This window comes from Streptococcus vestibularis (assembly GCF_900636445.1).
Classification (GTDB): domain Bacteria; phylum Bacillota; class Bacilli; order Lactobacillales; family Streptococcaceae; genus Streptococcus; species Streptococcus vestibularis.
On sequence record NZ_LR134275.1, the window covers coordinates 1,900,859 to 1,950,305 of the forward strand.

General features: G+C 37.0%; 42 protein-coding genes, 3 tRNA genes, 4 pseudogenes and 1 other annotated feature (1 of these 50 only partly in view). Of the genes and pseudogenes, 22 read left to right on the forward strand and 27 right to left on the reverse strand.

Annotated features, from left to right (window positions below):
• The 6 genes from EL076_RS09655 to tnpA (EL076_RS09680) form a co-directional block, all read left to right on the forward strand.
• Window positions 1–712, forward strand: partial view of a cell division protein FtsK gene (locus EL076_RS09655; protein WP_126430113.1) — the 3' portion only. 377 nt of this gene lie to the left of the window's left edge; 712 of the gene's 1,089 nt are visible here — the last part of the coding sequence; its start codon lies off the left edge, out of view; the stop codon is at window positions 710–712.
• Window positions 713–814: 102 nt separating this feature from the next.
• The gene (locus EL076_RS09660) at window positions 815–1,315 is read left to right on the forward strand and encodes a hypothetical protein (protein WP_232009645.1); all 501 of its coding nucleotides are present in this window, start codon (window positions 815–817) and stop codon (window positions 1,313–1,315) included.
• A gap of 146 nt (window positions 1,316–1,461) precedes the next feature.
• The gene (locus EL076_RS09665) at window positions 1,462–2,076 is read left to right on the forward strand and encodes a replication protein (RefSeq protein ID WP_045772051.1); all 615 of its coding nucleotides are present in this window, start codon (window positions 1,462–1,464) and stop codon (window positions 2,074–2,076) included.
• Window positions 2,063–2,314, forward strand: a complete 252-nt coding sequence (locus EL076_RS09670; protein WP_126430115.1) for a MerR family transcriptional regulator — start codon at window positions 2,063–2,065, stop codon at window positions 2,312–2,314. The genes EL076_RS09665 and EL076_RS09670 overlap by 14 nt, the downstream gene beginning before the upstream one ends.
• Before the next feature lie 86 nt (window positions 2,315–2,400).
• A complete protein-coding gene (locus EL076_RS09675; RefSeq protein ID WP_126430116.1) occupies window positions 2,401–3,666 on the forward strand; it encodes a tyrosine-type recombinase/integrase in 1,266 nt (421 codons plus the stop codon).
• A gap of 307 nt (window positions 3,667–3,973) precedes the next feature.
• Window positions 3,974–4,438 carry an IS200/IS605 family transposase gene (tnpA, locus tag EL076_RS09680; protein WP_126430164.1) on the forward strand — a complete coding sequence of 155 codons (465 nt, stop codon included), beginning with the start codon at window positions 3,974–3,976 and terminating at the stop codon, window positions 4,436–4,438.
• Between the two features lie 454 nt (window positions 4,439–4,892).
• Here the strand turns inward: tnpA (EL076_RS09680) and EL076_RS09685 are convergent, their stop codons facing one another.
• Window positions 4,893–5,507 (reverse strand): NUDIX hydrolase, encoded by a 615-nt coding sequence (locus EL076_RS09685; RefSeq protein WP_126430117.1) that lies wholly within the window; start codon window positions 5,505–5,507, stop codon window positions 4,893–4,895.
• Between the two features lie 162 nt (window positions 5,508–5,669).
• Between EL076_RS09685 and EL076_RS09690 the strand changes: the two genes are divergently transcribed.
• The 3 genes from EL076_RS09690 to EL076_RS09700 are packed head-to-tail and all read left to right on the forward strand — an operon-like array spanning window position 5,670 to window position 7,409.
• Entirely contained in the window at window positions 5,670–5,996 is a 327-nt protein-coding gene (locus EL076_RS09690; protein ID WP_126430118.1) for a PadR family transcriptional regulator, read from the forward strand.
• Entirely contained in the window at window positions 5,983–6,567 is a 585-nt protein-coding gene (locus EL076_RS09695; protein WP_126430119.1) for a DUF1700 domain-containing protein, read from the forward strand. Before EL076_RS09690 ends, EL076_RS09695 begins: the two co-directional genes overlap by 14 nt.
• Window positions 6,564–7,409: a DUF4097 family beta strand repeat-containing protein gene (locus EL076_RS09700; protein WP_126430120.1), complete on the forward strand. Its 846-nt coding sequence runs from the start codon at window positions 6,564–6,566 to the stop codon at window positions 7,407–7,409. Before EL076_RS09695 ends, EL076_RS09700 begins: the two co-directional genes overlap by 4 nt.
• A gap of 38 nt (window positions 7,410–7,447) precedes the next feature.
• Here EL076_RS09700 and EL076_RS09705 read toward each other — a convergent pair whose 3' ends face one another.
• The gene (locus EL076_RS09705; RefSeq protein ID WP_126430121.1) at window positions 7,448–9,817 is read right to left on the reverse strand and encodes a YhgE/Pip domain-containing protein; all 2,370 of its coding nucleotides are present in this window, start codon (window positions 9,815–9,817) and stop codon (window positions 7,448–7,450) included.
• A gap of 127 nt (window positions 9,818–9,944) precedes the next feature.
• Between EL076_RS09705 and EL076_RS09710 the strand changes: the two genes are divergently transcribed.
• Complete coding sequence (locus tag EL076_RS09710) at window positions 9,945–10,484, forward strand: TetR/AcrR family transcriptional regulator (protein ID WP_126430122.1); 540 nt, start codon at window positions 9,945–9,947, stop codon at window positions 10,482–10,484.
• Window positions 10,485–10,558: 74 nt separating this feature from the next.
• On the opposite strand, the gene EL076_RS09715 is transcribed toward EL076_RS09710, so the two are convergent.
• Window positions 10,559–10,921, reverse strand: coding sequence for a DUF1304 domain-containing protein (locus EL076_RS09715; protein ID WP_003095271.1), 363 nt, complete (start codon window positions 10,919–10,921; stop codon window positions 10,559–10,561).
• A 115-nt stretch (window positions 10,922–11,036) separates the two neighbouring features.
• Here EL076_RS09715 and EL076_RS09720 point away from each other — a divergent pair, with 115 nt between their 5' ends.
• A complete protein-coding gene (locus EL076_RS09720; RefSeq protein ID WP_003095232.1) occupies window positions 11,037–11,225 on the forward strand; it encodes a hypothetical protein in 189 nt (62 codons plus the stop codon).
• Between the two features lie 186 nt (window positions 11,226–11,411).
• On the opposite strand, the gene rpsD is transcribed toward EL076_RS09720, so the two are convergent.
• From rpsD to EL076_RS10525, 8 genes and pseudogenes are all read right to left on the reverse strand, one after another.
• On the reverse strand, window positions 11,412–12,023 hold the full coding sequence (rpsD, locus tag EL076_RS09725) for a 30S ribosomal protein S4 (protein WP_002885833.1): 612 nt from the start codon (window positions 12,021–12,023) through the stop codon (window positions 11,412–11,414).
• 197 nt (window positions 12,024–12,220) lie between these two features.
• Window positions 12,221–12,523, reverse strand: coding sequence for a Veg family protein (locus EL076_RS09730; RefSeq protein ID WP_002885699.1), 303 nt, complete (start codon window positions 12,521–12,523; stop codon window positions 12,221–12,223).
• A gap of 23 nt (window positions 12,524–12,546) precedes the next feature.
• Complete coding sequence (dnaB, locus tag EL076_RS09735) at window positions 12,547–13,908, reverse strand: replicative DNA helicase (RefSeq protein WP_003095302.1); 1,362 nt, start codon at window positions 13,906–13,908, stop codon at window positions 12,547–12,549.
• Window positions 13,909–13,951: 43 nt separating this feature from the next.
• Window positions 13,952–14,410, reverse strand: coding sequence for a 50S ribosomal protein L9 (rplI, locus tag EL076_RS09740; protein ID WP_003095765.1), 459 nt, complete (start codon window positions 14,408–14,410; stop codon window positions 13,952–13,954).
• A gap of 1 nt (window position 14,411) precedes the next feature.
• Window positions 14,412–16,376 (reverse strand): DHH family phosphoesterase, encoded by a 1,965-nt coding sequence (locus tag EL076_RS09745; RefSeq protein WP_126430123.1) that lies wholly within the window; start codon window positions 16,374–16,376, stop codon window positions 14,412–14,414.
• 73 nt (window positions 16,377–16,449) lie between these two features.
• Complete coding sequence (gene mnmG, locus EL076_RS09750) at window positions 16,450–18,351, reverse strand: tRNA uridine-5-carboxymethylaminomethyl(34) synthesis enzyme MnmG (protein WP_126430124.1); 1,902 nt, start codon at window positions 18,349–18,351, stop codon at window positions 16,450–16,452.
• A gap of 300 nt (window positions 18,352–18,651) precedes the next feature.
• Window positions 18,652–19,773 (reverse strand): tRNA 2-thiouridine(34) synthase MnmA, encoded by a 1,122-nt coding sequence (gene mnmA / locus EL076_RS09755; protein ID WP_003095241.1) that lies wholly within the window; start codon window positions 19,771–19,773, stop codon window positions 18,652–18,654.
• Between the two features lie 144 nt (window positions 19,774–19,917).
• Window positions 19,918–21,562 (reverse strand): annotated as a pseudogene (locus EL076_RS10525) (hypothetical protein).
• Window positions 21,563–21,824: 262 nt separating this feature from the next.
• Here EL076_RS10525 and EL076_RS09765 point away from each other — a divergent pair.
• Window positions 21,825–23,075: pseudogene (locus tag EL076_RS09765) on the forward strand (ISL3 family transposase).
• A 278-nt stretch (window positions 23,076–23,353) separates the two neighbouring features.
• The gene (locus tag EL076_RS09775) at window positions 23,354–24,556 is read left to right on the forward strand and encodes an IS110 family RNA-guided transposase (RefSeq protein WP_126429321.1); all 1,203 of its coding nucleotides are present in this window, start codon (window positions 23,354–23,356) and stop codon (window positions 24,554–24,556) included.
• 225 nt (window positions 24,557–24,781) lie between these two features.
• Here the strand turns inward: EL076_RS09775 and EL076_RS09780 are convergent, their stop codons facing one another.
• The 9 genes and pseudogenes from EL076_RS09780 to yfmF all read right to left on the reverse strand — a co-directional run bounded on the left by EL076_RS09780 (window position 24,782) and on the right by yfmF (window position 32,981).
• The gene (locus EL076_RS09780) at window positions 24,782–25,480 is read right to left on the reverse strand and encodes a lysozyme family protein (protein WP_126430125.1); all 699 of its coding nucleotides are present in this window, start codon (window positions 25,478–25,480) and stop codon (window positions 24,782–24,784) included.
• A 183-nt stretch (window positions 25,481–25,663) separates the two neighbouring features.
• Entirely contained in the window at window positions 25,664–26,236 is a 573-nt protein-coding gene (gene apf, locus EL076_RS09785; protein WP_126430126.1) for an aggregation-promoting factor, read from the reverse strand.
• Between the two features lie 296 nt (window positions 26,237–26,532).
• Complete coding sequence (locus EL076_RS09790) at window positions 26,533–27,327, reverse strand: energy-coupling factor transporter transmembrane component T family protein (protein WP_126430127.1); 795 nt, start codon at window positions 27,325–27,327, stop codon at window positions 26,533–26,535.
• Entirely contained in the window at window positions 27,320–28,162 is an 843-nt protein-coding gene (locus EL076_RS09795) for an energy-coupling factor transporter ATPase (protein WP_003095315.1), read from the reverse strand. The genes EL076_RS09790 and EL076_RS09795 overlap by 8 nt, the downstream gene beginning before the upstream one ends.
• Window positions 28,138–28,968 carry an energy-coupling factor ABC transporter ATP-binding protein gene (locus tag EL076_RS09800; RefSeq protein WP_048788071.1) on the reverse strand — a complete coding sequence of 277 codons (831 nt, stop codon included), beginning with the start codon at window positions 28,966–28,968 and terminating at the stop codon, window positions 28,138–28,140. Before EL076_RS09800 ends, EL076_RS09795 begins: the two co-directional genes overlap by 25 nt.
• Window positions 28,969–28,980: 12 nt before the next feature.
• Complete coding sequence (pgsA, locus tag EL076_RS09805; protein WP_003095242.1) at window positions 28,981–29,523, reverse strand: CDP-diacylglycerol--glycerol-3-phosphate 3-phosphatidyltransferase; 543 nt, start codon at window positions 29,521–29,523, stop codon at window positions 28,981–28,983.
• Between the two features lie 12 nt (window positions 29,524–29,535).
• Window positions 29,536–30,393, reverse strand: a pseudogene (locus tag EL076_RS09810) (helix-turn-helix domain-containing protein).
• Window positions 30,394–30,451: 58 nt separating this feature from the next.
• A complete protein-coding gene (gene yfmH / locus EL076_RS09815) occupies window positions 30,452–31,729 on the reverse strand; it encodes an EF-P 5-aminopentanol modification-associated protein YfmH (RefSeq protein ID WP_126430128.1) in 1,278 nt (425 codons plus the stop codon).
• A 1-nt stretch (window position 31,730) separates the two neighbouring features.
• Window positions 31,731–32,981, reverse strand: a complete 1,251-nt coding sequence (gene yfmF, locus EL076_RS09820; RefSeq protein WP_003095235.1) for an EF-P 5-aminopentanol modification-associated protein YfmF — start codon at window positions 32,979–32,981, stop codon at window positions 31,731–31,733.
• A 77-nt stretch (window positions 32,982–33,058) separates the two neighbouring features.
• Between yfmF and yaaA the strand changes: the two genes are divergently transcribed.
• Together yaaA and recF are read left to right on the forward strand one after the other, a co-directional pair.
• On the forward strand, window positions 33,059–33,436 hold the full coding sequence (gene yaaA / locus EL076_RS09825) for a S4 domain-containing protein YaaA (protein ID WP_048788073.1): 378 nt from the start codon (window positions 33,059–33,061) through the stop codon (window positions 33,434–33,436).
• Between the two features lie 2 nt (window positions 33,437–33,438).
• On the forward strand, window positions 33,439–34,539 hold the full coding sequence (gene recF, locus EL076_RS09830) for a DNA replication/repair protein RecF (protein ID WP_003095277.1): 1,101 nt from the start codon (window positions 33,439–33,441) through the stop codon (window positions 34,537–34,539).
• 182 nt (window positions 34,540–34,721) lie between these two features.
• Here the strand turns inward: recF and guaB are convergent, their stop codons facing one another.
• From guaB to trpS, 3 genes are all read right to left on the reverse strand, one after another.
• Entirely contained in the window at window positions 34,722–36,203 is a 1,482-nt protein-coding gene (gene guaB / locus EL076_RS09835) for an IMP dehydrogenase (protein ID WP_003095297.1), read from the reverse strand.
• 274 nt (window positions 36,204–36,477) lie between these two features.
• Window positions 36,478–36,942 carry an IS200/IS605 family transposase gene (gene tnpA / locus EL076_RS09840; protein WP_126430165.1) on the reverse strand — a complete coding sequence of 155 codons (465 nt, stop codon included), beginning with the start codon at window positions 36,940–36,942 and terminating at the stop codon, window positions 36,478–36,480.
• A 203-nt stretch (window positions 36,943–37,145) separates the two neighbouring features.
• Window positions 37,146–38,168, reverse strand: coding sequence for a tryptophan--tRNA ligase (gene trpS, locus EL076_RS09845; RefSeq protein WP_126430129.1), 1,023 nt, complete (start codon window positions 38,166–38,168; stop codon window positions 37,146–37,148).
• Between the two features lie 43 nt (window positions 38,169–38,211).
• Window positions 38,212–38,453 (reverse strand) — a binding site (T-box leader).
• A gap of 143 nt (window positions 38,454–38,596) precedes the next feature.
• Here trpS and EL076_RS09850 point away from each other — a divergent pair.
• The 4 genes and pseudogenes from EL076_RS09850 to EL076_RS09865 all read left to right on the forward strand — a co-directional run bounded on the left by EL076_RS09850 (window position 38,597) and on the right by EL076_RS09865 (window position 45,241).
• A complete protein-coding gene (locus tag EL076_RS09850) occupies window positions 38,597–39,469 on the forward strand; it encodes a YitT family protein (protein WP_126430130.1) in 873 nt (290 codons plus the stop codon).
• Window positions 39,470–39,535: 66 nt separating this feature from the next.
• On the forward strand, window positions 39,536–41,158 hold the full coding sequence (locus EL076_RS09855) for an ABC-F family ATP-binding cassette domain-containing protein (RefSeq protein WP_003095259.1): 1,623 nt from the start codon (window positions 39,536–39,538) through the stop codon (window positions 41,156–41,158).
• Between the two features lie 49 nt (window positions 41,159–41,207).
• Window positions 41,208–43,802: a YfhO family protein gene (locus EL076_RS09860; RefSeq protein WP_126430131.1), complete on the forward strand. Its 2,595-nt coding sequence runs from the start codon at window positions 41,208–41,210 to the stop codon at window positions 43,800–43,802.
• A gap of 224 nt (window positions 43,803–44,026) precedes the next feature.
• Window positions 44,027–45,241: pseudogene (locus EL076_RS09865) on the forward strand (ISL3 family transposase).
• 78 nt (window positions 45,242–45,319) lie between these two features.
• Here the strand turns inward: EL076_RS09865 and EL076_RS09870 are convergent.
• Together EL076_RS09870 and EL076_RS09875 are read right to left on the reverse strand one after the other, a co-directional pair.
• A tRNA-Asn gene (locus tag EL076_RS09870) sits at window positions 45,320–45,393 on the reverse strand.
• Between the two features lie 21 nt (window positions 45,394–45,414).
• A tRNA-Glu gene (locus EL076_RS09875) sits at window positions 45,415–45,486 on the reverse strand.
• A 183-nt stretch (window positions 45,487–45,669) separates the two neighbouring features.
• On the opposite strand from EL076_RS09875, the gene EL076_RS09880 reads away from it, so the two are divergent.
• Window positions 45,670–45,743: transfer RNA gene (locus EL076_RS09880), tRNA-Arg, on the forward strand.
• Window positions 45,744–45,768: 25 nt separating this feature from the next.
• Here EL076_RS09880 and EL076_RS09885 read toward each other — a convergent pair.
• The gene (locus tag EL076_RS09885; RefSeq protein WP_048787910.1) at window positions 45,769–46,452 is read right to left on the reverse strand and encodes a YoaK family protein; all 684 of its coding nucleotides are present in this window, start codon (window positions 46,450–46,452) and stop codon (window positions 45,769–45,771) included.
• A gap of 15 nt (window positions 46,453–46,467) precedes the next feature.
• Window positions 46,468–46,947 carry a 23S rRNA (pseudouridine(1915)-N(3))-methyltransferase RlmH gene (rlmH, locus tag EL076_RS09890; RefSeq protein ID WP_064519445.1) on the reverse strand — a complete coding sequence of 160 codons (480 nt, stop codon included), beginning with the start codon at window positions 46,945–46,947 and terminating at the stop codon, window positions 46,468–46,470.
• Between the two features lie 193 nt (window positions 46,948–47,140).
• Here rlmH and EL076_RS09895 point away from each other — a divergent pair, with 193 nt between their 5' ends.
• Window positions 47,141–48,376 (forward strand): S1C family serine protease, encoded by a 1,236-nt coding sequence (locus EL076_RS09895; protein WP_064519421.1) that lies wholly within the window; start codon window positions 47,141–47,143, stop codon window positions 48,374–48,376.
• A gap of 65 nt (window positions 48,377–48,441) precedes the next feature.
• Window positions 48,442–49,209 (forward strand): ParB/RepB/Spo0J family partition protein, encoded by a 768-nt coding sequence (locus EL076_RS09900; protein ID WP_064519422.1) that lies wholly within the window; start codon window positions 48,442–48,444, stop codon window positions 49,207–49,209.
• Window positions 49,210–49,447 lie beyond the last annotated feature (238 nt).

Sequence of the window (49,447 nt, forward strand, 5' to 3'; positions counted from 1 at the left end):
AGGGAATGATATTCCTATCATGAAAAATTTGGTGATTAACTATGATAAAGTAACTTCTATCGCCATTGCTGGTAATTCAGGAAGTGGAAAAAGCTATGCTCTGACGTATATGCTAAGTGTCCTTAAAAACATTTCTGACTTAATTATCGTTGACCCTAAGTTCGATACTCCCTCACGCTGGGCAAGGCAACATCAAATTGCTGTCATTCACCCTCAAGAGAACCGCTCCAAGTCTGATTTTGTATCAGAAATTAACGAAAGTTTGAGTCAATGTCTGTCTGTTATTCATAAGCGTCAAGGGATTCTCTTTGAAAATCCACGTCATGAGTTTAAACATCTAACTATTGTCATTGACGAGGTACTTGCTTTGTCTGAGGGAGTTAATAAAAATATCAAGGATTCCTTCTTTTCCTTACTCTCTCAAATTGCATTGTTAGGACGAGCAACCAAAGTGCATTTACTCCTTATTAGTCAGCGTTTTGACCACAATACAATTCCTGTATCAGTCCGTGAACAGCTCAATGTACTTATTCAGATTGGAAATATCAACCAGAAAACTACACAGTTTTTGTTTCCAGACCTTGACCCAGAAGGTATTGTGATTCCGATTGGAAAAGGAACTGGGCTTATCCAGATTATAGATAATGAACACCCTTATCAGGTTTTGCCCCTACTTTGTCCAACCTACTACACAAAGAAAGGTATTCTCTAGCCAATGAAAAGAAATTATTATCAACAAATATTCAACATCTGTACCTTGTTATTAATTCTAATTTTTCTTTGTTCTGTCGGTTCTATTATATTTAGTATCAGCATGAACACTTTACAAAGTATTACTTATCTAGCCTTCCTTTATCAGTTTGTAAGTTTACTTTATATTACTAACTTGCTTATTGCTTTTGTCTCGCTCTTCCTTTTCTTAGCCCTTATTTATTGTGAAGTTTTCTTACGATTGAAGGAAGACAGTCTAACAAACTTATGGAAATCTGTTTATCAGACATTTTCTATGCGTATATTTTTAAGGCAAAGTGAATACTCTGAAACCGTAACAGCCATAGAACAAACAAAAGTGACACACTACAACCCCATTAATAAATACTTTAATCAAGCAGTGCGAAAAACAATTGTAGACATTCGAGAGAATAAAGTTACCCTATTGATTCGCATCCCTAAAACTCAACAAGCAACAAAAATTCTAAAAGATATGGAAATGCTTATTAGTGAAGAAATCTACAACTGTAACTCTGACTATTACTTTTCAAGACCTGAACGAAACGGCAAATGGTTGTACTTTGTCGGTACTAAACGAAAATAGCTAAAAGGAACGGTGCTGTGGCTCACGAAGTGAAAGCCAGACAGCACCGTTCTATACTCTAGGATTTTATGGGGTTACTACGACCCCCATAAAATCAATAATCAGTAATCACACAATTCAAATAAATTCAAAAGAGGTACTTGCTTATGGCAAAAGAACAACGTTCCAATAAGTGGGCTTTCCTATTCTATAAAGAAAGTGCACCAGATAACTATTTAGATATACTTGAAGAAATTCATGTCCCTTTTGTACTTTCACCGTGGCATGATAAAGATATAAATAAGAAAACTGGAGAGTTTAAAAAAGCTCATAAACATGGTGCATTCTATTTCGATTCTCTTAAAAGTTATTCTCAAGTCTCGGAACTTATCAAGGATAAATTAAACGGTCCTGCTCATGTCGAACCTGTAATATCTCCAAAGGGAATGTATGACTATTTTATCCATGCAGAAAATCCTGATAAAAGTCCTTACAATATTGAGGATATTGAAAGCGGTTGTGGTTTTGAACTAGATAAATTTCTAGTGCAACAAAATTCTGATGACTTTACAACTGAGGTCATTGATACGATTGAACAAAATGACTTCACAGAATTTGAAGAACTAGTCTGGTACGCACGAGATAATAACACCGCTTTACTAGGACTAATCATTGAACGCACTTACTTTTTCGCTCGTTATCTGGATTCACGTCGGCACAATCCGAAACGGTTAGAAAAAGTTATGGAAGAACACGGAGGAACAACCGATGGACACGATTAAACTAAACCAAATTGAAGAGTTGCTAAATACACTTATTACAGTTATTCAGAAAGGACTACAAAATACTGGTTCTTATGGAATTGTAACGCAAAAAGAACTTCTAAAAATTTTACAGATTTCTCCTAACACCTTGAAAACATGGGAAAATAAAGGTTTGAAACGCCTTGAACCTCCAATTGAAGGAACACGTACTGTCTATTATAAAATGGAAGACGTCATTGATTTTTTAACTATTTAACTTCCAAATATGCTAGAATATGATTATCAAACAAAGAATGTGAGGGTTCTATTCTAGCCTTTTGATTGTCCGAAGAAAGAGGCTTTATGAGTAAAGAAATCATTCAACACAATAACAAAAAGATAACAAAAATCACCAAACAAAATGGTGATATCAGCTATTCAATCAAAGGGGTTTACATTGGAACTGATGTAAAAACTGGAAAACGAATCACAAAAACCATTACTGCTAAAACATTAAAATCTTTGGATAGAAAAATTGTTGAAGCTAAAATTGAGTTTGAAAAAGCTGGCTCTACTATTAAAGAAACTACCCAAATTGATAACTTTGAAAGTCTAGCTGAGGTATGGTTTAGCAACTTCAAAACTTGGGTATCTTCACAAAATACCATTAATCGAGTTAGAGGGTATCTTGATACCTATATTATTCCTTACTTTGGGGACTATAAACCTGACCAGATTGAGCCTGCTGATATTCAACTTTGGGTCAACAAGTTAGCTGAAAAAGCTAAAAAATCCGTTGATTCTGGCGTAAAGCGTGCCCCAAAAGGTAGTGCAAAGGATTTTGGAGCTATGGCTCACAAGGTCAGTGATATTTTTGATTTTGGTATTACAAACTGTGGGCTGACTACTAACCCAGCTAAATCAATCAAAATCCCTCCAAAACCTAAGGCGAGCAAAGAACGTATCATGGTACTACATGATGACGACTTGAGGCACTGGTTATCCTACCTTGAAAACTTGCCCAACACAAGAGCAAATAGACGCTTTAAGGTCATTTGCTACACACTATTAGCATCTGCATTGCGAATAAATGAGTTATTGGCATTAGAAATATCTGACCTAGATTTTGAAACTAATGAAATTCTTGTTAGCAAAACACTGATGTGGAAAAGTGCAAACAAGAAACTAGGTCTCAAAGGAGAGATGGTTTGTAAGCAAGCTCCTAAAACTGACTCTGGAAATCGCAGAGTTGCCGTTCCACTTTCAGTCATGGAAAATCTCAAAGAGTTTCATGAAGAAATGACTGTCTATTTTGAAGAACATGGTTTACCAACATCTCCACTCATTTTTCCAACCATATACGGTAACTATATGTGTGATAGGAACGAACGAGCAACCCTTAAAAAGCGATTATCAGCTCTTGGTTTACCTGACTATGGCTTCCACCTCTTCCGCCATACACACGCTTCTATGATGTTAAATGCTGGTATGAATTGGAAAGAGTTACAACATAGAATGGGGCACAAATCCATATCAACAACTATGGATATCTATGCTGAATTAGCTCCTAAAAAGAAGTTTGAAGCAGTGGATATTTTCCTAAATAAAATGGAAGAACTGGCAAGTTGATTTCATCACGACCTTTATCACTACCTTTTTACTTCAAAAGCCTATAACCCTTGATATTAAAAGGTTTATAGCATAGTTATTTAACCCTTACTGAGGTTAAATAATTGAATAAAGAAGCCATGAAAATAAGATTTTCATGGCTTTTTTATTATGTGACTTTAAGTCCGTTTCGCTCCGAAGGTGCGAAACAGATAAACCACCCGCTATGCGGGTGCGCATCGAAGGTTATACCGTCATAACAAAAAAACTCCAAACGAGTTACAATATAGGTGTTCAAGCCAATTGTAAAGCGGAAGGAGTTAAGACTATGGCGCAAAAAGCTCACAGTTTATCACATACAAAATGGATGTGTAAGTACCACATTGTATTTACACCTAAGTATAGACGAAAAATAATCTATAATCAATATAGGAGTAGTCTGGGAGAGATTTTTCATAGACTATGCCAATATAAAGGCGTTGAAATAATAGAAGGCCACTTAATGCCAGATCATGTCCATATGTTAGTAAGTATTCCACCACGAATGAGTGTAGCTAGTTTTATGGGATATTTGAAAGGTAAAAGTGCATTAATGATGTTTGATAAACACGCCAATTTAAAATATAAATTTGGGAACAGACATTTTTGGGCAGAAGGTTATTATGTAAGTATGGTAGGACTTAATGAAGCCACAATTAAGAAATATATTCAGGAACAAGAGAAGCATGATATCGCTTTAGATAAATTAAGCGTGAAAGAATATGAAAATCCCTTTAGGGATAACGGTAAGTAATGCGAATGCCTCTTTGAGAGGCTTGTGACGAGTCAAAAGCAATAAGGCTTGAACAAAGTGAAAGCCAGCGTCTTTAGGCGCTGGCTGGTATTATGGGCTTATAGCCCTTGGTCAAACCACCCGTTAGACGGGTGGTTATGATTAACAAATATAACAGTTATTAGTTCTAGTCAAAAGAGCACAAAAGCATAATAGGCTCTATTAATATCTTACTCCTCCCTTCCTATCGCAGAGAGTATACAATAAAGCGAAAAAGTCATTGTTCAATATAAAGTTTCACAACCTAGATAAAAAACTCAATATTTATTTTGAAAACAATGTTAGTAATACTCTAACTACCCATACATTAAGCTTTAAAGACCTACCCGATACCCTATTTCAGAAATGGATTTTACTTTTTTACACCTAGTAAACAAACTAATAGTAAAAAGATCAATATATTACCGTTGATCTTTTATTTTGACTCTAAACCTTTTAAAATATCTGTAAATCTATGTGTAAACATAGCTGTCATTCCCCATATATTCTCTGTCAAGTTCCTGTAAAAAGGAATATGACGTTCACTGTACCCAAAATTGTATCTTTCTCTGTTTTTTACCAAGAAAAATGGGAAACCTTTCGCATCACTCAAGGTAGAAGTGACTTTGTAATAAATCGGACCTTCTGTCAACAATGTGTCAACACAAACTATAAACAACCGTTTCACCTCTTCATTTGGATGAATATGCTCCCAATTTTCTATATTTATCTTTCCAACAAAGCAATGGATGGTTCTCCCCTGATGAATCAGATAATCAATCTCTCCCCAAATATCTATTTGGTCAGGAATTAAGTTTAGTTCCTCACATGTTTCTCGTATAGCAGCTTCTTGAAAAGTCTCACCATCTTCGACACGGCCACCAGGAAAAGAGACCTCACCTGGTTGAGAAATATGCTCACTTCGTACTTGGTAAAGAATTTGATACTTATCAGTTTTTACATCATATATTAGGGGTAAAAGCACCGCATAGCGTCTTTTCTCCCCTAGCGGCTTCGGCTCGTAATGAGCTAGTTTATCTTTAATAGTCATAAGAACTCCTTGACTTCATATTATCATAAAAAAGAAAATAGCCCTATTATATAAAATTTTTATATATAAAATATTGACATATCTTTCTAAAAGAGATACACTCAATGTGTAAAATAATTATATATAATTTTTATACATATCCTAAAAGCAAAGGAGCACACTATGTATTTTCCAACATCGTCAATCCTGATAGAGTTACTAATACTAGCTATTATCGATAGAGAAGACTCTTATGGCTATGAGATTAGTCAAACCATAAAGCTTGCGACTAATATCAAGGAGTCAACACTTTATCCTATTCTCAAAAAGCTTGAGAAAGCAGGCTATATGACCACCTATAGCCAAGCGTATCAAGGGCGTAAACGTAAATATTACAGTATTACCCAAGAGGGAAAAAATCAACTTCAATTTCTTAATGAAGAATGGTTAACCTACAAAGAAACTCTGGATGGTATTGTTGAAGGGAGATTAAGACATGACAAGGACTGAATATATAGCCAAATTAACAAAATATCTACGAAAATTACCACAAAAGGACTACGAAGAGGCTCTCGAGTATTTCATGGAATATTTTGAAGAGACCGGGCCTGAAAATGAAGCTCAGGTTATTGCAGAATTAGGTACACCTAAGGAAGCCGCATATGAAGTCATTAGTCGTCTTCTAGACGAAAAGATTGTTGAGGACAAGAGCAGCTTACGTAATAAAACAACTATCCTTTGGATTGCGATCCTAGCTGTTTTAGCCAGTCCAGTCGCCTTACCAATTCTACTATTCTTCCTAGCTATGCTATTGACACTTCTTTTGATTATTTTTGCAGTTATAGTGACTGCCTTAGCTCTTACTTTTGCCTTACTCATTAGTGGTGTTTACACTTTCTTTACAAGCTTCTCTCTCTTAAATGTTTCACTAGCTTCAACACTGTTTGGAGTAGGTCTAGGTCTATTAATGTTTGGAGGAGCACTCTTACTACTTTTGATTTCATTTGAAATCTGTAAACTTATTGTAAAGCTAATTACCCTATTGATTAAATGGCTCATCAAGAAAGGAAGAAAATCATGAAAACTTGGAAAAAGATTGTCCTCGGAGTGTCTCTTACCTCTCTATTTTTAGGAGGAGGATTAGTAGCTTGGGGTTATAGCCAAGGTGGCTTAACAGATTTACAAAATCAAACTAAAAATGAGCAAGATCATGTCAAGAAAGAAGTTAAGGACTTCAATAAAATTGATATTAAAAGTAGTAGCTACAATGTGCTTATAAAAAATGGTGACGTTGACAAAGCAACGCTTTCTTACTACCAAAAAACAAAAAATCCAATTGGCACATCTGTAAAGGATGGTCAATTGACTATCAATGATAACAACTCTGAATTAGATTCAACTTCTAACAAACATATTAACTTTTTCGGATTAAAAGATTTAGTAAGGCTTTCTACTCTCAACGAGGAAGTCAGAAATAAAACCATTGTCATTACACTCCCTAAAAAACAAACGATTGATTTTTTAAAGGTTGATTTAGCAACTGGAAATCTAGATTTAAGTAATAGCACCATCAAACAAGCAGACATTAATCTAAATGTAGGGGACCTAACTTTTACTAAAATGATTGTCAGCCAACTAAAAGCTAACCTTGATGTTGGTAGTGTTGATAGTGATCATACACTTTTTACTAACTTAGATTTATCTATTGCAATGGGAGATTACTCTGGAGATAACCTGATTTTCAATGGTCACAATAAACTTGATGTTACAACCGGTGATATTGAAATAGCTCTTAAAGATTACACGCTCAATGTTCAAGCCGATAGTCACTCAGGAGAGGTTGACATTACAAATAACCTTAAGATTTCAAAGGATAATACACTTACCATTACCTCAGACCTCGGTGATATAACTGTTGAATAACATAAAAAAGCCAGCTCACATTAGAGCTGGCTTTTAGTTTATTCATTTTCATACTTCGGTCTATAAATAATAATACCTATAACTACAAAAATAAGTAAGAAAATGAATAACATACGTACTTGATCTGAGATCTGTCCTGTCATTGAAATAGTTTGACGAAGACCTGATACGGAGTAGGACATTGGTAAGAATGGTTGGATGATCTTAAAGAACTTAGGACTAAGTTCAATTGGATAAGTCCCTGCACTAGCCCCTAGTTGCAAAAGCAGCAGAATCATGGAAGCAAATGCGCCATATCTATGATCCCAACCTACAAGGGCTGTAACCAGCGCCATTAAAGTCCATGCTACAAGGAGAATCATACCAAATGTAGCTAATGGATGATTTGGTTCAACTCCCACAAATCGAATGGCAATATAAAGCGCAATAGCAGCCATAGTTGTAATAATACCATTGATAAGTAACTTATTTTTAGCCCAATCAAAACGGCTCGTAAATTTTCTTCCTGTCAAGCTCTTAGCAAAGATAACATTAGTTGAAAGAGCGACAACCATAAGAGAAACAGAAATCATATATGGAGCCATTCCCACACCATTAGTGTCAACCTTATCCTTATCAATTTTCTTCTCTTTGAGCGGAGCACTCACCATTTTTGCATTGTCTGAGTTTACAGAAACAAGAGAGATTTGCTGATTAGCCTTGTTTAATGAATTAGATAATGTAGAAAGGTTAGTTGACAGACTTGTCAAGCCATTTGTTAAAGTGTTCCCTCCAGTTGCTAATTGTTGGGCACCTGTATTGAGAGCACTTGTACCACTTTGAAGAGTAGAAAAACCGGTCATTAAACTACTACTGTTAGCATCTAGAGTTTGAGCGCCACTGGCAATTGTTGAAACAGCACCAGTATAAGTTGACAAACCAGTTGAAAGTGCGCTTGCACCTGTTGCTAGAGTACTTTGAGCGGTTGACACACCTGAAGCCACTTGAATTGCTCCTGGTGATAATTGATTGACAAGTACCGAATTGACATTAGCAATATTAGCTTGCATTGATGATACCGTTGATGAAGCTACAGGAAGAAGAGCATTCGCCGAACTTGCAATACCTGAAATAGATGTTTGTAGAGAAGCTAAACTACTTGAATCTCCGCTACTAGTTGTTGTCGTACCTGTCAAGCTAGATAAGGCCGTTGACATACTTGACACATCTGATGCAATAGTTGAAGCATAGCTACTAGCTGTAGATCCTGCATTACTAATTGCCGATGTAATCTCTGCTTGTTGATCTGCCGTCAAGCTTTGATAAGCAGCTGTTCCTTGTACCGCAGCCAAATCAGTTGCTTTATCAGTTGCACTAGCTGTAGCTATAGAGCTAGCTGCAGAAGAAATATTTGAAAGATAAGTCGCTATTGAACTTGTATCTACTGATGTTGTTGATGTTCCACTTGGTAATGATGTGTTACTTACCGCTGTATTAAGATTTTGAATTGCTGTATTTAAATCAGTTAAATTAGTTGACAGGGTTGACAACTGTGCTTGCTGTTCTTCGGATAAACTTGTTGCTGTAGCCATTTGACTGAGCGCTGTTGACAACGAATCTGCACCTGTAACTAAGGTATTCATGGCCTCTGCTCCTGATACAAATTGACCTGCAGCAGAATTAACGGCCTCAGAGTTCGCGTTTAACTGTGACAAAGCGACTGACAAAGTTGACACACCTGAAGTATAGGCAGACGCGCCTGAACTCAAGGTATCAACACCTGTAGCCAATGTTTGAGTAGAGCCAGCAAGAGTCCCTAGACCATTTGACAAGGTCTGACTTCCAGATTGAAGTGCTCCTGCACCTGCATATAATTGACTGGCCCCATTCGCTGCAGTTCCCATACCACCTTGAAGTTGAGACATACTCTTAAACACTGCTCCAACATAAGTTGACGTAATATTTTTAGAAACGGTATCCTTTAACTTAGACATGGCAGAATCGCTCATTTTTGAAGAAACGAAGCTATGACCTGCTGTTGTCTGATAAGAGATTTCAAGTTTCTTGGGATCATTTGTCAGAAGACTTGCTGCGTTACTTGAGAGATTTTCTGGAAAAGTGATTACCATATAGTAATCACCGTCTTCTATTCCTTTTTGTGCTTCATTTTCAGTTACAAAATGATAGTCTAAATTTTTATTTTTAGACATATTGTCAACCATATCGTGACCAATATTAAGAGTCTTATCTTGAAAACTAGCGCTCTTATCTTTGTTCACCACTGCCACTGGCAGATTTTTCACATTACCGTAAGGATCCCACATAGAAGATAAAAAGATTAGATTATACAAAGCGGGTATCAATGAAACACCAATAATGGTTATCCATAGCTTTGGACTTTTTAGAAGAGCCTTTAATTCTGCTAACATAATTCTCCTTCTTAGACATCGTGTTTATTTTTATGATATAATCAATTATAAACTCATTAATTTTAAAATCAATATTTAAAAACTTCTTTTGGACATATTGTCTAAAAGTGTGTAAAAGGAGAAATACATGACAAAAGATCAAAGACGTTCACAGACTAAAAAAGCTCTTTTAGATGCTTTGGTAATATGCCTTAAAGACCAAGATTTCAATGATATTACTACCATTCGTCTGGTTCAAACAGCTGGTATTAGCCGTTCGAGTTTTTATACCCACTACAAAGATAAGTATGAAATGATTGATAGTTATCAGAAAGAGCTTTTCCATAAACTAGAGTATATATTTGATAAATATGAAGGAAAGAAAGAAGGGGCCTTTCTCGAAATCTTTGAATTTCTCACTCGTGAAAAGCTCCTATCAGCTCTATTGTCTACAAATGGTTCAAAAGAAATTCAAGATTTTCTGATACATAAACTTCAGCGTATGATAGCTGAAGACTTTATTGACCCTACTGCTGAAAAAAGAGCTCTCAAAGGATTCGAGAAGGATTATGCCAGTATTTATTTTGCGCATGCTATTTTTGGTGCTTGTCAAGCCTGGATAAATAAAGAAAAAAAAGAATCACCTCAAGAAATGACAGACTTTCTTCTACGCTTTATTCCACAATAAATAACTTCAAAATCATAAAAAGCTGTTAACCATTTCAATAGTTAAAGCAGCTTTTTTCTTTTACAATAAAATCCTTAAAATAAGGGAATAATAAGTGAAAGCAAGGTTAAAATTGCGGGTCCGCCTTGCGTTAAAATAATTTTCTTATTGGCAGTTATAGCACCATAAATAGCAGCAAAGAAAACATTGAGTACAAAAACAGTTACAAGTAGCTGACTACTTGTGAAAATCCCATACAAGAGGAATACAGCAATCAAACCATTGTAAATCCCTTGATTTTTAAATAAGTTTGTAACAGAATCACGTTGAAGTTCTTCTTTACTCATATTGAAAACACGACTAGTCGTGTCTGAATGTGTCGCAAAAGTTTCCAAATACATGATATAGAGATGCTCCAAAGCAACAATCCCAGCTAAAATTAGTGTAATAATAGACATAGTAGCCTCCTTCTTAAATAACTTCGACAGTATATCAAAAGTGAACCTTAAAAACAACATGTATGCTTCATACAATTTGAAATGTGGTAAAATAAAGAATGAAAGAGAGGTTCTTATGACAAAGACAGAAGTAATCCAACGTCTCCAAAAAGATTTGGGAATTCCTAGATTTCAGGCTTATATAGAGGATAAAGATTACTCCGAAGAGGAGTACGACCAACTAAAAAAAGATTTTGAAAGCTACTTCACTAACTACGTTTCAAACGTTTCAGCAGATTTTGAAGGCGGATTGGATAATAAATAATTTATACCTCAAAATCATCTATCATCATATTACGAATCCCCAGTCACTTGTACTAGACTAGGGACTTTTTTATATTAGAAGACAAACTTGTAACTAAACAAATAACTGAACAAACCTAAAAATCAATGATTTAAGATAAACAAAAAAACCCATAACAACGGGCTTTTTGCAAAATGAATTTTAAAATTAAAGCATTTTGTTATAGAATTCAACGACAAGTGCTTCGTTGATTTCTGGGTTGATTTCATCACGTTCTGGAAGACGTGTCAATGAACCTTCAAGTTTTTCAGCATCGAATGATACAAATGCTGGACGTCCGATAGTAGCTTCTACTGCTTCAAGGATAGCAGGAACTTTAGCTGATTTTTCACGAACTGAGATTACTTGACCAACTTCAACGCGGTATGATGGGATATCAACACGTTTACCGTCAACAAGGATATGACCGTGGTTTACGAATTGACGTGCTTGACGACGAGTAGTTGCAAGGCCGAGACGGTAAACAACGTTGTCAAGACGACGTTCCAAAAGAACCATAAAGTTGAAACCAAGTGTTCCACCTTTAACTTTAGTAGCTTGTACGAACAAGTTACGGAATTGTTTTTCACCCAAACCGTATGAGAAACGAAGTTTTTGTTTCTCAGCCAATTGCAAACCGTACTCTGAAAGTTTTGAACGGTTGTTTGGACCGTGTTGACCTGGTACGTAGTTACGACGTGCCAATTCTTTACCTGTGCCTGTAAGTGAGAAACCAAGGCGACGTGATTGTTTCCATGATGGACCTGTATAACGTGACATTAATAATGTCCTCCTATAAAAAATATTTTTAGGAAATAACGTTTTAGATAAACCTGATTCGTTCAGAAAGACTTCGCCCAAACAGCAAAGGTTACTTTTCTAGCCGACTTCCTGTTGACGAGCTTCATTTTATCCTGCTATTATTTCTCATACTTTAACATTTTACCACGAAAAAAAGCCCAAGTAAAGGCTTTTTCTTATTTATTTTCGATTTCAGCTTGTTCCTCAGGACTCAAATAACGAATGAGAGTCTTCTCAGTCAAAATATCTGAATAAGTGTAAGATTCAACATAACTATTATTAATAGCTCCTGCTTGAGAACTGAAGTCTTGATATTCAACAATAAACAATGATGGATAAACCTCTGTCAATCGACCAATTTTATTCTTTTCACGTTTACGTCCATTCTCTAAGGTCAATTCTACTAGCTGACCTTCATGTGACTTAATAGCTTCCTTGATGTTTTTCATCTTAGCAACATCTGCAAATGCATCACTCATATATATCTCCTTAAATCTGAAAATTATGATTCCTCAAACTGAGCAATCGATGAAAATTTATTGTATTCTTTTTGGAATAGTAACTTGACTGTTCCACGCGCACCAGCACGGTTTTTTTCTAGGATAACTTCGATTGTATTATCTTCAATCGCATTCTCTGGTTCTTCACCCTCTTTTCGGTAGTAATCATCACGATATAAGAAGGCTACAATATCGGCATCCTGCTCGATAGATCCTGACTCACGAATATCAGATAAGACTGGACGTTTATCCTGACGTTGTTCAACCCCACGAGACAACTGACTCAAGGCAATTACAGGAACTTTGAGCTCCTTGGCTAGGATTTTTAACTGCCTTGAAATATCTGAAACCTCTTGTTGGCGATTTTCTGGTCGCGTCCCTGTAATCAACTGTAAATAGTCAATCACAATGAGACCGAGACCACCTTCTACTTCTTGTGACAATTTACGGGACCGTGCACGAATCTCAGTAATCTTTATACCAGGGGTATCATCTATATAAATAGGTGCCTCAGCCAATGCCCCTTGAGCAATCATCACATTATTCCAATCTTGCTCTGTCAATTGACCTGTACGTAAAGCATGGGAATCAATCATCCCTTCAGCTGCCAACATACGATCAACCAAGCTTTCTGCACCCATCTCTAGTGAAAAGACTGCAACAGATTTATTTTGCTTGGTGCCAACATTCTGAGCAATGTTCAACACAAAGGCTGTTTTACCAACTGCGGGACGAGCTGCTAAAATAATTAATTGATCAGGGTGTAAACCTGTTGTAATCTTGTCAAGATCACGGAAACCTGTTGGTAACCCAGTAACATCTGATGTTTGCTGTGAACGCATCTCCAAAGTATTAAAATTGACATCAAGAACTTCAGATATTTTACGGAAACCACTACGATTGCTATGCTCTGAAACATCAACTAAGGCTTTCTCAGCATTTGCAATAATTTCATCAGATTCAGTTGCCCCCTCATATGCTTGGTTTACAGTCTCTGTCAACCTATTTATAATATGGCGAAGCATGGCTTTCTCAGCAACAATCTTAGCATAGTACTCAGCATTTGCGGATGTTGGAACACTATTGACCAAATCTACAAGATAAGAAATACCCCCTATGTTTTGGAGGTCATCTTGGTCATCTAGAATAGTACGTACTGTCGTGGCATCAATGGCATCATTTCGATCCGACAGCGTTACCATTGCTTTAAAAATGACACGATGGGAATACTTGTAAAAGTCATCTGCTTCGATAAACTCTCGAACTGTAATTAACTTTTCCGGGTTAATGAAAATAGCCCCCAAAACAGACTGTTCCGCTACTAAATCATGAGGTTGCACTCGTAATTCTTGAGCCTCTGACACAATTATTCCCTCCTTTACAAGATTTACTTATAGTGTCAATGAATTACTCAGCACTATTTTTGATGTTAATCTTAATTTGTGCATTCACTTCTTTATGAAGCTTTACAGGAACCTCTATCAAACCAATCGCTCGAATAGGATGTTCAAGTTCAATATGACGTTTATCAATCTTGATTCCAAACTGTTTCTGAAGTCCTTCCGCAATCTTTTTAGCTGTAATTGAACCAAATGTACGACCATCTGGTCCAACCTTCTCAGTAAATTGAAGACGATTTTCTTCTTTCTCAAGCTGTTCTTTAACACGTCTTGCTTCAGCTAACAACTCTGCAGCATGCTTTTCTTCTGATTTTTGTTTTCCTTTCAACTCCCCGATAGCTTGGTTTGTTGCTTCTTTAGCAAGATTCTTTTTAATCAAGAAGTTTTGAGCATAACCTGATGGTACTTCTTTAATTTCACCTTTTTTTCCTTTACCCTTAACGTCTTGTAAGAAAATAACTTTCATTTTAATCCCCCTTGGGAGCCAACTCTCCCATAATAGTTTCAATTAATTTATTTTGCGCTTGAGCAACACTACAGTCTCGTAACTGGCAGGCAGCTAGGTTGAAATGTCCTCCTCCACCTAATTTTTCCATAATGCGTTGTACATTAATCGCATTATGGCTTCGAGAAGATATGTTTACAGTAGAATTACTTGTTCGAGCAACAACAAAGGTTGCTTCGATTCCAGCCATTGCAAGCATAGTATCTGCTGCCTTAGAAATCACAACATTATTATAACACTTATAGTTATCTCCTGTAGCAACGATTATATCATCAGTAATTCGTTCGCCTGCAAGAATTAACTCATTAATACGCCGATATTCGTCAAAATCAGTAGCAGAAATCGTTTGAATTTCTCCGCTGTCACTTCCTAAACCACGAAGGTAAGAGGCAACATCAAATGTTCGACTAGTAACACGCGTAGAGAAATTCTTGGTATCTAGCATTATACCCGCCATAAGGATAGAAGCTTGGATTTTACTCAAACGTTCTGGAGCCCCTTGGAATTGTAACAACTCCGTAACTAATTCACAAGCAGAGCTTGCTCCACTTTCAATAAAGGTCAAAACCGCATTTTCAGGGAAGTCATCATCTCGACGGTGATGGTCTACGACAATAACTTCATTAAATCGATCATAAAAATCCTGAGATAGGGTTAGATGGATTTTTGAATGGTCAACCATAATTAGCAATGAGTGTTGATTAACTAGTTCTTCAGCTTCTGAGAGTGTAATAAGTGGTGACTGCCCATCTTCTTTCAAACGTTCGACCGCACGCTCAATATCCGCATTCATAGCCATATCATCATAAACAGCATAGCTCTTTCTAACAATCTGACTAGCAAAATGGGCCATACCAACAGTAGCCCCTAAGGCGTCCATATCAAGATTCTTGTGACCAACAACAAATACTTTTTCGACTGTTTTTAACTTATCTGAGATTGCAGTCATCATAGCCCTTGTTCTTGTACGAGAACGCTTAACTGTTGAGACAGAGCCTCCTCCAAAATAAAGAAGTTCCTTGTGATCGTCATTTTCCTTAACAACAGCTTGATCCCCGCCTCGAACAAGTGCAATATTAAGGTTCTGCAAAGCAACTTGCCCGATTTGATCATGCTTAAGCGTCCCAAAGGATATTCCCATACTCAAAGTCAGTGGTAAACCACGTTCTTGTGCCTGTTGACGGAAGTCATCCAAGACAGAAAACTTTTGATCCATAAATTCTGTCAAAACACTGTAATTGGTAAAGAAATAAAAACGATCCCCTTCAATACGTCGATAATGAATATGCTTAGACTTAGCAAACTCAGAAATAAATCCTGCTACAAATGTATTGATTTTTGAAACATCCGCATCTGGCAAACTTCCTGTCACATCGTCGTAGTTATCAACTGAAATAATCCCAATAACAGGTCGAGTCATATTTGGATCAACATTTTCATCTTGATCATAAACATTGTCAATAAAATATGTCAACTTATTGTCAAAATCCACAAAGGCAGCATATTTATTGTCACCAACAGTTATCACATTCGAAGGTGACCCTTTTCGTTTCTGGGAGATAAAATCTGCAATCAACTGCTTATTGAAGTTCCCATATTCATCTGAAAGCACTAACTTGGCATAGGGGTTGAACCATTCAATATGGTCATTTTCGTCAAAAGTAATAACTCCGACAGGCATCTTTCCAAGAAGGGTCTTCAAAGAATCTTCAACATCCTGATTCAGTTCATCTAATTGCTCTATTTCTAAGGACTCATATGTTGTCTTTTGGTAGTGCAATAGTGCAACAACTACTACCATAATGATAAAAAGCGCAAAAATGAGTGCAGACTCCGATTGTAATACGCGAACAAAAATGGTAGCAATTCCAAAAAGAATTAGACCTATCATTACCAGGTGAATAGTTGCAAAGTGAAATCTTTTCATATAAAACCTCTTAATCTAACAATTATAACATAAAAAAGCCTTAATTAAAAGGCTTTTACAAGTGTTACGACTGTTACTCCACTTTACGTCGAGCCTTATTATTGCCTTCAAGGTAAACCATCAAAATAGAGATATCTGCTGGATTAACCCCTGATATACGGCTTGCTTGACCAATAGTTTCAGGATTTATTTTCTTAAATTTTTGACGAGCCTCAGTTGCAATAGAATCAATAGCATCCCAATCAATATTTTTCGGAATCTTTTTTTCTTCCATTCGCTTCATCTTAGCTACTTGATCCAAAGCTTTATTGATATAACCTTCGTACTTGATTTCAGTTTCAAGTAACTCTATAACCTTAGCATCCAAATCTTCTGCAGCTGGACCGACAAACTGAGTAGCTGTAGCGTAATCAATCTCAGGTCGACGCATAAACTCTTTGGCTGTCATGGCATCTGTCAAAGGCTTAAAGCCTAGAGCTTGAATTTTTTCATTTGTTTCTTTGATAGGCTTTAATTTTTCTTTTGACAGACGTGTCAACTCGCTGTCAAACTGATTTTTCTTAATTTCAAAGATACTCCAACGTTCATCGTCAACCAAACCAACTTCTCGACCAATAGGTGTCAAGCGCATGTCTGCATTATCATGACGTAATATGAGACGATACTCTGCGCGTGATGTCAATAAACGATATGGCTCCAAAGTTCCTTTTGTAACAAGATCGTCAATCATTACACCAATATAGGCATCACTACGTTTGAGAATAAGCTCAGGTTTACCTTGAACTTTAAGAGCCGCATTGATACCAGCAACTAGCCCCTGACCTGCTGCCTCCTCGTATCCAGAAGTTCCGTTGGTCTGTCCTGCTGTAAAGAGACCTGAAATCAACTTCGTTTCAAGTGTTGCACGTAGTTGATGAGGGAGCACGATATCATATTCAATCGCATAACCAGTTCGCATCATCTCTGCCTTTTCGAGACCTTTAATTGAGTGAATCAACTCTTTTTGAACATCCTCTGGCAGACTAGTTGACAGGCCTTGCACATAGACTTCTTCAGTCTCTCTTCCTTCAGGTTCAAGGAAAAGCTGATGGCGATTCTTATCTGCAAAGCGGACAATTTTATCTTCGATTGATGGGCAGTAACGAGGACCTACTCCCTTGACAATACCTGAGAACATCGGTGCACGGTGTAAATTGTTATTGATAATATCGTGGCTTTCTTGATTCGTATAAGTTAGCCAACAAGGAATTTGGTCCTGAAGATAGTCTTCATCCTTCGACAAGAATGAAAAATGATTTGACTTTTCGTCGCCTGGTTGAATCTCGGTCTCTTCGTAATTAATTGATGATGCCTTGACACGAGGAGGAGTACCTGTTTTAAATCGACCAATTTCAAGCCCAAGCTCCTTCAAATTATCAGCCAAAGTAACCGATGCAAGACTATTATTTGGTCCTGAAGAATATTTGAGCTCACCTAGGATAATTTCACCGCGTAAAGCCGTTCCTGTTGTTACAACAACTGCTTTAGCTCCATATTTTTGATTTGTGGCTGTTCTGACACCGACTACCTTGCCATCTTCAACAAGTATTTCATCAACCATTGATTGACGTAGAGTCAAGTTTTCCTGACGCTCAACTGTATGTTTCATTGTCATGGCATACAAGGCTTTGTCTGCTTGAGCACGCAAAGCTCGAACTGCAGGTCCTTTACCAGTATTCAACATTTTCATTTGAATATAGGTTTTGTCAATGTTTTTACCCATCTCTCCACCAAGAGCATCAATTTCACGAACAACAATCCCCTTGGCCGATCCACCGATAGAAGGGTTACATGGCATAAAAGCCAGCATCTCTAGGTTAATAGTCGCTAATAAAACCTTACATCCCATACGGGCTGCAGCCAAGCTAGCTTCCACACCGGCGTGACCAGCACCAACAACAATTACATCAAAATTTTCATCAAACTCGTAAGACATTTTTTAGATTTATGCAGTGATTTACAATCAACTGCCCCATCCTTTCTTTGTTTTTTTCCTACAAAAATAGCCAAAACTCCAGAAAACTGTACGCAAAAACGCACAATTCTCATGAGCTTTGACCATCATGACTATTGTTAAAGTTATTTTATCAAATCAAATCGTTTTGTCAATGAAAATCACTATTTGATTAGAGTCTGCACACTATAGGAAGATTTGAAATTGTGTTCATTATAGAATAGCGAAAAATGCCATAAATGCATAAAAAATTGGGAACTCATCATTATTACTTAACTCCAGTTAGATATACTGACAAACTTTTCCGTCTTTATACGCTTGGTCAATAATACCGCCGCCCAAACATTCCTGACCATCATAGAAAACAACGGCTTGACCAGGTGTAATAGCACGCTGAGGTTCAGCAAAAATAACCTCTGCTTTGTCACCTTTAACCTTTACAGTAACTTTACTATCAGGTTGACGATAACGGAATTTTGCTGTGCATTCCATTTCAAATTCTTCTGGCATATCTCGAGTAAAGTGAATCATTGAAGCGTCAAGTGAAGTTGACATCAACGACTCATGGTGGAAACCTTGACCCACGTAAAGAATATTTTTAGAAAGATCTTTCCCTACTACAAACCAAGGAGCATTATCGCCACCTTTTTGACCACCAATACCCATACCTCCACGTTGACCAATGGTGTAATACATGAGTCCGTTATGTTCCCCCATATCACGACCATCGACAGTCATCATACGACCTTTTTGAGCTGGCAAGTATTGGCTAAGAAATTCTTTAAAGTTTTTCTCACCAATAAAACAAATTCCTGTCGAATCTTTTTTCTTGGCTGTTGCAAGACCTACACGTTCAGCAATCTCACGAACTTCTGGCTTTTGTAGATGTCCTAAGGGAAACATCGTTTTCTGCAACTGCTCTTGCGAAAGTTGACTAAGGAAGTAGGTTTGATCTTTGTTATTATCTGCACCACGCAACATATGGACAATGCCGTCTTCATCGCGAACAACTTGAGCGTAATGTCCTGTAGCCACATAATCTGCTCCCAATGTCATCGCATAATCTAAGAATGCCTTAAACTTGATTTCCTTATTACACATAACGTCTGGATTAGGGGTACGGCCTGCACGGTACTCTGCTAAGAAATACTCAAATACACGATCCCAGTACTCTTTTTCAAAGTTGACAGAGTAATAGGGGATACCAATCTGATCAGCTACTGCTGCTACATCTTTATAATCTTCAGTTGCGGTACACACACCAAATTCATCTGTGTCATCCCAGTTTTTCATGAAAACACCGATTACATCATAACCTTGCTCTTTTAAAAGTAAGGCTGTTACTGATGAATCAACGCCACCACTCATACCGACAACAACACGTATTTTTGAATTATCAGTCATAGATAACTCCTCCCATCAAATAAAAATTAACATAGACTTGAAGGGTCTAGTTGTTCAAATATCGATTTGAAGGTCGATTTTGAAGCGTAAAAGCACGCAAGCTTAATTATATCATGATTAAAGAATAATGCAAAAAGGTTACCACTAGGCAACCTTTTTTATACTTATTTTTGTGTAAAGCCACTGTAAACCTATTACTCCCAGAACTATTATTGGAATCACTAACGCTACAAATAGCCATCCTGGCTCCTGATAACTTAACACCAGTTTATTCTGTCCTTTTTGTGATGAAACGGTCAGTGTACCAATCATTGACAAACTATAGTCATCCTTGTCTAGTTCTTTACCATTTAGTGTCAAGATAGAATCTTTATAAACAACTATCGGTAGATTCAGTCCCTCCCCTTCAGCAGCTTCCCAAGTTAATACAAGATAACCATCTTCGAGTATCTTCTTTGCCTTCTGATTCGTAACGATATTTTTATAATAAAGATCGTAAGTATTCTGCTCACCTATTGTCCCATAAATCGGTACGTAATCTGGTGTGGTTTGACAACTAAATTTAAAAACTGTGACAAGTCACTGTCATTCATGGTAAGACTTATCGTCTGGTAATCACCCTCAACATAAGTATGTTTAACAATGGAAATAAGTTCACCATCCTGTGCCGCAGTTTTTACACGATCGGTAGTATCCATCATATTCTGAATAAGACCAATGCCCGCAAAGGCGAAAAGTAACACAGCAATACTTTTTCGCCAATTAACAAATCGTGTGACAGTTAATCCTGTAATGGCTAAAAGCAAAATGGTGGCAGGAACAAAGAATCGAAATGGAAATTGAATCAATTCAGCAAAGGTATTTCCATTTTCTACTAGATACTGCCACGGAAAAAGAAGACAAAATAGATAAAATGCAATATTTTTTTCCATTTGGCTAATTTCCTCCAATTCAAAATAGCGTAAACAAACTGTAAAACGAGTAACACCATTAAGGAAATTGGGGTATATAGCCAGTATCTTGCTGTTCCATCAATTCCATTCTTACCTATTTTCCTATTTATAAATGGATCTAAAAGATGATTCGTACCTCTCAAATATAGGAGTACTAGCCAGACATTGACAGTCAGTAAGAGAAAAAGAATGACTGCTACAACGACTTGCACGAAGGTTTCCTTCTTTTTAGCGACAGATACCTTTACAAAGGTGTAAAGGTAAAAAGGAATATACATCATCACTAGTATTAAAGCGCTAAGTACATGAACTTGAAAAATCAACGCCATGATAAGGCAAGTCTAATTGGTTCTACTTTTTGATAAAAAATGTAGTGAATTGCTGGGATAAAACAAAAAGGTAGTAAAGCTGCTCCCCAACTAGAGAACCCTTGACGCATCGTCCAGTACTGGATAGAGAATGTTGTAGCATAGAGTAAACCTAATGACAAGGAAATGGTAGTCTTGACTTTACACTGCTTGAGCAAAACGTACATTGAGGATTCAGCTAATATATGTAGTAATACCCTTGACACAATCTGATAACGAAACCAAGTGCCACTTATTAAAACAATCCCTCCTTGTAAATAGGCAAAAAAAAGGATCGTAAAGAGCATTGACAATGCGGCCTGACTGTTGGAAGCCGTACAAAGACAAAAAGTAAGAAAAGTTACCATTCTTTAATTGCATAGCGGCTTCATAGAATCTGTTATAGTGAAAGATGGAATATGAACCTAAAATGACTTTTCTTGTAAATAGTTGTGGTGTAACCAATAACACAGCAAAAGCTATAATAATAAGAGAAACCTACAACTTTTCTCTTGATTTAAAAATTTGTTTCATTGCTATACCTTTCATTCCTATTATAACAAAAAGGCCATACCCTACCTAATAATAACAAAAAGCTCTATAAAACATATTACCCACATCCAAATTAAAGGCTCTATAATTTCTGTAGTGGGTAAAACCACTGTAGAGATTATAGAGCTTTTTAAGTGTACACAAAAAGTCCCATAAGAACTATAATGAAAAGCGACAAAACCATCATTAGGAAGAACTTATGAGACTTATTAAGAATACCACAGAATTAATCGGAATTAAAGACCAAAATATCATTATTTCACTTGTTTTTGAAACTGACACTCATATAGAGATTCAAGCAAAACTCGATTACCCTGCACCATCATGTCCTCACTGCCATGGAAAGATGATCAAATATGACTTTCAAAAAAACTCTAAAATCCCTCTTCTCGAGCAAGCTGGAACTCCAACTCTACTACATCTGAAAAAACGTCGTTTCCAGTGTAAAAGTTGTAGGAGAGTAACGGTGGCTGAGACATCTATCGTTGAGAAAAACTGCCAAATCTCTAATCTGGTCCGACAAAAGGTTACACAACTCCTAACTGAGAAGGTGTCACTAACTGATATTGCCAGAAGGTTTCGTGTGTAGACGTCCACTGTCTATCGTAAGCTTGACCAGTTCACTTTCAAGAAACATTATGACAAACTCCCAGCTATAATGTCCTGGGATGAGTTTGGGTTCAAGAAAGGGGAATTGGCTTTTGTGGCGCAGAATTATGAGACAAACGAACTCATAACCATCCTTGATAATCGCCGCCAAACCACTATACGAAACTACTTTTTGAAGTATCCATTGAAAGCTCGACAAAAGGTGCAGTTTATCACGATGGATATGTCAGGAGACTATAATGCCACTAGCTCGAAGACTTTTCCCAAACGCTAAAATCGTTCTTGATCGTTTCCACATCATCCAGCATCTTGGTCGAGCCTTTTTAAAGACAAGAATTGCCATTATGAACCAGTTCGATAAGAAGTCACTACCCTATCGAGCCTTGAAGAATCACTGGCGACTCTTCCAAAAGGACAGCCGTAAACTATCTCTCAACTCTTTTTATTCAAAGACTTTCCGCCAAACTTTAGCACCACATGAAGTTGTTGAGAAGACATTGAATTTCTCAGAGGAACTCGCTAATTATTATAACCTCTATCAGCTCTTGCTTTTTCACTTTCAGGAGAAAAGAGTAGATGAGTTCTTTGAGCTGATAGAGGAAAATAGAAGCAAAGTCAATCACTATTTTCAAACGGTCTTTAGAACTTTTCTTAGACACAAACAATACATCCAAAATGCACTAGAAACAGATTATTCAAACGCAAAACTGGAAGCTACCAACAAGTTGATTAAAGACATCAAACGGTTGGGCTTCGGTTTTAGAAACTTCATCAACTTTAAGAAACGTGTCTTCATCACTCTGAACATAAAAAAAGAGAAAACCTATCAGGTCCTCTCTAGATGTTAGCTTTTCGTCACCCACTACAGTTGACAAACATACTAAGATTAGTAGTGAAGAAATCTCCGACGGGAGAGAGTACTCACTACTTTTTCTTTATGTTAAAGTAGTGGTGTCTTGTAAAGTCGTAGGGCTCTATGGCGCTAGACGTCGCTTGACAAACTGGCAAGACACCTTGTTTTAGGTGGAGTTTGATCAAAGTATGTAGGACGCTAAACGTCGCGTATTGAAAATAAAATCACTAAAACATGGAATTATTCAAGACAAAAGAGGTAATGTCATGCGTGCAGTATTTGGAATTGATGTCAGTAAAACAAGTTCTGAGGTGGCCATTTTAGTCAATGGTGAGAAGGTTCATGGCTACACCATACTCAATGATACCATTGGATTCAATCGCCTGTTGGGCGACTTGAAAACTGTTCATAACCCTGAGATTATATTTGAGGCTACAGGCGTCTATTCTCGACGTCTTCAAGCCTTTCTTGAGGAATATAGTTACGCTTACACACGGCTAAATCCACTGGAAGCTAAGAAGCAATTGGACAGTCTGCGAGTTCGTAAAACAGATAAAATTGACGCTGAAAAGCTGGCTAAATCTCAGCTTGTGCACAATCGTAAACCAACTTACGTGCAGGAAGAAGTTTATCAACACCTGCGTGATTTAAGCCGTTTCTATCAAAATATGACAGAAGATCTTGTTCGAACTAAAAACCGTCTGCACAAGGTCCTACAAGTCACATTTCCTGAATTGGAAAATCTATTATCCACACCTACTGGAGAGCAATATTGGAACTTAGTGATGGCTTTTCCATGCAAAGAGTTTGTATTAAGCCTATCTCAAAGTAACTTGTGTGAGATTATCCGTCAATCTACCTCCAAACGCATCTCTGAAAAGCGTATTGCTTACCTAACTGATAAACTTATAAAACTCGCTAAACAATCTTTTTGTGCGGTCAAGAAAACCTCTCCAATGCTTGAAGAGGTTCGTTACTATGCTCAAGAGTTGCTTCGTCTTTCTGAACGCAGACAAGTTGTCTTAAACGACATGGTAGCTCTAGCTCAGCCTTTACCAGAGTATGACATCTTACGGTCAATTCCTGGCATCGCAGAAGCCACAGCGACATCTATCATTGGCGAATTGGGAGATATTCGTCGCTTTCAGTCTACCAATCAAATCAACGCTTTTATTGGCATTGACCTGAGACACTATGAATCTGGGAACTTTCTCGCCAAGGAACACATCACTAAACGAGGGAATCCCTATGCCAGAAAAATCTTGTTCAAGTGCATTCACAACATCGCTTCAGCTAGTCATACCAATCCCTGCCATATCGCTGACTTTTATGAGAAACGAAAAAGACAATCGACAATAGCTTCAACTAAGCCACATACGATTGCCTCTATACATCGTCTCATTCGAACAATGTATTACCTCATTACGCATAACAAACTTTACGATTACTCTTTGACCCAAAATCGATAAGGCTGTCTATACCGTATTATTGTAACACCTTGTTTCAAAAAATACCAGATGAGGTGTTTTTTTAGCATGCCCATTTATAGATCAAAAAGTGTTAAAAATAAGACAGTAACCTCAGAATAGATACTGTCTTATCTCTTTTTTTACTTAAAGCCTTGATAGACTTGACAAATGGTAGAAAAGAGCCAAATTAAAAAGCTGAGAGTATGCTCCCAACTTCTATTAATATTAGTAATTCCAAGCTGACAAACCTTGTGCGTTATAGGCATTCAAGGCTGATTGAATTTGATCTTCAACTGTTGCAGTTGAACCCCATCCTGGCATTGTTTGAAAAAGACCTGATGCTCCTGAACTATTTGCTACAGTATGGTCACCATTTGATTCACGCGCAATAATCGACTCCCAAGTTGACTGTGAAACTCCAGTTGCTGCTGCCATCTGTGCTGCTGCATAAGAACCGATTTCTCCTGCAGTGTTACCATTTGAGAGAACAACTGACCCACTACCACTTGCAACAACCGAAGGAGCTGTTATAGTATTTTGAGTCGACGTAGTATCAGTACTCGTTGTAGTAGTGCTTTTAGTAGCAGTATATGACTGAGACTTTTCAGCTGCTTCTACCGCTTCTCCTGTTGTTTCTGACTGAGGCTTACTTTCTTCAACCTTTTCTTTATTAGCCTTATTATCTTTACTTGAGCTAATTTCTGTTGATTTTACTAAATCTGCTGTCGATTCTGACGTTGTTGATGCTGTTGAAGGCGCTGGAGTAACAGAATCTGAAAATGCGTTAACCAACCCTTTATTAACTAACGTAGAGAGTGATACTCCCAGAATGACAATAAAACTTGTTACAATTGCCACTGGTACCGCCAATGATTTCTTTGCTGCTAATTTGATACGGCGTCCCTTATAACTTTTTTTAAACATAAATCCCTCCTAGCTAATTCTAGTTACATTCATCATAACCTAGTAATATTACTGCCGATTATTTGTATTATGTCTAATGTTACAATGACTTATCATTTTAATAAAAAAACGCCAAAAATCTGGCATTTTTTCCTTATTTGTATGATGTTTTACAAGTTTTCCTCATAAGTCAGTAATAATGATTTAGTACCAACCATGAGCATTCCAGAAAGCAAGAGCTGCTGTCCATGAACCATAACGGCTTGCTACATAATTATCTGCTACTTTTTCTTGATTTTCAGGAGACAAGTCTCCGTTCAAATATGATGATGCTAATTGGTAACGTCCATAATATTGCCCATTTTGAGCTGTATAGCTACCGCTTGACTCACGTTGTGCGATTTCTTCTTTAGCAGCTGCCTCTGAAGAAGAAAGATTTGTATTGGTTGCTTGAGTATCTTCACTTTGTGTAGACTCTGTTGATTGTGTTGATTCAACAGCTGCTTCTGTTGTAGCTGAAGGTTCTGCTGGCTCTTCAGTGGTTTCATTAATCGTTAAGTTTTGACCAATAGAAATCTTATTAGCATCTTGAATGCCATTTTTTGAGACGATTTCGTCCACTGTCGTACCATTCTTCTTAGCAATAGCTGAAAGGGTATCTCCTTTTTGAACTGTGTAAGTTTCTGCATTAGCTAACGCTGTTGCTCCAAGTGTTGCCACTGTAACAAGTCCAAAAAGACCTAATTTTTTAGTGTTAGATGTATTCTTTGTTTGCATGATGATGCTCCTCTATCTATTTATAGTCCAATCCATACTAGTCAAAGTTATTAAATTATTTTATTTATGACCAATAGGTTAATCATCTGGCTTATTCTCTATAGGAAATTTTTAATTCAGATTAAGCTGAAGAACTATAACCATGTATCTATAATACCGTGCAAATATAACATCCTCTTGTTAGAGATATTAAAAATATTACAGGTAGTTTAGGATTAGACGAAAAAGAACGCCTACGTAGACGTTCTTAAAATACTTATAGGTCTTAAGACCTAGTTTTTATTCATTCTTACGAATTAACTCTTAAAATAAAAAAGTATTAACCCTAAAGTTACAATAGCAGCAATTGACAAGGTATCTCGACCGTTCCATAAAAGTCGACGATATCTTGTTCGCCCCTCACCACCTTGATAACCTCTGGCTTCCATAGCTATAGCCAGAGCATCTGCTCGTTTAAAGCTAGATGCAAATAAAGGAACTAAGATTGGTATAATTGACCGAACCTTTTGAATAATATTTCCTTCACCAAAATCAACACCACGCGCCTTCTGAGCATTCATAATACGCGTTGTATCGTCCATCAAGGTTGGTACAAAACGTAAACTCAAAGATAACATTAGACCAATTTCATGTGCCGGTACTTTAAAAATAGTCAGCGGTTTTAAAAGTAACTCTACTGCATCAGATAAACTTAACGGCGTGGTTGTTAGAGTAAGTAAGGTGGAAAAACTAATAATGAGTATAAACCTGAGAAATATCATCCAACCTTGATTTAAACCAACTTCCGTAATCTTAAAAAAGCCGATGGACCAAAGCACACTCCCTCTTGTATTGAAGAAAACTTGGAACAGGGTAGAGAATAATATAATCCAAATCATCGGTTTAATACCACCCAAAAAGAAACTAAGCTTAATTTTAGACAAGAAAACCAAGAAAAGTGTAAATAAAGTTATTACAGCATAAGTTAAGGGATTATTAGCCCAAAAGATAATAACAATATAAATCAGCATGGATAATAATTTACTTCTAGGATCTAATCGGTGTATAAAAGAATCACCAACAATATAACGTCCAATAATTAACTTATCCATGAACCAACACCTCTACGAATTCCTCTATTGTAATAGGAAGACTTTCAAAGCTATAACCTTTTTCTTGTAATTCTAGCGCGAACTCTGTGATTTTAGGAACACCTAACTGCTTTTCTTTGAGAAAAGTGACTTTTTGAAAAACATCTTTAGGAGTTCCCGACAACACTAGTTGCCCTTTTTCCATAACATTCACAGCTGTCGCATAATCGGCAACATCATCCATCAAGTGAGTAACTAAAACAATCGTCATTCCAGAAAGATGTAACTCCTTAAAGAGAGACATCAATTCCTTCCGGCCCTGTGGATCTAGACCGGCAGTCGGTTCATCCAGCACTAGAATATCTGGTTGCATAGCTAGAATTCCTGCGATGGCAACACGTCGCATTTGTCCCCCTGATAAATCAAAAGGATTCTGTCCATGAAACTCTTCCGGGAGTCCAACTAATTTTAGACTTTCAATAGCACGTTGTTCTGCTTCTTCCTTAGAAACTCCGAAATTTTGAGGTCCAAAGGCAACATCTTCTAAAACAGTCTCTGCAAATAACTGACTTTCTGGAAATTGAAAAACTAAACCTACCTTCTTACGAATTGGTTTTATGTCCTTATTCTTTGATTGACTGGTTATGATCGTATCATCAACGTGAACCTGACCACTAGTGGGTAAATAAAGACCATTCAAGAGCTGCATAATAGTAGATTTACCACTTCCTGTATGTCCAATAAAGGCTGTATATGAACCATCTTTTATCGTCGTCGTCATATCAAAAAGGGCACGCCCCTCAAAAGGAGTACCCGCTTGATAGATATAACTTACATTTTCGAGAGAGATTCCCATAATTGTTCTACCAATTCCTTTTCTGTCAGATAGTCTTCACAATCTATCAGACCTTTATTTCTTAGCTTTTTAGTTAATAATGCACTAAAAGGGATATCCAAACCTAAGTCAACTAACTCTGAGCCTCTACTAAATAGTTCACGAGGACTTGAAACAGACTCCACTTTACCTTTTTTCAAAACCAAAACACGGTCACTCAAAGCGACCTCATCGAGATCATGAGTAATTGATAAAACAGTCATTCCGTATTCTTTACGAATAGCTTTAATAGATTGAATCAATTCCTGGCGACCCTCTGGATCAAGCATGCTAGTTGCCTCATCCAAAATCAAAATAGATGGTCTCATAGCTACAATACCTGCGATAGCCACACGTTGTTTTTGACCTCCAGATAATCTAGCTGGCTCTCTATCCTTAAATTCTGACATTCCTACAAATTCCAGAGCCTCTTGAACTCTTGAAGCCATTTCTTCATAGGGAACACCTTTATTTTCAAGACCAAAAGCAACATCGTCTTCAACAGTTGCCCCAACAAATTGATTGTCTGGATTTTGAAAGACCATACCAATCTTATCACGTATATCCCAGACGTTCTCTTCTGTTAATTCTTGACCATCAACGATAATCTGCCCAGACTCTGCCACTAATAGTCCGTCAATAAGACGTGCTGTCGTGGATTTTCCAGATCCGTTATGGCCTACAATGGATAACCATTCCCCACGTTTCACGTGAAACGATACATCATTCAGGGTATAGGAGGTTTGATCTTGATTATATTTAAATTTTAAATTTTTTATTTCAATCATTTGTTTATCGTACTACTTAAATGTGTCCTTAAACAAGAAACCTGCACCCTTGAAATAATCATAGCCTGAGTAAATCGTAAAGAATAAAGCTACATACAGCATGATTGTCCCTACAAAATGTACGTGACACAATAATAAAATGATAGATAACATCTGAGTCACTGTCTTAATCTTACCAGGCATAGCTGCAGCGAGAACTGTACCACCGTTTTCGACTAACAAAAGACGAAGTCCTGTAACTGCCAACTCCCGACAGATGATAACTGAAACAACCCAAGCAGGAGCTTGATTAATACCTACTAGCATAATAAAAGCTGACATTACCAACATTTTATCCGCTAAAGGATCTGCAAATTTCCCAAAATTAGTAACAACATGCCATTTTCGTGCCAAATAGCCATCTAAATAATCTGTAATACTGGCAATAGCAAAGACAACTGCTGCAGCAATATGCATCACATTGCTCGACGCAAGTGATGTCATCAATAAAAAGATGGGAATTAAGACAATTCTAGCAAGTGTCAATAAGTTAGGTAAATTTTCTTTTTTAAACATTTCTTCTCGATTCTATTGGATTCTTAATGTTAGGTAGCTAGGTGTATTTTGATCTAGTTGAAATAAATCAAGTGACTCCCCATTTACCTTTAGATTAACTTTTTAAGATTGAGCGATAATAATTTGAGTTGTTTTGATTTTATCAGAAAAATCTAGAGAGTATTTTGATTCATTCGTTTTTGAAAGATAATAACTCTCTGAAGTATCTGAGTTGTCTACAGAAAACCATGTATCGTTACTATTTTCTGATAACTCCACTTCTAAAACTACTGAAGATTTTACATTGGAGAAATCAACCATTAATTGATTTCCTTAAGTTGTCGTTGTAACATTGGCCCCCGATACTGTAACCTCAGAAATGCTTCGAGACGACTTAGCTCCACCTACAATTGATAAGTGATTAACTGTAGAGATCGTATTGAGTTTAATCACCTGAGGTTGATTAGAGAGGTGTCTAATAATAATATATCCAACTGAACAGATGATAAGTAATGAAACCGCACTCAGAATTAGTAAAGGTAGATAGTTAGACTTTCTTTTTTCTTCACGTTTATGCTTTAAAAAGCGTGACATGGGAGCTTTAGCAGCTAAGGTATCTTCCTTACGTTCAACTGGTTTCTTCTCTTTTTTTAGTTTTTGCTCATTCTGTCTCTGCTCCTCAAACAGACGTTTTCCATCTAAACCAACCGAAGTGGCATACTTTTCAAGCGCCTCTTGCTGAATGTCCTCTGGCAAAGCTTTAAGTTGATCCATTTCCATAGCCAGAAGAAACTGAGCTTCGACTCCAGAAATTTTTTCTACATCATATAAACTTAACTCTTTCTTTATACGCGCTGCACGTAGTTGCTCACCTAGAGAGTGTAACTTCATTTTTCCCCTTTCTAATATTCTTCTTTGTTTTCGTGTCTCTATTATAGCAAATAATCACTTATTTAGGGAAGACAACAAAATCGGTAATCTCCATATTTGAGAGATAGTGATTCAAAAAATCCTTCAACTCCTTGGAAGTAATGCCCATCAGTTCCTGACCAAAATCAAAGTATGTTTTATCATTCTCAAAATAAGCTAGATATTGGCTTCCTAAATTCTGGATATTGTCTAGACTACGTAAAAATTCACCATACAAAGCTTTCTTTTGCAAATCCAATGCCTCATCCGTCAACAGTCTTTTTTTATCTGCCGACGTCATCACTTGACGAATTAAGCTTGACATACGGATAGGTTCTGCAGTGCCCATAGTCATAATGACAAATGAATATCTACTAGATACCTCATATTCAATTGACACAGACTCATCTATTTTTCCTTCAGCATACCATTTTTGGTAATAAGGAGATGTCCAGCCAAACAGTAAATTAAACAATAACTGTACCAGTATGTTTTCTCTCATACGATTATCAGTAAAAGGAACACTCTTAAAACCAATGGCTAGCTTTGAGATGAAAATCTCCATTTGAAGACTATCTAATTTTTGGACATCTGACTCAATGGGGTTCTTTTCTTTTTCAACTATTCTCTCAGGTAGTGTAAACTCGCTTTGTTTTTCATTGACAAAAGTGTAAATATCTTCAACATCAAAATCACCTACCAAGACGAGATGACAGTTTGCTGGTCTGTAAAAGCAGTCAAAATTATCTTCCAAGTCATTTACAGTAATTTTTTCAATGCTATCAACACTTCCAGCAATGTCTCGCCCTAATATAGTATTAGGATACAAACTTTGTAAACAACCCAAATATACTCTATAATCAGGATCATCCTGATACATATTTATTTCTTGTTCAATAATTCTTTTTTCATGGTTGACAGCATCTTCGGAACTTGTAAACTTCGATGTAAACTTTAATAAAAGTTCTAAAGACTCCTCAAAGTGATCAAGGGTAGAGAAATAATATGTTGTCTTATCCAAGGTTGTAAAAGCATTGACATCAGCTCCAAGCTTGACAAAATCCAATGTCACATCCCTTCCCTGCTCATCCTCAAATAGCTTGTGTTCAAGAAAATGAGCAATACCTGCAGGATAAGATTGTAACTCACCATCAATATAAAAGTGATTATCTAGCGCCCCAAAATTCGTTGACAGAAAGGCGGCTTTTTCTAAAAATCCTTTTTTCTTAATAATTGATAAAGACATACCATTATCTAAAATTGCTGAATAAACTTCTTCATCAATTTTTTGATAATAACGTTTCTTCAAAGCAGGCATTCTAAGACACTCCTTCTAAAAAGAACAAACTCTGTAGCTTAACTTGACGTGCTACACGGCAAACATCTTTTTTAGTAACCTTCTCAATCTCATCTAGCCAATTCTCCAATGAAAGACTTTTATCACCAAAAATCACCTTATTAAAACGTTGTTCCACTAATGTTAAGGAATGATCTTCAGAGAGTAGGGCATTCATTCGTATGATTTTTTTGGTTTGATTCAGTAGAGAACTTGAAAAACGTCCTAATTTAATGTAATTCAATTCTCTACTAATTCCTCGCATAGCCTGATTTCTATTAGATTTTTCAATTCCAGCGTAAACTTCCAGTAAACCTGTAAAGATATCAAATTGACTACTAATTGAATAAGCCAATCCTTCCTTTTCTCGAAGTGTTGTAAACAAGACTGAATGGGCAAATTCACCGAACATGGCATTTAATACAATTAAAGCAAAGTAATGTTTATCTCCATATTGACACGGAAATTGGTACCCTAGATGTAAAATAGATTGACTACTCTGTCTAGGTTCTATCTTTTCTTTCACAACATTGACATAAGGTTGACTATAGCTAAACTGTAAATCAACTTGACGTCCTTCCAAAGGAAAACGATGTAAAGCTTGGAGTACTTGATAATCATCAAATTCTCCAACCATAAAGATATCAATACGATCTCTTGTCAACATACTTTGAAATTCTTGATAAGCTGTAAACGAGGTCTCTGCTTCAACAAGTTCTGCTTGACCATATTTTGGAACTTTCAAGCCCTCGTTTACAAAATAAAGCTCTCTTCCTTTAACTTCACTGTAATAGTAATTATTTTCTGTGTCAACATCCAGGTAGGTCATTAAATTTTGTTTTTCTATATCAAATACTTTATTTTGGTATTGAGCTACCCTTGACAGTGGCTTGTAAAGACACTCTTTCAAAAAACCTAGCACTTCCCAAAATAATCCATCATTCGTAGGGATAAAGGCATCTTTCAGATATGTCAACTCGATGTCAACACTATGTGTCAATCCTTTAGTTGACACTCTAGTTGACAACTGTGTTCCATAAAGAGAAGCTAGTCTCTCTTTAAAAGACTGTACTGTTGGATACGTCTGATTGGCTGTAGCCAACATTTGTGAAACTAGGGCTCGTTTAGCAATTGTTTGTTTATTCAAAGAACCTGTCATTCGAAAAACAATACGATTAGTTTTATATTTTTGTGTTGGAATGAAGTGTACATAGACACCATCAGCAATTTTCATTGATAACCTCTAAAAAGTTTATGCTTCCAATTATACCATTTTTATGCTATCTTATCTCAAGAGAAAGTTGAGGTACTATGGAATATAAATTATTTGATGAATACATCACACTACAAGCACTTTTAAAAGAATTAAGTATCATTCATAGTGGCGGAGCTATTAAAGGTTTCTTGGCTAAGAATACCGTTTTATTCAATGGTGAGGATGAAAAACGTCGTGGAAAAAAACTTCGTTATGGAGATGTTATTACCATTCCGTCTGAGGAACTTGAAATAACGATTGTAGCTCCTACTACAAATGAAATTGAAAAACATCAAAAAGCAGTCGCTGAAAAAGCACGTGTTGCTGCCATTGTTAAAAAAATGAATCAGGATAATAAAAAGAAACAAAAAGCACATCCGTCAAAAGAAAGCAATAAAACTAAACGAAACCCCGTTCGTTTCCCAGGAACCTAACTATGTGGCTCGAAAAAATTGATATTCAACACTTTAGAAATTATACTGAAGCCTCTGTGAGCTTCTCACCTCATCTCAATATTTTTCTTGGTCGCAATGCTCAAGGAAAAACAAATATTCTTGAGGCTATCTATTTTCTAGCATTGACACGTAGTCATCGGACCCGCTCAGATAAAGAACTAATTCAATTTCAGCAAAATACTCTAAAACTGAACGGCATCGTGCATCGTCATAGTGGTAAGCTACCTCTGGAAATCAGTTTATCTAATAAAGGACGCATAACAAAGGTTAACCACCTCAAACAAGCTAAATTATCCGATTATATCGGTCACATGACAGTGATTCTCTTTGCTCCTGAGAATTTACAACTTGTAAAAGGATCTCCAAGCCTAAGGCGTAAATTTATAGATATTGATTTAGGACAGATTAAGCCTGTTTATCTCTCAGACCTATCAAGTTATAATCATGTACTCAAACAACGTAATGCCTATCTCAAATCTACTGACAATGTAGACATTAATTTCCTCTCAGTGTTAGATGAACAGCTTTCCGATTTTGGAACACGAGTTATCGAACATAGACTAGAATTTATCAAGCAATTAGAGGAGGAGGCCGATAGACATCATAGTAACCTCTCAAATCAGATAGAGCGCCTTAAAATTTCCTACGAATCTAATATCCCACTGGAAAATAACAACGTTATTCGCGAATCATTTTTAACCACGTTAAAGCAAAATCACAAAAGAGATATCTTCAAAAAGAACACTGGTGTTGGTCCGCATAGGGATGATTTAACATTTTACATTAATGACATGAACGCATCTTTCGGTAGTCAGGGGCAGCAACGTAGTCTCATACTTTCTTTAAAAATGGCTGAGATTGCTCTGATAAAAAAAGTAACAGGTGAATTTCCTATTCTTCTCCTCGATGATGTCATGAGTGAGCTTGACAACCACCGTCAACTTAAACTGTTAGAAAGTATTGGCGAAGAGGTTCAAACCTTCATGACGACAACTTCACTTGATCATCTGAGTAACCTACCACCTGATTTAAAGACCTTCTTAGTTAAGAACGGTAATATTTATGAAAAACAAGTCGATTAAACGACTTGTTTTTCTATTTTTTGGTAATTAACACATGTGACAAGCATCACCCAACAAGTTGTAAATTATTTTCGCCTGAACCCTTTTATCAAAAACTATACTCACGTAAATATGTTGTAAACTTATTGTAAAGGTTCCTGTACACAAAAAGTACTTATCTGAGATAAGTACTTTTATGTTTATTAATGAGCTGAGTAGTTAGGTGCCTCGTTGGTAATTTGAACATCGTGAGGGTGACTTTCAATAAGTCCTGCACCTGACATTTCAACAAACTGAGCTTTGTCATGTAAAGCTTGGATATCTTCTGCTCCTGTATAACCCATACCTGCACGTATACCACCAATCAATTGGAATACGATATCAGCAGCAGAACCTTTATAAGCTACACGGCCTTCAATTCCTTCTGGAACAAGTTTATTCGCTTCATTAACTGCACCTTGGAAGTAACGATCGCTTGATCCCTTCTTCATCGCTGCAATTGATCCCATACCACGGTAAGATTTGTATTTACGTCCTTGGAAGATCTCAGTTTCACCTGGTGCTTCATCAGTACCAGCAAACATAGAACCAAGCATTACAGCATTACCACCTGCTGCGAGAGCTTTTACAATATCACCTGAGTATTTGATACCGCCATCAGCAATGATTGTTTTTCCGTATTCACGCGCAACGCTTGCAGCATCGTAAATAGCAGTGACTTGAGGAACACCTACACCAGCAACTACACGTGTTGTACAAATAGAACCTGGTCCGATACCTACTTTAACGACATCGACACCTGCTTCATAAAGTGCACGCGCACCTTCAGCTGTTGCAATATTTCCTGCAATCAAAGTACGGTCTGGGAAGTGGGCACGAATTTCAGCAATTTTACGAAGAACTCCTGCTGAATGACCATGTGCAGTATCAATAACAATAGCATCTGCCCCTGCTTCAAAGAGAGCTTCTGCACGTTCAAAAGTATCAGAAGTAACCCCAACAGCACCCGCTACCAAAAGACGACCAAATTCATCCTTAGCTGCATTAGGAAACTCAATAACTTTTTCGATATCCTTAATAGTAATGAGTCCTGACAAACGACCTTCTTCATCAACTAAAGGCAACTTTTCAATGCGGTGCTCATGAAGAATACTTTCAGCTGTCTCAAGATCTGTTCCAACTGGAGCAGTGACTAATTTCTCAGAAGTCATATGTTCTGAAATTTTTGTATCGTAATTAGAAATAAAACGCATATCACGGTTTGTGATAATACCAACCAATTTACGATTTTCAAGTGTCTCAACAATTGGAACTCCTGAAATACGGTAACGTTGCATCAACTCTTCAGCTTCAGCAACTTTATGTTCTGGTGTTAAGAAGAATGGATCAATGATGACACCATTTTCAGAGCGTTTTACTTTGCGAACTTCTTCAGCTTGTTCCGCAATAGACATGTTTTTGTGAATAACACCCAAGCCACCTGCACGAGCAATTGAGATAGCCATCTTACTATCTGTCACTGTATCCATGGCTGCAGTGATAATTGGAATATTTAATGTCAAATTTTTAGCTAATTTCGTCTTCAAGTTGACGTTGTTTGGTAGAACATGACTTTCCGCAGGAATAAGCAATACGTCATCAAAAGTGTAACCTTTTTTCAAGAATTTAGTGTCCCAATTTGACATTATAATCGTCCTCTTTTCTCAAAGTTTTGAGGTACAAAAACCCCAGTCTATTTTTTAATTGATAATATCATATCATGCTAAACAGATTTGTCAACAGATTTCGCACCAGATTATAAGAAAACCTTTTTCCAAATCATAACCACCCGTCTAACGGGTGGTTTGACCAAGGGCTATAAGCCCATAATACCAGCCAGCGCCTAAAGACGCTGGCTTTCACTTTGTTCAAGCCTTATTGCTTTTGACTCGTCACAAGCCTCTCAAAGAGGCATTCGCATTACTTACCGTTATCCCTAAAGGGATTTTCATATTCTTTCACGCTTAATTTATCTAAAGCGATATCATGCTTCTCTTGTTCCTGAATATATTTCTTAATTGTGGCTTCATTAAGTCCTACCGTACTTACATAATAACCTTCTGCCCCAAAATGTCTGTTCCCAAATTTATATTTTAAATTGGCGTGTTTATCAAACATCATTAATGCACTTTTACCTTTTAAATATCCCATAAAACTAGCTACACTCATTCGTGGTGGAATACTTACTAACATATGGACATGATCTGGCATTAAGTGGCCTTCTATTATTTCAACGCCTTTATATTGGCATAGTCTATGAAAAATCTCTCCCAGACTACTCCTATATTGATTATAGATTATTTTTCGTCTATACTTAGGTGTAAATACAATGTGGGACTTACACATCCATTTTGTATGTGATAAACTGTGAGCTTTTTGCGCCATAGTCTTAACTCCTTCCGCTTTACAATTGGCTTGAACACCTATAATGTAACTCGTTTGGAGTTTTTTTGTTATGACGGTATAACCTTCGATGCGCACCCGCATAGCGGGTGGTTTATCTGTTTCGCACCTTCGGAGCGAAACGGACTTAAAGTCACATAATAAAAATAGGGGTCCAGATAATCTGGAGTCCCTATTTTTATTTCTTAGAAATATTTAATTCCCATCGCTTCTTTTACTTCTGCTAATGTTTGTCCAGCAACCTCGCGCGCAGCTTGACTTCCGTTTTCAAGCATACGGAAAACTTCCCCCATATCCTTGGCATACTCTAAACGACGTTCACGAATTGGAGTCAACTCACGTTCTAAAATTTCTAGAAGATAACGTTTTGTTTTCACATCTCCCAAACCACCGCGCTGATAATGTTCCTTCATTTCAGCAATTGTAACAGCATCCTCTTCGCGACCAAAGATATCAAGATAATGGAAAACCATATTACCTTCGATTTGGCCTGGATCTTCCACACGAATATGATTTGGATCAGTATACATGCTCATTACTTTTTTACGAACAGTATCCTCATCATCTGAAAGGAAGATTCCATTCCCTAAGGATTTAGACATCTTAGCATTACCATCTAGACCTGGGAGGCGTCCTGCAGCTTCATTTTCAGGGTAGATTCCCTCTGGCTCAACCAAAATATCACAATTATAAGTATGATTGAAGCTACGTGCAATTTCACGTGTCTGCTCAATCATTGGCTTTTGGTCATTACCGACAGGAACATAATTTGCTTTAAAGGCTGTGATATCAGCTGCCTGAGAAATTGGATAAACTAGAAAGCCTGTTGGAATCGATTCTCCAAAGCCTTTTTGAGCAATTTCCGTCTTAACCGTTGGGTTACGCTCTAAACGTGCCAATGAAACTAGGTTCATGTAATACATAGTCAACTCAGCCAACTCAGGAATCTGACTTTGAATGAAAATGGTTGACTTCGCTGGATCCAATCCTACAGAAAGATAATCTAAAGCAACATTTCCAATCGATTCTTTGATGATTTCTGACTCTTTTGCGTGATCCGTAAGAGCTTGCTGATCAGCCAAGAAGACAAACATGTTATATTTATCTTCGTTTTGTAAAAGGACACGATTTTTTAAACTACCAACATAGTGTCCTAGATGAAGTTTCCCTGTTGGACGGTCTCCCGTCAAAATAATAGGTTTCGCCATGTAATTACCTCTCTAATACAAAAAATCCCCACGCAAAAATATGCGTGAGGGCGTTAATCACTTTTGATACGCGGTACCACCTCAGTTGATAACTCTTTGTAAAGCTATCATCTCAAAACTTCTCAACAAAGAAGTTGCACGGTAAGGGGTGCCAAACCTAACGTTTATGTGTTCACGTTACTCGTCAATTTTCCTCAGCCCATTCATTCCACCTTCATACTGGTTTACACCTACCACCAGCTCTCTAAAAAAGAAAGGAAGAATTACTCTTCTGATGACTATTATTCTACATTGTTTTATCTATTTTTGTCAAGATTATGTCTATAGTTTCACGTGAAACACAACCTCAGATACAACCAAAATAGTCATTACTTGACGGAAACTTAAAAAGACTTGATAATAAGAATATCATTTCTAGGAGATAATATATGAAACGTCGAATAATAGACATATTTTTAGTTACACTCGGTTCTTTTATTGCTGCGGTTGGCTATAACTCACTTTTAGTTAAGAATAATATTGCTTCAGGTGGTGTCGGAGGGCTAGCCATTAGTTTAAATGCCCTTTTTGGTTGGAATAATGCTAACTTCGTCTTAGCAACAACCATCCCTTTGTTAATTTTATGTTGGTGCTTTCTTGGCCGCGAAGTTCTCCTAAAAACCTTCTATGGGTCTCTTGTCTTCCCAACTTTTATCAAATTAACTGAGGGCTTACCTACACTCACCAAACAACCTTTGTTGGCTGCTATTTTTGGTGGGATTGTATTAGGGTTAGGACTAGGAATAGTCTTTTATGGAAATTCCTCAACTGGAGGAACTGGAATTATCACGCAAATTCTCAACAAGTATACACCACTCCCGCTAGGAATGGTACTACTTATTGTCGATGGAATCATTGTCGCAATCAGTACCATTGCCTTTCCTCCTGATACTGTTATGTATTCCATTCTCTCACTTGGAGTTGTTTCTCTTACAATTGATAAAATGATGGTCGGACTCAATTCATCACGAAATCTTCTAATCATTTCGCAAAATAGTGAACAAATCCTAAACTACATCACTAGAGTCGCTGATCGAGGAGCAACAAAAATCCCAATTCTTGGTGGACATACCGGACATGCACAGAACATGATTATGACTACCTTGTCAACTCGTGAGGTTCCAAAAGTTCAAGGAGAAATCCAAAAAATAGATGAAACTGCCTTTATCGTCATTGTTCCTGCTTCTACAGTTATGGGACGTGGATTTAGCCTCCAAAAAGATTACCAAAGAGTTCCAAATGACTTTATTAATCCCTTGTAAAATCAATTGAAATAAAGTCTAATTTCTCGTAAAATAGTAGTTAAGAATAAAAATAAAGGATATTATATGCTTACTGTATCAGATGTATCGCTTCGTTTTAGCGATCGTAAACTTTTTGATGATGTTAACATTGCCTTCACGCCAGGTAATACTTACGGTCTTATCGGTGCTAATGGTGCTGGTAAATCCACTTTTTTGAAAATTTTAGCTGGTGATATTGAACCAACAACAGGACATATCTCGCTTGGTCCTGATGAACGTCTTTCTGTCCTTCGTCAGAACCACTTTGACTATGAAGAAGAACGCGTTATCGATGTTGTTATTATGGGTAATGAACGCCTCTACGATATCATGAAAGAAAAAGATGCTATCTACATGAAAGAAGATTTTTCAGATGAAGATGGTGTCCGTGCTGCTGAATTAGAAGGACTCTTTGCTGAATTGGGTGGTTGGGAAGCTGAAAGCGAAGCCTCACAATTGCTTCAGAACCTAAATATCTCAGAAGACCTTCACTATCAAAACATGAGTGAATTGGCTAATGGTGACAAGGTGAAGGTGCTCCTTGCAAAAGCACTATTTGGTAAACCAGATGTACTTCTTCTTGACGAACCTACCAATGGTCTTGATATCCAGTCAATATCTTGGCTTGAAGATTTCTTGATTGATTTTGAAAATACGGTCATTGTCGTATCCCATGACCGTCACTTCTTGAATAAAGTGTGTACGCATATGGCCGACCTTGACTTTGGTAAAATCAAACTCTATGTCGGTAACTATGACTTCTGGAAACAATCTTCAGAATTGGCTGCACGCTTGCAGGCTGACCGTAATGCCAAAGCAGAAGAAAAAATTAAGGAACTTCAAGAATTCGTTGCACGTTTCTCTGCCAACGCTTCAAAATCTAAACAAGCGACTTCTCGTAAAAAGATGCTTGATAAAATTGAGCTAGAAGAAATCGTCCCATCAAGTCGTAAATACCCATTTATCAATTTCAAAGCAGAGCGTGAAATCGGTAATGACCTTCTAACAGTTGAAAATCTCACTGTTAAGATGGATGGTGAGACTATTCTTGACAACATTAGTTTCATCTTGCGACCAGGAGATAAGACTGCCATCATCGGTCAAAACGATATTCAAACAACTGCATTGATTCGTGCCCTTGCCGATGATATTGACTACGAAGGTACAATCAAATGGGGTGTTACTACTAGCCGCTCTTACCTTCCAAAAGACAATTCTAAAGACTTTGCATCTGGTGAATCAATTCTCGAATGGCTCCGTCAATTTGCCGAAAAAGGTGAAGATGATGATACCTTCTTACGTGGATTCCTTGGGCGTATGCTCTTCTCAGGAGATGAGGTTAATAAATCTGTCAGTGTTCTCTCAGGGGGAGAAAAGGTACGTGTCATGCTTTCTAAACTCATGCTTTTGAAATCTAACGTCCTTCTTCTAGATGATCCTACTAATCACTTGGATTTGGAATCAATCTCAAGTCTGAATGATGGCGTCCGTGACTTCAAAGAGTCTGTTATCTTTGCCAGTCATGACCATGAATTTATTCAAACAATAGCGAACCACATCGTAGTTGTTTCTAAAAATGGGGTAATTGACCGTATTGATGAAACTTATGATGAGTTCCTTGAAAATGAAGAAGTGCAAGCTAAAGTCAAAGCACTATGGGCTGATTAAACTATAAAAAGATGCAGGTTGGGATATCCCAACCTGTCTTAGTATCATTATGACAAATAAAAAATACCATACGACTTTATTATTTTATCTGGCTGCTTTTTTCTTGCCAGTACTAATCATGATAGGGGTGCTGTATTGCCAAAAAATCTATCCTGGTAGTGAGCGGACTATTTTAACAAGTGATGGTTTTCATCAGTATGTGATTTTTGCAACTGGACTTAGGAATATACTTCATGGAGATGGAAGCCTCTTTTACACCTTTACAAGTGGGCTAGGTCTTAATTTCTATGCTCTAACAAGCTATTACTTAGGTTCCTTCTTGTCTCCACTTTACTATTTCTTTACGGTCAACCAAATGGCCGATGCTTTTTATTATATAACACTGCTTAAGTTCGGTCTTATTGGGCTATCAGGAGCTTTTAGCTTTAAGCGTCTCTTTACAAAAGTGTCAAGAAGTTTCATCCTATGTCTTTCTACAGGATTTTCTTTGATGAGTTTTGCTACTAGTCAGTTAGAAATTAATACCTGGCTAGATGCCTTTATTCTAGCCCCTCTAATCATATTAGGTTTACACCTCTTACTAAGATTCAATAGACGGGGCTTATACTTTTTTAGTCTAACCTGCCTTTTTATCCAAAACTACTATTTTGGATATATGATGGCTATTTTCCTAACCCTTTACACCATAGTACAATTGATAACTATCAAGGGATGGAAGAGTAAGATTCTTCATTTCATAGACTTTGGAATTATTTCTATACTTGCTGGTTTAAGTAGTGCTGTCATGCTACTACCAACGCTACTTGACTTGACCACACATGGTGAAAAATTTACAGGTGCGTCAAGTTTGTTGACAGAGTCCACCTATTATTTTGACTTCTTTGCGAAAAATCTCGTTGGAGTTTACGATACTACTAAATTTGGATCAATCCCTATGATCTATGTGGGAATCTTACCTTTGATTCTTTTTCTACTTTTCTTTATTAGTAGGGAAGTCAAGATATCATTACGTCTAGGTTATCTCCTATTAGTAGCTTTCTTTATCGCTAGCTTCTACTTACAGCCTCTTGATTTGTTTTGGCAAGGAATGCATGCCCCCAATATGTTTCTCCATCGCTATTCTTGGCTACTATCTCTCCTAATTGTTCTTTTGGCAGGAGAAACACTCAACCGAATAAAAAACTTTTCTTTTAAAAGACTCCTCCTATCTTTCTTAGTATTGAGTACCTCTTACTTACTAACTTGGATTTTCCAATCTCACTATAGCTTTATTGAATCAGTCTCCTGGCTATTAAGCCTAGCATTTCTTCTAGCCTATGCCATTCTATTTATTAGCTATTTTAGACAGCAAATTCCTGGTAGTGTTTTTCGCTGTTTCACCTTCTTATTCTGCATTTTTGAGCTTGCATTAAGTACTTACTATGTTGTTGGAGCTCTGGGAAATGAGTGGGTATTCCCAACTCGTGAAGGCTACCTACGAAATATGTCTTCCATTACAAAACTAGTTTCAGATACTAAGCAAGCGAATAAGACTTTTTACCGTACTGAAAGGTTAGAAGCTCAAACTGGTAACGACAGTATGAAATTCAATTATTATGGTATTTCTCAATTTTCATCCATTCGAAATACTGCTTCAAGCTCAACACTCGATAGGTTAGGCTTCAAATCTGAAGGGACTAATTTAAACCTACGTTACCAAAATAACACCATTATCTCTGATAGTCTCTTCGGAATAAAATATAATTTATCGAACTTTGACATTAATAAGTATGGTTTTAATCACGTAACTTCTGAGAAAACAATGGGGCTTTATCAAAATAATAATGCAAGCCAGCTTGCTATCTTAACTGATGGCATTTACAACAATATTGACCTCACTGTCAATACGCTTGACAATCAAACTAGCTTGCTAAATGCCCTATCTGGACTCAACTTAAACTATTTTAAACGAGTTCCATCTCAACTCTTTGATCAAGATGCTAAGTCTTTGAATCAGCGCGTGGCTAAAAACGTTAGCAACTCGAATAAAGATTTTGTTACAATAACCTATCGAGTCATCGCTCCACCACATAGTCAACTCTATGTTAGTGTTCCTAATATTTCTTGGTCCGATGACAATAACCACTCTCTGTCAATTACTGTAAATGGTGTGACAAGAAATCAAGTTACTGACAATACCTTTGATTTCTTCGATCTTGGTTACTTTGAAACAGAAGCAATGGTTACCATCAAACTTAGTTTTCCTGGCAATAAAGCAATATCCTTTGATAATCCTAGTTTTTATGCCCTTGATACTAAAAACTATCAGATAGCTATGGATACTATTAATGACCGTGATAGTAAGGTTACGACGTCAAATAATAAAGTGTTCGTTGATTATAGTAGTAAAACGAATGCCTCACTATTCTTTACCATTCCATACGATAAGGGGTGGACAGCGACCATAAATCATAAAAAAGTTAAGATTCAACGCGCCCAAAAGGGGTTCATGAAAGTTGATGTCCCTAGTGGGAAAGGTAAAGTTGTTCTAACCTTCATTCCCTATGGTCTTAAGACAGGTTTATTGATTAGTCTATTGGCAAGTATCATATTTTGTTGCTACGCTTATTTCATCAGAAAAATAACTATTATTCGAAACAGCTGATTATCTTAAATTAAATAGGTCTGGGACAATTGTTCCAGACCTATTTATCTTTGGGTACAAAAAAAACGGCTCTATAATTTCTGTAGTGGGTAAAACCACTGTAGAGATTATAGAGCTTTTTAAGTGTACACAAAAAGTCCCATAAGAACTATAATGAAAAGCAACCAAACCATCATTAGGAAGAACTTATGAGACTTATTAAGAATACCACAGAACTAATCTGAATTAAAGACCAAAATATCATTATTTCACTTGTTTTTGAAACTGACACTCATATCGAGATTCAAGCAAAACTTGATTACCCTGCACCATCATGTCCTCACTGCCAAGGAAAGATAATCAAATATGACTTTCAAAGACCTTCTAAAATTCCTCTTCTCGAACAAGCGGGAACGCCGACACTGCTACGTCTGAAGAAACGTCGGTTTCAGTGTAAAAGTTGTAGGAGAATCACGGTGGCTAAGACATCAATCGTTGAGAAAAACTGCCAAATCTCAAATCTAGTCCGTCAAAAGGTCTCACAACTCCTAACTGAGAAGATGTCACTAACGGATATTGCCAGAAGACTTCGTGTATCAACATCCACTGTCTATCGTAAGCTTGATCAGTTTTCTTTCAAGGAACATTTTGATAAACTCCCAAGGGGTATGTCCTGGGATGAGTTTGGTTTCAAGAAAGGGGAATTATCTTTTGTTGCTCAGAACTATGAGACAAACAAACTCATAACTATCCTTGATAATCGCCGTCAAACCACTATACGAAACTACTTTTTGAAGTATCCTTTGAAAGCACGCCAAAAGGTACGGTTTATCACGATGGATATGTCAGGAGCCTATATGCCCCACTAGCTCGAAGGCTTTTCCCAAATGCCGAAATCATTATTGATCGTTTCCACATCATCCAGCACCTTGGTCGAGCCTTTTTAAAGACAAGAATTGCCATTATGAACCAATTTGATAAGAAGTCACTACCCTATCGAACCTTGAAAAATCACTGGAGACTCTTCCAAAAGGACAGCCGTAAACTCTCTTTCAACTCTTTTTATTCAAAGACTTTCCGCCAAACTTTAGCACCACATGAAGTCGTTGAGAAGACACTAGGCTTTTCAAAAGAGCTTACTGACTACTATACACTTTATCAGCTTTTGCTTTTTCACTTTCAGGAGAAGAGAGTAGATGAGTTCTTTGAGCTGATAGAGGAAAATAGAAGCAAAGTCAATCACTATTTTCAAACGGTCTTTAGAACTTTTCTTAGACACAAACAATACATCCAAAATGCACTAGAAACAGACTATTCAAACGCAAAACTGGAAGCTACCAACAAGTTGATTAAAGACATCAAACGGTTGGGCTTCGGTTTTAGAAACTTCATCAACTTTAAGAAACGTGTCTTCATCACTCTGAACATAAAAAAGAGAAGACCTATCAGGTCCTCTCTAGATGTTAGCTTTTCGTCACCCACTACAGTTGACAAAGAGCCAAAAAAACTCAAGCTATACAACTCGAGGTGTCTTATCACTCCGCCAGTAGGACTCGAACCTACGACATCATGATTAACAGTCATGCGCTACTACCAACTGAGCTATGGCGGATAAAACTGCTAAGTAGCAAAATAGTCCGTACGGGATTCGAACCCGTGTTACCGCCGTGAAAAGGCGGTGTCTTAACCCCTTGACCAACGGACCAAGTTTTGAGATTTTTATCTCGCTGACACTCTTATTATTATATCAGAGTATTCGATTTTGTCTATACTTTTTTTCAAAAAAAAAATTAATTTTTGCTGAATTTATTCGAATTTTACGTTAGTTTTTATCTAGCTTTTACAAAGTATTGACATGTTGCTATATATTTTGTAAACTAAAGTTATTGGTCCCATAGCTCAGCTGGATAGAGCATTCGCCTTCTAAGCGAACGGTCGCAGGTTCGAATCCTGCTGGGATCAGATGAAAAAACGCAATCTAGAATTTCTAGTTGCGTTTTTCTTTTGCTTCGATAAATAGAAAATAATTTAAAATAAACAAGGGGAGCAAAGTTGTATATAGACTGTATTCATATAAATATTGGGCAAACCAAGTTGATGCTGCGACTCCCACCATAAAGGTAAAGATGATAATAGTAGTGTAAGAAGCTTGTTTTAGTACTTTAGGATCACTCTCACCAATAGCTCTTGCAACTGTTAGGGAAGTATTAGTGATATTACCAGTCATCATGAAGGAGGCATAATTTACTCCTCTGACCCGCTTAAAAATCCCTACCTGAAGAGAGGCAAAGAAGGCCAAGCCTGCAATCGTAATAGTAGAATCAACGTAAGGTGTAATAATGGCGAGAATAGTCATCAAGAGAAAGGCAAGTCTAATCGCTTGCAAATGCCATCCCCATTTATGGTTAATAAGCCACTTCTTAACAAAAAAAACAAAAAACTGACCTAAAACAAAGAAAAAAATAGGTATTACATAACTAAAAGCTCTTGCAATATGCCCTTCAACAAGGTGAATGACTAAATAGAGGAGATTCCCTGTCTGGATACTTGCAAATCGTCCGTCTTGAGTATTGTATGTGTAGGCATCAATAAAGCCTCCTATATAACTAACTAGAGTTGCTACTCGTAAACCTTCAAAAACACGATAGGAGCGTTTTTTCATTTTGAACATGTTGATTTCCTTTTTCTACTTATGATAAGGACTTCCTTGCTGAATCATGAATGCGCGATAAATTTGTTCCACTAATACAAGGCGCATAAGCTGATGAGGAAAAGTCAAGAGACCAAAACTCATCAATTGATTAGCCCTCTTTTTCACTTTAGGGGATAGCCCCAGACTCCCCCCTATAATAAAAGTAATATCTGAATAGCCTCTAAGGGTCGCTTGCTCTAACTCTTTGGCAAACTTTTCTGAGGGAAATTGCTTTCCCTCAATTGCTAAGGCAATGACGTAATCACGGTCACCAACCTTAGCCAAAATACGCTGTCCTTCTTTGTCTAGGATAGCTTTATTTTCAGCTTCGCTTGCATTATCAGGCGTCTTCTCATCAATCAACTCTATAGACTCAAATTTTGTGAAGCGTCCTAGCCGTTTGATATACTCTGAAATGCCATCTTTCAAATATTTTTCTTTCAATTTTCCAACGGTAATCAATTTAACTTTCATAGCTTCATTATAGCACATATCCACAATCTTTTAACACCTTATCCACACCTTTTCATATTTCATATCCCCTATTTATTCCATCTAGAATAGCCTATCATCTACTTTTCCACAGATTGTGGATAACTTTCAAAAAAATCACTTTATGATATAATTAAGCTTACTTTGATATGTTTATCAAAAAGGAGGAATAAACGTGAAAAAATTTAACTGGAAAAAAATAGTAACGCCAATTGCAATGCTAGTTATTGGCTTACTTGGTGGTTTACTTGGTGCCTTTATCCTACTAACAGCAGCTGGGGTATCTTTTACCAATACAACAGATACAGGAATCAAAACGGCTAAGACCGTCTACAGCAATACAACAGATACAACTAAGGCTGTTAAGAAAGTACAAAATGCTGTTGTTTCTGTCATCAATTATCAAGAAGGTTCATCTTCAGATTCTCTAAATGACCTTTATGGCCGTATCTTTGGTGGAGATGATAATTCTGACTCTAGCCAAGACAAATCAAAAGATTCTGATGGGTTGCAAGTCGCTGGTGAAGGTTCTGGGGTCATCTATAAAAAAGATGGTAAAGAAGCTTATATCGTAACCAACAACCACGTTGTCGATGGCGCTAAAAAACTCGAAATCATGCTTTCAGATGGATCAAAAATTACTGGTGAACTCGTTGGTAAAGATACTTACTCTGACCTAGCAGTTGTCAAAGTTTCTTCAGATAAAATTAAAACCGTAGCGGAATTTGCAGACTCAAACTCTCTAACAGTAGGTGAGAAGGCAATTGCTATCGGTAGCCCACTTGGTACTGAATATGCCAACTCAGTAACAGAGGGAATCGTTTCTAGCCTTAGCCGTACTGTAACTATGCAAAACGACAATGGTGAAACTGTTTCAACAAATGCTATCCAAACAGATGCTGCTATTAACCCTGGTAACTCAGGTGGTGCCTTAGTCAATATCGAAGGACAAGTTATCGGTATTAACTCAAGTAAAATTTCATCAACGTCAGCAGTCGCTGGTAGCGCCGTTGAAGGTATGGGATTTGCCATTCCATCAAACGATGTTGTCGAAATCATCAATCAATTGGAAAAAGACGGTAAAGTTACACGACCAGCCCTAGGAATCTCAATGGCCGATCTTAATAGCCTTTCTAGCAGTACAACTTCTAAATTAGATTTACCAGATAAGGTGAAATCTGGAGTTGTTGTCGGTAGTGTTCAGAAAGGTATGCCAGCTGACGGTAAACTTCAAGAAAATGATGTTATCACTGAGATTGATGGTAAGGAAATCAGCTCAAAAACTGATATTCAAACCAATCTTTACAGCCATAGTATTGGAGATACTATCAAGGTAACCTTCTATCGTGGTAAAGATAAGAGAACTGAAGATCTTAAATTAACAAAATCTACAGAAGACTTATCTGATTAATCATTGACAAATCTGTCAAAAGACCTTTACAATAATGTAAAGGTCTTTTTTGGGAAAGGAACACCATGTCAGAACAACTCAAAACTTTACCTATTAGTGAAATTTACCCCAATCCTTTTCAACCTCGTCTAGAATTCTCCGATGAAGAGTTAGTAGAACTAAGTCAGTCAATATCAGAAAATGGTTTAATACAACCAATTATTGTACGAAAATCTGACATTATTGGTTATGAACTAATTGCTGGAGAAAGACGTTTACGTGCCTGTAAACGTTTAGGGATGACAGAAATCCCTGCAGTTGTAAAGAAAGTTACAGATCAAGAGAGTCGTAAACAAGCTATTATTGAAAATTTACAACGATCAAATCTCAATCCTATCGAAGAAGCAAAGGCCTATCGTAATTTAATTGATGAGTTAGCTTACAGTCACGAGGAACTCGCTAAAGCTATGGGGAAATCTAGACCATATATTAGTAACACTCTTAGACTACTACAACTTCCGCGAGAGATACAAACTAGTATTGAAAACGGAAGTCTGAGTCAGGGACATGCTAGAGCACTCTTAGCTGTTGAGGATTCTCGAAAGCAGTTAACCATCTTTCAGCAGGTTTTGGCTGAAAGATGGTCTGTTCGTACTCTAGAAAAAAAACTTCAAGAACTTCCTAGAAAACAAAAATCTAAAAAAGATATCCATATAAAAGATAAAGAAAAAGAACTTGAAAAATCACTAGGTCTTCCCGTAACTCTACGTTATCACAAAACTCACTCGGGAACGATTCAAATACACTTTTCGACGGAAGAAGATTTTAACAGAATTATCAACAAGCTTATCTAGGCTGTTAATTGTGGAAAAAGGTGAATCAGACTTATCCACATCGTGAAAATGATGCCCTCCCTTTATTTTAGAGGGATTCTTTTTTTATCAACAGACTGTGGATAACTTTTATTCCCAGTGTGAATTATTTTTTATGCCTGTGGATAACCTCACAAACTTTTCTCTTTCTGACCTGTGGAAAACTTTTTTGTTTTATGATAGAATCAGAGGACAAGAATAAAGAAGGAGAATTGATAGA

Excerpts from the sequence above, each read along its gene's own strand:
- EL076_RS09695 (WP_126430119.1), top strand. The coding sequence starts at position 5,983 with ATGACAAGGACTGAATATATAGCCAAATTAACAAAATATCTACGAAAA.
- EL076_RS09885 (WP_048787910.1), bottom strand. The coding sequence starts at position 46,452 with ATGTTCAAAATGAAAAAACGCTCCTATCGTGTTTTTGAAGGTTTACGA.
- mnmG (WP_126430124.1), bottom strand. The coding sequence starts at position 18,351 with ATGTCTTACGAGTTTGATGAAAATTTTGATGTAATTGTTGTTGGTGCT.
- EL076_RS09715 (WP_003095271.1), bottom strand. The coding sequence starts at position 10,921 with ATGTCTATTATTACACTAATTTTAGCTGGGATTGTTGCTTTGGAGCAT.
- rpsD (WP_002885833.1), bottom strand. The coding sequence starts at position 12,023 with ATGTCACGTTATACAGGTCCATCATGGAAACAATCACGTCGCCTTGGT.
- EL076_RS09790 (WP_126430127.1), bottom strand. The coding sequence starts at position 27,327 with ATGGATAAGTTAATTATTGGACGTTATATTGTTGGTGATTCTTTTATA.
- rlmH (WP_064519445.1), bottom strand. The coding sequence starts at position 46,947 with ATGAAAGTTAAATTGATTACCGTTGGAAAATTGAAAGAAAAATATTTG.
- EL076_RS09690 (WP_126430118.1), top strand. The coding sequence starts at position 5,670 with ATGTATTTTCCAACATCGTCAATCCTGATAGAGTTACTAATACTAGCT.
- EL076_RS09700 (WP_126430120.1), top strand. The coding sequence starts at position 6,564 with ATGAAAACTTGGAAAAAGATTGTCCTCGGAGTGTCTCTTACCTCTCTA.
- yaaA (WP_048788073.1), top strand. The coding sequence starts at position 33,059 with ATGGAATATAAATTATTTGATGAATACATCACACTACAAGCACTTTTA.
- recF (WP_003095277.1), top strand. The coding sequence starts at position 33,439 with ATGTGGCTCGAAAAAATTGATATTCAACACTTTAGAAATTATACTGAA.
- yfmH (WP_126430128.1), bottom strand. The coding sequence starts at position 31,729 with ATGCCTGCTTTGAAGAAACGTTATTATCAAAAAATTGATGAAGAAGTT.
- EL076_RS09745 (WP_126430123.1), bottom strand. The coding sequence starts at position 16,376 with ATGAAAAGATTTCACTTTGCAACTATTCACCTGGTAATGATAGGTCTA.
- EL076_RS09795 (WP_003095315.1), bottom strand. The coding sequence starts at position 28,162 with ATGGGAATCTCTCTCGAAAATGTAAGTTATATCTATCAAGCGGGTACT.
- tnpA (WP_126430165.1), bottom strand. The coding sequence starts at position 36,942 with ATGGCGCAAAAAGCTCACAGTTTATCACATACAAAATGGATGTGTAAG.
- EL076_RS09720 (WP_003095232.1), top strand. The coding sequence starts at position 11,037 with ATGACAAAGACAGAAGTAATCCAACGTCTCCAAAAAGATTTGGGAATT.
- EL076_RS09670 (WP_126430115.1), top strand. The coding sequence starts at position 2,063 with ATGGACACGATTAAACTAAACCAAATTGAAGAGTTGCTAAATACACTT.
- guaB (WP_003095297.1), bottom strand. The coding sequence starts at position 36,203 with ATGTCAAATTGGGACACTAAATTCTTGAAAAAAGGTTACACTTTTGAT.
- EL076_RS09860 (WP_126430131.1), top strand. The coding sequence starts at position 41,208 with ATGACAAATAAAAAATACCATACGACTTTATTATTTTATCTGGCTGCT.
- EL076_RS09675 (WP_126430116.1), top strand. The coding sequence starts at position 2,401 with ATGAGTAAAGAAATCATTCAACACAATAACAAAAAGATAACAAAAATC.
- yfmF (WP_003095235.1), bottom strand. The coding sequence starts at position 32,981 with ATGAAAATTGCTGATGGTGTCTATGTACACTTCATTCCAACACAAAAA.
- EL076_RS09855 (WP_003095259.1), top strand. The coding sequence starts at position 39,536 with ATGCTTACTGTATCAGATGTATCGCTTCGTTTTAGCGATCGTAAACTT.
- mnmA (WP_003095241.1), bottom strand. The coding sequence starts at position 19,773 with ATGACTGATAATTCAAAAATACGTGTTGTTGTCGGTATGAGTGGTGGC.
- EL076_RS09850 (WP_126430130.1), top strand. The coding sequence starts at position 38,597 with ATGAAACGTCGAATAATAGACATATTTTTAGTTACACTCGGTTCTTTT.
- EL076_RS09780 (WP_126430125.1), bottom strand. The coding sequence starts at position 25,480 with ATGTTTAAAAAAAGTTATAAGGGACGCCGTATCAAATTAGCAGCAAAG.
- EL076_RS09775 (WP_126429321.1), top strand. The coding sequence starts at position 23,354 with ATGCGTGCAGTATTTGGAATTGATGTCAGTAAAACAAGTTCTGAGGTG.
- rplI (WP_003095765.1), bottom strand. The coding sequence starts at position 14,410 with ATGAAAGTTATTTTCTTACAAGACGTTAAGGGTAAAGGAAAAAAAGGT.
- EL076_RS09900 (WP_064519422.1), top strand. The coding sequence starts at position 48,442 with ATGTCAGAACAACTCAAAACTTTACCTATTAGTGAAATTTACCCCAAT.
- EL076_RS09685 (WP_126430117.1), bottom strand. The coding sequence starts at position 5,507 with ATGACTATTAAAGATAAACTAGCTCATTACGAGCCGAAGCCGCTAGGG.
- trpS (WP_126430129.1), bottom strand. The coding sequence starts at position 38,168 with ATGGCGAAACCTATTATTTTGACGGGAGACCGTCCAACAGGGAAACTT.
- EL076_RS09705 (WP_126430121.1), bottom strand. The coding sequence starts at position 9,817 with ATGTTAGCAGAATTAAAGGCTCTTCTAAAAAGTCCAAAGCTATGGATA.
- apf (WP_126430126.1), bottom strand. The coding sequence starts at position 26,236 with ATGCAAACAAAGAATACATCTAACACTAAAAAATTAGGTCTTTTTGGA.
- EL076_RS09710 (WP_126430122.1), top strand. The coding sequence starts at position 9,945 with ATGACAAAAGATCAAAGACGTTCACAGACTAAAAAAGCTCTTTTAGAT.
- EL076_RS09665 (WP_045772051.1), top strand. The coding sequence starts at position 1,462 with ATGGCAAAAGAACAACGTTCCAATAAGTGGGCTTTCCTATTCTATAAA.
- EL076_RS09730 (WP_002885699.1), bottom strand. The coding sequence starts at position 12,523 with ATGAGTGATGCATTTGCAGATGTTGCTAAGATGAAAAACATCAAGGAA.
- EL076_RS09800 (WP_048788071.1), bottom strand. The coding sequence starts at position 28,968 with ATGATTGAAATAAAAAATTTAAAATTTAAATATAATCAAGATCAAACC.
- pgsA (WP_003095242.1), bottom strand. The coding sequence starts at position 29,523 with ATGTTTAAAAAAGAAAATTTACCTAACTTATTGACACTTGCTAGAATT.
- EL076_RS09660 (WP_232009645.1), top strand. The coding sequence starts at position 815 with ATGAACACTTTACAAAGTATTACTTATCTAGCCTTCCTTTATCAGTTT.
- tnpA (WP_126430164.1), top strand. The coding sequence starts at position 3,974 with ATGGCGCAAAAAGCTCACAGTTTATCACATACAAAATGGATGTGTAAG.